The organism is Melghiribacillus thermohalophilus, from assembly GCF_004342905.1.
GTDB classification, from domain to species: domain Bacteria; phylum Bacillota; class Bacilli; order Bacillales; family Alkalibacillaceae; genus Melghiribacillus; species Melghiribacillus thermohalophilus.
Map to the genome: position 1 here is coordinate 1 of NZ_SMAN01000019.1, position 56,946 is coordinate 56,946.

Annotated in this window: 61 protein-coding genes and 4 riboswitches (1 of these 65 only partly in view); of the genes, 12 read left to right on the top strand and 49 right to left on the bottom strand. The window is 42.4% G+C overall.

Translation table 11 applies throughout. The annotated features are described in order from the left end of the window. Positions 1-193: 193 nt before the first annotated feature. The 7 genes from EDD68_RS15305 to ribD form a co-directional block, all read right to left on the bottom strand. Positions 194-367, bottom strand: coding sequence for a hypothetical protein (locus tag EDD68_RS15305; protein WP_165902169.1), 174 nt, complete (start codon positions 365-367; stop codon positions 194-196). A 95-nt stretch (positions 368-462) separates the two neighbouring features. Next, positions 463-1,638: a cation:proton antiporter gene (locus EDD68_RS11815; protein WP_243646856.1), complete on the bottom strand. Its 1,176-nt coding sequence runs from the start codon at positions 1,636-1,638 to the stop codon at positions 463-465. A gap of 3 nt (positions 1,639-1,641) precedes the next feature. Beyond that, a complete protein-coding gene (locus EDD68_RS11820; RefSeq protein ID WP_132372499.1) occupies positions 1,642-2,133 on the bottom strand; it encodes a cation:proton antiporter regulatory subunit in 492 nt (163 codons plus the stop codon). Between the two features lie 68 nt (positions 2,134-2,201). Beyond that, entirely contained in the window at positions 2,202-2,666 is a 465-nt protein-coding gene (gene ribH / locus EDD68_RS11825; RefSeq protein ID WP_132372500.1) for a 6,7-dimethyl-8-ribityllumazine synthase, read from the bottom strand. A 27-nt stretch (positions 2,667-2,693) separates the two neighbouring features. Then, positions 2,694-3,887 (bottom strand): bifunctional 3,4-dihydroxy-2-butanone-4-phosphate synthase/GTP cyclohydrolase II, encoded by a 1,194-nt coding sequence (locus EDD68_RS11830; protein ID WP_132372501.1) that lies wholly within the window; start codon positions 3,885-3,887, stop codon positions 2,694-2,696. 15 nt (positions 3,888-3,902) lie between these two features. Then, on the bottom strand, positions 3,903-4,553 hold the full coding sequence (gene ribE / locus EDD68_RS11835; protein ID WP_132372502.1) for a riboflavin synthase: 651 nt from the start codon (positions 4,551-4,553) through the stop codon (positions 3,903-3,905). Beyond that, positions 4,553-5,662 (bottom strand): bifunctional diaminohydroxyphosphoribosylaminopyrimidine deaminase/5-amino-6-(5-phosphoribosylamino)uracil reductase RibD, encoded by a 1,110-nt coding sequence (gene ribD, locus EDD68_RS11840; RefSeq protein WP_341540279.1) that lies wholly within the window; start codon positions 5,660-5,662, stop codon positions 4,553-4,555. The genes ribE and ribD overlap by 1 nt, the downstream gene beginning before the upstream one ends. Positions 5,663-5,851: 189 nt before the next feature. Further along, positions 5,852-5,999, bottom strand: a riboswitch (FMN riboswitch). A 216-nt stretch (positions 6,000-6,215) separates the two neighbouring features. Here ribD and deoD point away from each other — a divergent pair. From deoD to EDD68_RS11855, 3 genes are all read left to right on the top strand, one after another. Further along, positions 6,216-6,926: a purine-nucleoside phosphorylase gene (gene deoD, locus EDD68_RS11845; protein ID WP_132372503.1), complete on the top strand. Its 711-nt coding sequence runs from the start codon at positions 6,216-6,218 to the stop codon at positions 6,924-6,926. A 132-nt stretch (positions 6,927-7,058) separates the two neighbouring features. Further along, entirely contained in the window at positions 7,059-7,421 is a 363-nt protein-coding gene (locus tag EDD68_RS11850; RefSeq protein WP_132372504.1) for a YuzC family spore coat inner layer protein, read from the top strand. An 82-nt stretch (positions 7,422-7,503) separates the two neighbouring features. Further along, on the top strand, positions 7,504-8,124 hold the full coding sequence (locus tag EDD68_RS11855) for a biotin transporter BioY (protein WP_132372505.1): 621 nt from the start codon (positions 7,504-7,506) through the stop codon (positions 8,122-8,124). Positions 8,125-8,309: 185 nt separating this feature from the next. Here the strand turns inward: EDD68_RS11855 and EDD68_RS11860 are convergent, their stop codons facing one another. Further along, a complete protein-coding gene (locus EDD68_RS11860; protein ID WP_132372506.1) occupies positions 8,310-9,803 on the bottom strand; it encodes a leucyl aminopeptidase in 1,494 nt (497 codons plus the stop codon). A 242-nt stretch (positions 9,804-10,045) separates the two neighbouring features. Between EDD68_RS11860 and EDD68_RS11865 the strand changes: the two genes are divergently transcribed. Continuing rightward, positions 10,046-10,519, top strand: coding sequence for a divergent PAP2 family protein (locus tag EDD68_RS11865; RefSeq protein WP_132372507.1), 474 nt, complete (start codon positions 10,046-10,048; stop codon positions 10,517-10,519). Positions 10,520-10,661: 142 nt separating this feature from the next. Here EDD68_RS11865 and EDD68_RS11870 read toward each other — a convergent pair whose 3' ends face one another. From EDD68_RS11870 to EDD68_RS11880, 3 genes are all read right to left on the bottom strand, one after another. Continuing rightward, on the bottom strand, positions 10,662-11,351 hold the full coding sequence (locus EDD68_RS11870) for a 3D domain-containing protein (RefSeq protein WP_165902171.1): 690 nt from the start codon (positions 11,349-11,351) through the stop codon (positions 10,662-10,664). 68 nt (positions 11,352-11,419) lie between these two features. Beyond that, complete coding sequence (locus tag EDD68_RS11875) at positions 11,420-11,737, bottom strand: YuiB family protein (RefSeq protein ID WP_207902586.1); 318 nt, start codon at positions 11,735-11,737, stop codon at positions 11,420-11,422. Positions 11,738-11,863: 126 nt separating this feature from the next. Next, positions 11,864-13,072, bottom strand: coding sequence for an NAD(P)/FAD-dependent oxidoreductase (locus tag EDD68_RS11880; protein WP_132372508.1), 1,209 nt, complete (start codon positions 13,070-13,072; stop codon positions 11,864-11,866). 317 nt (positions 13,073-13,389) lie between these two features. On the opposite strand from EDD68_RS11880, the gene EDD68_RS11885 reads away from it, so the two are divergent. Then, positions 13,390-14,382 (top strand): NAD(P)/FAD-dependent oxidoreductase, encoded by a 993-nt coding sequence (locus tag EDD68_RS11885; RefSeq protein ID WP_279388264.1) that lies wholly within the window; start codon positions 13,390-13,392, stop codon positions 14,380-14,382. Positions 14,383-14,506: 124 nt separating this feature from the next. Here EDD68_RS11885 and EDD68_RS11890 read toward each other — a convergent pair whose 3' ends face one another. From EDD68_RS11890 to EDD68_RS11910, 5 genes are all read right to left on the bottom strand, one after another. After that, on the bottom strand, positions 14,507-15,181 hold the full coding sequence (locus EDD68_RS11890) for a hypothetical protein (protein WP_132372510.1): 675 nt from the start codon (positions 15,179-15,181) through the stop codon (positions 14,507-14,509). 273 nt (positions 15,182-15,454) lie between these two features. Further along, a complete protein-coding gene (locus EDD68_RS11895) occupies positions 15,455-15,811 on the bottom strand; it encodes a HesB/IscA family protein (protein ID WP_132372511.1) in 357 nt (118 codons plus the stop codon). Positions 15,812-15,863: 52 nt separating this feature from the next. Next, positions 15,864-16,712, bottom strand: coding sequence for a diaminopimelate epimerase (gene dapF, locus EDD68_RS11900; protein ID WP_243646860.1), 849 nt, complete (start codon positions 16,710-16,712; stop codon positions 15,864-15,866). A gap of 278 nt (positions 16,713-16,990) precedes the next feature. After that, positions 16,991-17,227, bottom strand: a complete 237-nt coding sequence (locus EDD68_RS11905; protein WP_132372513.1) for a YuzB family protein — start codon at positions 17,225-17,227, stop codon at positions 16,991-16,993. 68 nt (positions 17,228-17,295) lie between these two features. After that, positions 17,296-17,622, bottom strand: a complete 327-nt coding sequence (locus tag EDD68_RS11910) for a YuzD family protein (RefSeq protein WP_132372514.1) — start codon at positions 17,620-17,622, stop codon at positions 17,296-17,298. A gap of 225 nt (positions 17,623-17,847) precedes the next feature. Between EDD68_RS11910 and EDD68_RS11915 the strand changes: the two genes are divergently transcribed. Next, positions 17,848-18,069 (top strand): NifU family protein, encoded by a 222-nt coding sequence (locus tag EDD68_RS11915; protein ID WP_132372515.1) that lies wholly within the window; start codon positions 17,848-17,850, stop codon positions 18,067-18,069. 52 nt (positions 18,070-18,121) lie between these two features. Here EDD68_RS11915 and thrB read toward each other — a convergent pair whose 3' ends face one another. The 5 genes from thrB to EDD68_RS11940 all read right to left on the bottom strand — a co-directional run bounded on the left by thrB (position 18,122) and on the right by EDD68_RS11940 (position 23,935). Beyond that, positions 18,122-19,045 (bottom strand): homoserine kinase, encoded by a 924-nt coding sequence (gene thrB / locus EDD68_RS11920; protein WP_243646857.1) that lies wholly within the window; start codon positions 19,043-19,045, stop codon positions 18,122-18,124. Continuing rightward, positions 19,042-20,103, bottom strand: a complete 1,062-nt coding sequence (gene thrC, locus EDD68_RS11925; protein ID WP_132372516.1) for a threonine synthase — start codon at positions 20,101-20,103, stop codon at positions 19,042-19,044. The genes thrB and thrC overlap by 4 nt, the downstream gene beginning before the upstream one ends. 99 nt (positions 20,104-20,202) lie before the next feature. Continuing rightward, on the bottom strand, positions 20,203-21,486 hold the full coding sequence (locus EDD68_RS11930; RefSeq protein ID WP_132372563.1) for a homoserine dehydrogenase: 1,284 nt from the start codon (positions 21,484-21,486) through the stop codon (positions 20,203-20,205). Between the two features lie 431 nt (positions 21,487-21,917). Next, a complete protein-coding gene (locus tag EDD68_RS11935; RefSeq protein ID WP_132372517.1) occupies positions 21,918-22,883 on the bottom strand; it encodes a 2-hydroxyacid dehydrogenase in 966 nt (321 codons plus the stop codon). Between the two features lie 62 nt (positions 22,884-22,945). Beyond that, entirely contained in the window at positions 22,946-23,935 is a 990-nt protein-coding gene (locus tag EDD68_RS11940; RefSeq protein WP_132372518.1) for a protein kinase family protein, read from the bottom strand. Positions 23,936-24,077: 142 nt separating this feature from the next. Here EDD68_RS11940 and EDD68_RS11945 point away from each other — a divergent pair, with 142 nt between their 5' ends. Then, positions 24,078-24,566, top strand: a complete 489-nt coding sequence (locus EDD68_RS11945; RefSeq protein WP_132372519.1) for a phosphatidylglycerophosphatase A family protein — start codon at positions 24,078-24,080, stop codon at positions 24,564-24,566. Between the two features lie 64 nt (positions 24,567-24,630). On the opposite strand, the gene EDD68_RS11950 is transcribed toward EDD68_RS11945, so the two are convergent. Continuing rightward, entirely contained in the window at positions 24,631-25,761 is a 1,131-nt protein-coding gene (locus tag EDD68_RS11950; protein ID WP_132372520.1) for an MBL fold metallo-hydrolase, read from the bottom strand. 177 nt (positions 25,762-25,938) lie between these two features. Beyond that, positions 25,939-26,385 (bottom strand): DUF86 domain-containing protein, encoded by a 447-nt coding sequence (locus EDD68_RS11955; RefSeq protein ID WP_132372521.1) that lies wholly within the window; start codon positions 26,383-26,385, stop codon positions 25,939-25,941. 157 nt (positions 26,386-26,542) lie between these two features. Between EDD68_RS11955 and EDD68_RS11960 the strand changes: the two genes are divergently transcribed. Both EDD68_RS11960 and EDD68_RS11965 read left to right on the top strand, forming a co-directional pair. Continuing rightward, positions 26,543-26,812: a DUF3055 domain-containing protein gene (locus EDD68_RS11960; RefSeq protein ID WP_132372522.1), complete on the top strand. Its 270-nt coding sequence runs from the start codon at positions 26,543-26,545 to the stop codon at positions 26,810-26,812. 50 nt (positions 26,813-26,862) lie between these two features. Continuing rightward, positions 26,863-27,147: a cytosolic protein gene (locus EDD68_RS11965; protein WP_243646858.1), complete on the top strand. Its 285-nt coding sequence runs from the start codon at positions 26,863-26,865 to the stop codon at positions 27,145-27,147. Between the two features lie 198 nt (positions 27,148-27,345). On the opposite strand, the gene EDD68_RS11970 is transcribed toward EDD68_RS11965, so the two are convergent. Next, positions 27,346-27,621, bottom strand: a complete 276-nt coding sequence (locus tag EDD68_RS11970; RefSeq protein WP_132372524.1) for a YutD family protein — start codon at positions 27,619-27,621, stop codon at positions 27,346-27,348. A gap of 114 nt (positions 27,622-27,735) precedes the next feature. Between EDD68_RS11970 and EDD68_RS11975 the strand changes: the two genes are divergently transcribed. Next, the gene (locus EDD68_RS11975) at positions 27,736-28,350 is read left to right on the top strand and encodes a YhcN/YlaJ family sporulation lipoprotein (RefSeq protein ID WP_132372525.1); all 615 of its coding nucleotides are present in this window, start codon (positions 27,736-27,738) and stop codon (positions 28,348-28,350) included. Positions 28,351-28,463: 113 nt separating this feature from the next. Then, a complete protein-coding gene (locus EDD68_RS11980; protein WP_132372526.1) occupies positions 28,464-29,441 on the top strand; it encodes a M23 family metallopeptidase in 978 nt (325 codons plus the stop codon). A 65-nt stretch (positions 29,442-29,506) separates the two neighbouring features. Here the strand turns inward: EDD68_RS11980 and EDD68_RS11985 are convergent, their stop codons facing one another. From EDD68_RS11985 to yunB, 4 genes are all read right to left on the bottom strand, one after another. After that, positions 29,507-29,611, bottom strand: coding sequence for a MetS family NSS transporter small subunit (locus EDD68_RS11985; RefSeq protein WP_132372527.1), 105 nt, complete (start codon positions 29,609-29,611; stop codon positions 29,507-29,509). Next, positions 29,608-31,137 carry a sodium-dependent transporter gene (locus EDD68_RS11990; RefSeq protein WP_132372528.1) on the bottom strand — a complete coding sequence of 510 codons (1,530 nt, stop codon included), beginning with the start codon at positions 31,135-31,137 and terminating at the stop codon, positions 29,608-29,610. Before EDD68_RS11990 ends, EDD68_RS11985 begins: the two co-directional genes overlap by 4 nt. An 811-nt stretch (positions 31,138-31,948) precedes the next feature. Further along, positions 31,949-33,502: a Na+/H+ antiporter NhaC family protein gene (locus tag EDD68_RS11995; RefSeq protein WP_132372529.1), complete on the bottom strand. Its 1,554-nt coding sequence runs from the start codon at positions 33,500-33,502 to the stop codon at positions 31,949-31,951. 159 nt (positions 33,503-33,661) lie between these two features. Then, a riboswitch (Lysine riboswitch) is annotated at positions 33,662-33,841 on the bottom strand. A 65-nt stretch (positions 33,842-33,906) separates the two neighbouring features. Continuing rightward, positions 33,907-34,689 (bottom strand): sporulation protein YunB, encoded by a 783-nt coding sequence (gene yunB, locus EDD68_RS12000; protein WP_132372530.1) that lies wholly within the window; start codon positions 34,687-34,689, stop codon positions 33,907-33,909. A 138-nt stretch (positions 34,690-34,827) separates the two neighbouring features. Here yunB and ytaF point away from each other — a divergent pair, with 138 nt between their 5' ends. Then, positions 34,828-35,493, top strand: a complete 666-nt coding sequence (gene ytaF / locus EDD68_RS12005) for a sporulation membrane protein YtaF (RefSeq protein WP_132372531.1) — start codon at positions 34,828-34,830, stop codon at positions 35,491-35,493. Between the two features lie 233 nt (positions 35,494-35,726). Here the strand turns inward: ytaF and EDD68_RS12010 are convergent, their stop codons facing one another. From EDD68_RS12010 to EDD68_RS12105, 21 genes are all read right to left on the bottom strand, one after another. Further along, positions 35,727-36,812, bottom strand: a complete 1,086-nt coding sequence (locus EDD68_RS12010; protein WP_132372532.1) for an HD-GYP domain-containing protein — start codon at positions 36,810-36,812, stop codon at positions 35,727-35,729. Between the two features lie 493 nt (positions 36,813-37,305). Further along, positions 37,306-37,605 carry a YunC family protein gene (locus tag EDD68_RS12015; protein ID WP_132372564.1) on the bottom strand — a complete coding sequence of 100 codons (300 nt, stop codon included), beginning with the start codon at positions 37,603-37,605 and terminating at the stop codon, positions 37,306-37,308. 59 nt (positions 37,606-37,664) lie between these two features. After that, positions 37,665-39,053 carry a bifunctional metallophosphatase/5'-nucleotidase gene (locus tag EDD68_RS12020; protein ID WP_132372533.1) on the bottom strand — a complete coding sequence of 463 codons (1,389 nt, stop codon included), beginning with the start codon at positions 39,051-39,053 and terminating at the stop codon, positions 37,665-37,667. A 13-nt stretch (positions 39,054-39,066) separates the two neighbouring features. Next, positions 39,067-39,888 (bottom strand): sulfite exporter TauE/SafE family protein, encoded by an 822-nt coding sequence (locus EDD68_RS12025; protein WP_132372534.1) that lies wholly within the window; start codon positions 39,886-39,888, stop codon positions 39,067-39,069. 177 nt (positions 39,889-40,065) lie between these two features. Continuing rightward, positions 40,066-41,463, bottom strand: coding sequence for a Fe-S cluster assembly protein SufB (gene sufB / locus EDD68_RS12030; protein WP_132372535.1), 1,398 nt, complete (start codon positions 41,461-41,463; stop codon positions 40,066-40,068). A 37-nt stretch (positions 41,464-41,500) separates the two neighbouring features. Then, positions 41,501-41,950 carry a Fe-S cluster assembly sulfur transfer protein SufU gene (gene sufU / locus EDD68_RS12035; RefSeq protein WP_132372536.1) on the bottom strand — a complete coding sequence of 150 codons (450 nt, stop codon included), beginning with the start codon at positions 41,948-41,950 and terminating at the stop codon, positions 41,501-41,503. After that, positions 41,940-43,160, bottom strand: a complete 1,221-nt coding sequence (locus EDD68_RS12040) for a cysteine desulfurase (RefSeq protein WP_132372537.1) — start codon at positions 43,158-43,160, stop codon at positions 41,940-41,942. The genes sufU and EDD68_RS12040 overlap by 11 nt, the downstream gene beginning before the upstream one ends. Next, complete coding sequence (sufD, locus tag EDD68_RS12045; protein ID WP_132372538.1) at positions 43,160-44,467, bottom strand: Fe-S cluster assembly protein SufD; 1,308 nt, start codon at positions 44,465-44,467, stop codon at positions 43,160-43,162. Before sufD ends, EDD68_RS12040 begins: the two co-directional genes overlap by 1 nt. 18 nt (positions 44,468-44,485) lie before the next feature. Continuing rightward, positions 44,486-45,271 carry a Fe-S cluster assembly ATPase SufC gene (sufC, locus tag EDD68_RS12050; RefSeq protein ID WP_132372539.1) on the bottom strand — a complete coding sequence of 262 codons (786 nt, stop codon included), beginning with the start codon at positions 45,269-45,271 and terminating at the stop codon, positions 44,486-44,488. A gap of 570 nt (positions 45,272-45,841) precedes the next feature. Continuing rightward, positions 45,842-45,982 carry a YuzK family famiily protein gene (locus EDD68_RS15310; RefSeq protein WP_165902170.1) on the bottom strand — a complete coding sequence of 47 codons (141 nt, stop codon included), beginning with the start codon at positions 45,980-45,982 and terminating at the stop codon, positions 45,842-45,844. A 240-nt stretch (positions 45,983-46,222) separates the two neighbouring features. Further along, positions 46,223-47,095 carry a MetQ/NlpA family ABC transporter substrate-binding protein gene (locus tag EDD68_RS12055; RefSeq protein ID WP_132372540.1) on the bottom strand — a complete coding sequence of 291 codons (873 nt, stop codon included), beginning with the start codon at positions 47,093-47,095 and terminating at the stop codon, positions 46,223-46,225. A gap of 17 nt (positions 47,096-47,112) precedes the next feature. After that, a complete protein-coding gene (locus tag EDD68_RS12060) occupies positions 47,113-47,781 on the bottom strand; it encodes a methionine ABC transporter permease (RefSeq protein WP_132372541.1) in 669 nt (222 codons plus the stop codon). A 1-nt stretch (position 47,782) separates the two neighbouring features. Further along, entirely contained in the window at positions 47,783-48,802 is a 1,020-nt protein-coding gene (locus tag EDD68_RS12065; RefSeq protein ID WP_132372542.1) for a methionine ABC transporter ATP-binding protein, read from the bottom strand. Between the two features lie 247 nt (positions 48,803-49,049). Continuing rightward, positions 49,050-49,168, bottom strand: a riboswitch (SAM riboswitch). 150 nt (positions 49,169-49,318) lie between these two features. Beyond that, positions 49,319-49,439, bottom strand: a riboswitch (SAM riboswitch). Between the two features lie 126 nt (positions 49,440-49,565). Next, positions 49,566-49,898, bottom strand: a complete 333-nt coding sequence (locus EDD68_RS12070; RefSeq protein ID WP_132372543.1) for a hypothetical protein — start codon at positions 49,896-49,898, stop codon at positions 49,566-49,568. Between the two features lie 88 nt (positions 49,899-49,986). Beyond that, the gene (locus EDD68_RS12075; protein WP_132372544.1) at positions 49,987-50,301 is read right to left on the bottom strand and encodes a thioredoxin family protein; all 315 of its coding nucleotides are present in this window, start codon (positions 50,299-50,301) and stop codon (positions 49,987-49,989) included. A gap of 5 nt (positions 50,302-50,306) precedes the next feature. Beyond that, positions 50,307-50,660 (bottom strand): toprim domain-containing protein, encoded by a 354-nt coding sequence (locus EDD68_RS12080; protein WP_132372565.1) that lies wholly within the window; start codon positions 50,658-50,660, stop codon positions 50,307-50,309. 140 nt (positions 50,661-50,800) lie between these two features. Continuing rightward, positions 50,801-51,187 (bottom strand): glycine cleavage system protein GcvH, encoded by a 387-nt coding sequence (gcvH, locus tag EDD68_RS12085; RefSeq protein WP_132372545.1) that lies wholly within the window; start codon positions 51,185-51,187, stop codon positions 50,801-50,803. Between the two features lie 75 nt (positions 51,188-51,262). After that, positions 51,263-51,616: an arsenate reductase family protein gene (locus EDD68_RS12090; RefSeq protein WP_132372546.1), complete on the bottom strand. Its 354-nt coding sequence runs from the start codon at positions 51,614-51,616 to the stop codon at positions 51,263-51,265. Between the two features lie 477 nt (positions 51,617-52,093). After that, a complete protein-coding gene (locus EDD68_RS12095) occupies positions 52,094-53,878 on the bottom strand; it encodes an acyl-CoA dehydrogenase family protein (protein ID WP_132372547.1) in 1,785 nt (594 codons plus the stop codon). 15 nt (positions 53,879-53,893) lie between these two features. Next, on the bottom strand, positions 53,894-55,069 hold the full coding sequence (locus EDD68_RS12100; protein WP_132372548.1) for an acetyl-CoA C-acetyltransferase: 1,176 nt from the start codon (positions 55,067-55,069) through the stop codon (positions 53,894-53,896). Between the two features lie 36 nt (positions 55,070-55,105). Further along, on the bottom strand, positions 55,106-56,946 hold the 3' portion of the coding sequence (locus EDD68_RS12105) for a 3-hydroxyacyl-CoA dehydrogenase/enoyl-CoA hydratase family protein (RefSeq protein WP_132372549.1). The gene runs 559 nt beyond the window's last position; 1,841 of the gene's 2,400 nt are visible here — the last part of the coding sequence; its start codon lies beyond the right edge, outside the window — the gene reads right to left on this strand; its stop codon occupies positions 55,106-55,108.

The following is a 56,946-nucleotide window of genomic DNA, read 5'->3' on the forward strand; positions in this document are numbered from 1 at the left end:
TTTTTCGTATTTTCCCCATAGAAAAAATCCCCTCCATAGTAGACAGATTAATGTGCTTTCTTTTTTCTGTCTACTATAAGGGGATCATATCAATTTAGGGGGGCGATTTTTATCTTAACCGAATTATGCCATTATTTCCTGATAAACATCCTCGTTTTACTTGTTTCATCCATTGATCATTCATTGGCTGGAGCTATGTTTCTTTTTTTACGTTTTCTAAATCTTTGTGGAGCTTTTCTTCCTCTCGTCTGGATACTTTCAGAATTACCTTCATGGTAAAAACAGCACCAAGGAAGAAAATAGCGAGCGAGATAATGGCAGGAATATATTCCATTTTGTTTTCCGGGAAATACAGAAATTCCATCATCATGCATCACACCTTTTGTAGGTAGTCATCAATCATAGTATACCATCTTTGCCCAGGAAAATCATTACCTGTACGATCCTGTCCGAGTAACATCGTTAACTGCCCGGCACTTTCAAACCCTTCTTCTTCTTGACAGGCTTCCCAAATAGTTTATTTGTCATCTGGGGAGCTCTCGTAAACAGCAGCATCCCTATGAGTGCCAGAAGAACAATATATATACCGCTGAATATTTTAAACACACCTGTAGCTATACTGGCTATAATGACAGAAAATTCTCCCCTGGAGCAGAGAGAGAGACCTGCACGGAAGGAAACCCTCGGTGACAGACCGTACAGCTTTCCCCCAATGATGCCTACAAGCATCTTTCCTGCAATAGACCAGAAAACCAGAATTGCCAAAAGTGGCAGCATCGGCACCCCATTGACGAATTGGATGGTCGTACCAAAATAAACGAAGAAAATGGGCAGCACTAGATTCTGAATCGGATGAACCGTCTGCTCCACCCGCTCGATCCGTTCTACATCCGAAAGCATCATCCCTGCCAGAAATGCTCCAAGCACCTCTGAAAGCCCCAGCCATAACGCCAGGCCTCCATAAGATAACGCAATACCAATAAATAATGCGATTTTAAAATCTTCGTCATGAATCTTATTTAAAAACTGATCAAACTTCTTAAAAACCGTTTTACCAAGAATAATCGCTGCTACCGTAATACCAAAGATTTTGATAACGAGAATGCCGCTATCAAAGAGGGTCATGGGTTCTCCCGTGCTTAAACCGATTATAATGGCTACCACAATGGGAGCCACCAGATCCTCAAATATTAAAATACCGAGTATGAATTCTGATTCTCTATTTGCCATTCTCCCTGTATCGCCCAGCAGTTTCGCCGTGATGGATGAACTGGTGGCATAAGCAACCCCGCCGAGCAAAAAGGCATAAAAAGGATCGAGGCCATACCAGATTCCGATGAAGGTAACAACTCCTAGATTAAGGAATACATCCAGAAGACCGGCAGGCCAGATTTTCCTGGCGATCCCGCCAAGGCGTTTTAATTTAAATTCCAGGCCGAGCAAGAAGAAAAGTATCACAATACCGATTTCGCTGGCAAAATGAAGAATCTCATGATGACTGATCCATTTTGCCAGTATGATGCCCAGGAGAATGTACAGAATGACATTAGGCATTTTCATTTTGAGGCTTAGAAACCCAAACCAGAAAACGAACAATAAAACGATTCCTGCCCCCAAAAGTATAGGAAACTGCTCCACCGTTTATGTTTCCTCCCCCTTGCAAATCCCCTCAAAATTTGCTACTTCTTCTTCTTTTCCCATAATCATAATGACATCTCCCGGCAAAAGTTTCGTGTCCGGATCAGGGGAAGCGATCATTTCCTCTCCTTTTACAATTCCCATGACGGTTACCCCGGTTTTGTTTCGAATTTCTGACTCTTCAATCGTTTTATGGACTAATGGCGAATGTTCCTTCAGCTTAATCCAGTCCACAACAATTTGATTTTTGAACATCTTTAATTTCTCTACATCCACTGGCTGGTAGGTAGCGCCCAGAAGCTGGGCACCCAGCTCCCGGGTTTCATCAGACGTTAGCTCCATGGAATAATCTGCTTCATCGCTATCGGCATCTTCAAAAAAGTAAAGTTCCCGTTTGCCAGTGTGATGGACAATCAATACGAGCATATGATCTTCTGCAGTCCGAAATGTAATTTTTTGTCCGATGCCCGGCAGCTGTGAGATGGATACACTCATCGGAAATCTCCTTTCCAGCTCATCACAAGATTTTGGTGCGTTAAAAAGGATTAGGCCGGTATTCACTCTTAAAAGCTTTTATACAAATTGGCCATTTCGATGGCACTGACTCCGGCTTCCCAGCCTTTATTTCCCGCCTTTGTTCCGGCCCGCTCAATTGCCTGTTCGATCGTATCAGTCGTCAGCACCCCAAATATTACAGGGATTTCCGTTTCCATTCCTGCACTGGCAGTGCCTTTGGCAACCTCATTGCTTACATAATCAAAATGAGGAGTGGCTCCACGTATGACGGTTCCCAGTGTAATAATCGCATCATATTTTCCGGCTTTGGCCATTTTTATAGCGGTCAGGGGAATTTCAAATGCGCCCGGAACCCAGGCTACATCGATATCCATTTCCTCTACTCCGTGCCTTTTTAAGGCATCCAGAGCTCCATTCAGTAATTTGCCGGTAATAAACTCATTGAACCTTGATACAACAATCCCTATTTTCAAACCAGTTCCCACTAAGTTTCCTTCATAAACATTATACATGATGTCATTCCTCCTCGTTCATATTGATTAAAGATCGAGCATATGCCCTAATCTGGACTGTTTTGTTTTCAGGTATTGGTAGTTTTCTTCTTTTGGCGGGATTTTTAGGGGAACCCGTTCCACCAGTTCAAATCCATACCCTTTCAAACCAACAATTTTTCTTGGATTATTTGTTAACAGTTTCATTTTCTTTACGTGTAAATCTCTTAAGATCTGGGCGCCGATTCCATAATCCCTCAGATCGTCTGGAAAACCTAATTTATGGTTGGCATCTACCGTATCATACCCTTCTTCCTGGAGTTTGTAAGCTTTCAGTTTATTTAAAAGACCGATGCCCCTGCCTTCCTGTCGCATATAAAGAAGCACTCCTTTACCGGCCTTTTCAATTTGTTCTAGAGCTGCATGCAGCTGGGGGCCACAATCACATCGGTATGATCCGAACACATCTCCGGTGAGGCATTCGGAATGCACCCTCACCAATACGGGTTCATCTTCATCCCACTCTCCTTTGATCAGTGCGATATGTTCTTTGCAGTCGACTTTGTTTGTAAAGGCAATGGCTTTAAAGTCCCCAAAGGATGTAGGTAGCTCAATTTCTACTTCCCTCTGAATCAGTTTTTCTTTTTTGCGCCGATATTTGATCAGGTCTTCAATGGTTATCATTTTCAGGTTAAACTTTTCCGCGATTTCCCTCAGCTCAGGCACCCTTGCCATCGTCCCGTTTTCATTCATGATTTCACAGATCACACCTGCTGGATGCGCTCCTGATAATCGGGCTAGATCCACTGCTGCTTCCGTATGGCCTGCGCGACGGAGCACCCCGCCTTTCCTGGCAACGAGAGGAAAAATATGTCCGGGTCTTTTAAAATCTTCTGGCCGGCTTTCATCATCAATCAGTTTCATGATCGTCTCTGACCGCTCAAAGGCACTAATGCCTGTATGGGTTTCTTTATAATCAATGCTGACGGTAAATGCGGTACCGTGACTGTCGGTATTGACCTCTGTCATGGGATGCAAATGCAATTGATCCGCTTTTTCTTCTGTAATCGGAACACATACTAGCCCGCGACCTTCCTTGATCATAAAATTCACCACTTCAGGTGTAGCCTTTTCTGCAAGGGCAACAAAATCCCCTTCATTTTCACGGTTTTCATCATCCACCACAATAATCACTTTTCCCTGTTTTAGATCTTCCAGCGCTTCTTCTATGGGATAAAACATGCTGTCCACCTCTTTTTAGTCCAAAAATCCGTTGGTTTTTAAATCTTCCATCGTAATCCCACCGGCTCGTTTTTCAGCCGACCGGTTCAACATTCTATATACATACTTTGTTAACATATCGCACTCAATATTAACCACATCCCCCTGACTTTTACGGGATAAGATGGTCACTTCCTGTGTATGGGGAATTAATGATATGGTAAAAGACGAGTCGGTCAGATCAAAAATGGTTAAGGAAGTGCCGTCAACAGCCACTGATCCTTTACTTAACATATATTTTGTCAAATCACCCGGTAAGGAAATCTCCATGTACAGAGCATTTTCCCTTGAATATCGGTTTTTAATGACCCCTGTTCCATCTACATGACCGGTGACAAAATGCCCACCGAATCTACCGCCTGCAGCCATGGCCAGCTCCAAATTGACCGCATCGCCCCGGCCAAGGGACTTCAATGATGTGGCCTGAAACGTTTCAGGCATGACATCCACAGAAAAAGAGCTTGCGTCAAATCTGGTAACGGTTAAACAAACTCCATTGACGGAAATACTGTCGCCGATTTGTATGTCCTCTAACATTTTTCTGCACTGAATATCCATTTCCATTGCTTCACGTTCCCTGTGAATCTGTTTAATGGTTCCAACTTCTTCAACAATCCCTGTAAACATCAGGTTGCCTCCTTCCTGATGGGCCTGGCCACAATTTTTAAATCCTGTCCCAGAGATTTCACTTCCACAAATTCAAAAGGAAGACTTTCAACTATTTTTTCTGCACCTTTTCCTGAAAAAAACGGTCTGGCATCAGAACCACCAACCAATTTCGGGGCCATATACATAATGATTTGATTCACATAACCGGATTCTATAAAGGATGTGTGGATCTTTGCACCGCCCTCTACAAACAGGCTTAAAATATTTTGTTTTGCCAGTACAGTAAGCAGTTCAGAAATATCAATCCTGTCTGTATTCAGACGAATGACAGCTACTCCCCTTGCTTGAAGGGTTAACTCCTTTTCTGCATCAGCCTCTTTTGAGCATATGACTATGGTTTCAGTTGATAAATCCTGAATAACATTGGCGTGCAAAGGAATGCGCAGATGGGTATCCAGCACAATGCGTATGGGGCTTATTCCTCCGTGGGGCAAACGGGTGGTTAGCCGCGGATTATCCTGAATGATGGTATCGATTCCAACTAAGATCGCATCATGTCTGTGTCTTAATTCATGAACATCCAGTCTCGCAGTTTCACTCGTAATCCATTTACTGTCTCCTGTATGTGTAGCCATTTTTCCATCCATAGATACAGCCGTTTTCAATGTAACGAACGGTTTTCCCGTTTTCATGAAGTGAAAAAAGGGTTCGTTCAGCTTTTGGGCTTCCTGTTCACAGATGCCGGTCTCAACTTCGACACCTTCCTGTTTCAACCACTGAACACCACGTCCGGAAACGTTCGGATTCGGGTCAAGGGTAGCTATATATACTTTTTTAATCCCGTGTTCGATAATTGCCTTTGAACAGGGAGGGGTTTTCCCATAATGGGAACAGGGTTCTAAGGTTACAAACATATCGGCACCCTTTGCATCAGAACCCGCCTGTTTTAAAGCATTCACTTCAGCGTGGGCCTCTCCAGCTTTCACATGTACACCGGCCCCAATCAGTCTCCCTTCCTTCACGATTACGGCTCCTACAGACGGATTTGGGCTCGTCTGGCCAAGGGTCTGTCTGGCCAGATCAAGGGCTAATTTCATGTATTTCTCTTTATATGATACCTCTTCCAAATCCTGATCACCCTCCCATCTTTAATAATGGATTGTACCAACGCCTGTTCTTTCAGACTTCAGAAGGAATGGCGGACAATGGATCGAGATATCCCGCCAACTCAAACATAAAAGCCCCGGCAGATACAGCCGGGGCCCTGTTATACATATGAAGACATGACAAAACTGGTGCTCTTAAAAGAACACATGTCTTTCCTTCTCCCATCCAGACTTTCACTGTCGGTCCCGGATTTTCACCGGATCCACCGCAAACATCCTGTTTACGGGTCACGGACTGAGAACGGGAATACCGTCCATCACCGCCGGTCGGGAATTTCACCCTGCCCCGAAGGAAAAGCCTATATCTATTTTCCTTTAGATTATCCATGTTTATGACCCCGAATGTCAAGAAACAATGCTTGATTCATTCGTGTTTTTCGGTAACATTTTAAGAATGTTTTCATAATGAATGAAAGAACGTAACAACGTTCCAGATCTGGGAATGTCAGTTTCATTGTTTTTATCCCGGGGATATGATACCTTAAACTTGCAGATGAGGAAGGAGGAATGAAAAATGAGTGTACATATTGGAGCGAAAAAAGGTGATATTGCCGATAAAATATTACTGCCCGGTGATCCGCTCCGGGCAAAGCATATCGCGGAAAACTTTCTGGAAAATGTCTATTGCTATAACGAGGTAAGGGGGATGTATGGCTATACCGGAACTTATAAAGGTAAAAAAGTTTCGGTTCAGGGAACAGGGATGGGAGTGCCGTCCATATCCATTTATGTGAATGAGCTGATTCAGGAATATGATGTCCAGACGCTGATTCGGGTAGGTACCTGCGGGGCATTGCAAAAAGACGTAAGGGTTCGGGATGTCATTCTTGCATCGACCTCTACCACTGATTCCCAGATGAATCGGATGGTATTTGGCGGCATTGATTTTGCACCGGCTGCTGACTTTGAATTATTAAAACACGCCTATGAGGCCGGCAACGAAAAGGGATTAAAGCTTCGTGTAGGCAATGTGTTCACCAGTGACAGCTTTTATCGTGACAATGCCATGGAACTTTTTGAATTATTGGCAAAATATAATGTTCTTGCCGTTGAAATGGAGACAACTGCTTTATATACACTGGCTGCCAAATTTAACCGAAAAGCCCTTTCTGTTTTAACCGTCAGTGATCATGTCATCACCGGAGAAGAAACAACAGCCCAGGAACGTCAGACAACGTTCAATGACATGATTGAAATTGCTCTGGAAGCTGCCATCCAGTCCTAAGGTACATCCATTTCTCTGATCTGCTATAAGAAGCGCGGCCAACGGTTCAGGCAAACATTCCTTATAGCAGATCAGATCTGTTCACCTTTCTTAAAAGGAAAACATATCTTGAAGGTAAAAGGAGGGTGACAGATGAATTTCCGTTATTTTGGTCATTCCCAATATATCAGACAACTGGCTTTCAATCACTACCGACCTGAATACCCACCAATTGATCCTTCCCAATTTCAGTCTTCTCTTTCTTTATATTCAGAACTTATTCAGGATGCGGAAAAAATCATTCTGTATTTTAAAAATTCTGAGCAAGCATCTCGCCGTTTAATGGAAGCAGCCCAGCAGTCCGACAGCGAACAAGCCAGGAAAATCATCCAGCAATCCGGCATTTCCCATCCCATTACAGTAAATTTTACACCCAATCAACTGATCATAACCCTTTTGTCAAACCATAGCACGCCTGGACATTGCTGCGAATTAAAAATGGTCGTATTCTGGTAATTGTATTGTCAACTAACAAAATATCCGGTTGACAATACAGGACGTTCCTTCTATGATAAGAGAAGAAGTAGGAGGGACAGTTATGATCACACAAAAAAGACAGTTTCAAACCATTGATCTTACCATGGGAGCCCTATTTGTGGGTTTAATGGCCATTGGAGCAAACATTTCAGTATGGTTACCCTTTTTAAAAGTGACATTTGGAGGGACCACCATTCCGATTTCACTACAAACTTTTTTTGCATTGCTTGCCGGATTGTTATTGGGTAGTCGTTTAGGTGCATTTTCCATGATTGCTTACCTACTTGTGGGAGCAACCGGTGTTCCTGTTTATTCCGAAATGAGCGGGGGCGTCATTCATTTAGCAAGCCCTACAGGCGGATTTTTGATTTCTTTTATTTTTGTTGCCTGGGTAGCAGGATTCATTGTGGAAAAATCTAAGCAAACCGCCTCTTTCGGTACATATATTGCCGCATCGCTAACCGGTCTGGCAGTAAATTATTTAATCGGGACTCATTATATGTATGCATCATTAAATTGGTGGATGGATTCGGAAATCTCCCTGTCTGCCGCATGGTCGATCATGGTTCCTTTTCTCGTCAAAGATATGATTTTAACATTTGTTGTTGCTGCTATTTCCGTCAAAATGGTGCCGAGAATTAGCTCCATCATTTCTTCAAGACCCATTTCAAGCAGATCTTAGAGAAACAGGAAGCGCTTTTGCCAGCATGTAGGATAGGTTTGATGTAGCAACAAAATAAAACCGGATTAATGAAATGCTTTATCGTTAACCAAAAATAGCATACCCTTCTGGTATGCTATTTTGATGCTCACTTGATTTAATGACTTAAAGGAGGAAAGGAACAACAAATATTCTATCTCATTCCGTCATTTTTCCTCTATCACAAATTTTGCAAGTGTTCTTGCCATAACACCCGTTGGCCCCTTTGGACCCAGTTCATGGGGCTGATCGGAAACAGCAGTCCCCGCTATATCGAGATGAACCCAAGGGGTCTGTTCTGCGAATTCTCCGAGAAAGGCTCCTCCCATAATCGGATGGGCTTTTCTTCCCGGAGAGTTATTCAAATCAGCAATCTCGCTTTTGCGGACCTGATCCCGATACACATCGAAATAAGGGAGCTGCCAGATTGGTTCGCCGGTATACCTGGATGCCTCCTCGATTTTTTCATACAACTCTATATTATTGGTCATAGCACCCGTCACCCAGTCACCAAGGGCAACAACCACTCCGCCAGTGAGGGTTGCGACATCAATAATTCGTTCGGCGCGATGATGTCTGGCATATACAATCGCATCTGCCAGAGCTAACCTTCCTTCAGCATCCGTATTCCTCACTTCGATCGTCTTTCCGCTAAAGGATGTGACTACATCGTCTGGTTTAAAAGCCGATCCGCTGATCATATTATCTGTTGCCGGAATTACCGCTACCACATTATTTCGTGGTTTTAATATCCCCATTGTCTCCATGGCGCCAAGCACAGAAGCTGCGCCTCCCATATCCGTCTTCATTCCGACGATGCCGTCTTTTGTTTTTAATGAATAGCCGCCTGTATCAAAGGTGATCCCTTTTCCAACAAGTCCAATGACATCTTCCCATTTCTCTTTTCCCTGGTATTTTAACACGATCATTTTGGGCGGTTCCACCGAGCCCTGATTCACGGCAAGTAGAGCGCCCATCCCAAGTCGTTCCATATCTTCTTTTTCTAAAATTTCAATATCAAATCCGTATTTTTCGGCTAACTTTCTGGAAAAGTTCGCAAGCTCTGTTGCATTCAACAAATTTCCAGGCATATGAACTAGCTGCCGGGCTGTATTTGCCCCTATGCCAAAAGCCTGTCCAACAGTTATAGCATTCTGGATATCTCTTTCATCTTCGCTGACTAAAACCCGAATACGGTCGATTCGTTTTTTTGACTGCTCATTGCCAGTTTTGTAGTGAGGAAAGATATAGGTTGCCATTTGTTTGGCTTCTGCGAGCACCTCGGCAGCCACTTTTTCCGATAAATGATCCGGTACAAAACTTTCCAGAACTATACTGACACTCTCCCGTTCATCTTCCTGAATTTTTTTAAAAACTGTTCCAAATACTTTGCGAAGAGTTTGTAAATCCAGCTGTTTTCTGTGTCCTAAACCAACGATATACAACCGTTTAGGGTTTATTTGATTCAGAGTATGTATCACCGTTACCTTTTGAGCATCATCACGGATGTCACCTTCCTGTACGTAATGCTCAAGCATGTTGTCCATTTGTTCATTCAGTTTTGAATAAAAAGTTTGCTGCTTTCGGTTCCCTTTAAACATCCCGACAATCAGTGATTCATCAGGAATATCCCATTGACTCAGGGGTTGAATGGTAAACATATTTCCACCTCCAGATTATGTATATATTATATCGAATAATAGTATTTCGTTAAACGAATTTTTTGCACTTGCGAATAATTTTCCCAGTTGACATGTGCATGTTCATGTCTGAAAAAGAGTTATGATATAATAGGTTTATTCCACAGTGTTATCCTGTTATATAAAGGAATTTCAATCCCCTCTAAAACGGACGCTTCTCTGGAGAAACCTACATTGAAAAGGAAGGGATGTTCTCATCAGTCATGGATATTTTCTCAAACTTCCCATTATGGATTGCTTTATTTGGCGTATTATTCGCTCAGCTCATTAAAGTTCCGATTCATTTTTTGGCCACAAAAGAATTTAAACCGGGCCTTGCATTCAGTACCGGGGGAATGCCAAGCAGTCATTCTTCTGCAGTCAGTGCATTGACGACTGCCATTGGGATTGAGAATGGACTGTCTTCCCCTGTCTTCGCCATTGCCTGTGTCTTTAGCATTATTGTGATGTATGACGCATCAGGAGTCCGAAGGCATGCCGGAGAACAGGCAACGGTACTGAATCAGCTAGTAAAGGATTTTCAGCGATTTATGGTAGAAGCAAAGGATTGGAGCAAAAAAGAGGAGCTGGAGAAACGGGAAGAATTAAGGGAACTGCTCGGACATGAACCCATTGAAGTTTTTTTTGGTGCGGTCACAGGTGTGGGGCTGGCACTGTTCATTTATTATATAGGATAGAATTTCGAACAGGCAACTGGAGAAGATTCTTTATGAAGACATAAAAAGAAGCTCATAACAGGTGATGTTCAGGAAATCCATCAGCTGTTATGAGCTTTTTATTTGGCCGGCTATTGGGAGTCATTTTAGAATAATAGGGTCTCTAGCTCTTTGTAATCTCTTCCCGATATGGCTGCAAGGCTTCAATGGCATTGAGCTGCCCCAGCTGTTCGTCGGTTAATGTACCGTTTCCTTTTTTAATAATATAAACTTCTACCTGTTTTTTGCCCCATTTTTCATAGACATCCTGCACGGTTTCAAAATATAAATCAATCCGATTCCCCTTGATGGCAGCTCCCTTATCGGCCACGACACCATAGCCATAGCCGGGAATAAACATGATTGTCCCTATTGGAAATTTAGTTAAATCGGCCGCAATTGTCGAGAATAAGTCCCGTCTTACTTTTACACCTGAATACGTTATCCCATATAAAGGATGGCCGGGACTTTTTCCGGTAGATTCGGGTCCTGCTGTATATCCGGTAGCTACAACGGTAGCCGTCTCATATTTTGAAAGTTTCATGACTTCTTCCAGGGGCAAATCGGCAGCCACTTCCTGACTGGATACGTAGCGTTCTTTCGGTTTGGTATGTTGAATTTCTTTTTTCTTAACCGCAAACGTTCTTGTTGCATGCATGGATTGAGCAGACATATTTGTTTGAATAAACGCTCTGCTGTACAGACTATTTGTCAGCTCTTTGGCAGATACATTTGAAATAGATGTAAACGTTGTTAATAGTGCCGCTAATACTAGAGTAAACATCGATACAGATTGAATGATTTTTTTACCCATCGATAACACCTCTCTCGGTGTCATCGTTTCCAGAATGGGATCATTTTATACATCTGATGAAAAACATTTTAAAACATCTGATATCCTCTAGCTCTTAACAGCCGAATCACAAATCCAGAGACAATGGTGCCTATAAAGCCAAATAGTAAAACAATAACATCTCCTGCATGTAAACGAAGCACATTGTCCCAGAGAGCATGAAAGGATGCTGCAGGCCTGGTGAAATATTGAGAAAAAGGAATTTTGTCGACGATGATGATAATGACAAGCGGGTATATAAATGCCATAACCCATGTTTTTCGTAATAACATATTAAGCAAGAAAGCAATTCCAAAGAATAAAACGAAAAATAATAACGACGCAATCACCAGCTGAAATATGTTCAATTTGCTTCCTCCTCAGTATTGAAACAAACCATTTAAGTCGCTTGAAAACCCAAACTCTATTTTATAAATAAACGTAAAAAAAAGCAAAGGCAGTGGATTCACTGCCTTTGCTTTTTTCGACTTCAATTAAAATTTCCCCTTCTTTAATACAAGTCCCAGTCCGCCCAATTTAAAGAGGTAGCGGTTATCAATTATTTTTTTCATGAAAACAGCTCTCCAGCCATACAGTTTTTTGCCGTTGAACACGACACCGATTGCATCATCTTCCCCTAAAGAAGCGACGGTACCTTTAATGTCTGGCTCAAAGGATTCAAGTTCATGGCTTCCTCTGACGAGGGCCTTCAGGTTTGCAGCTGTCGTTTCAGCCATTTGAATGGCGATCTGAGCAGTTGGAGGGTATGGTCTCTCTGTTTCTTTATTAAAAACGAGAGCACAGTCTCCGATGATGAATACATCGTCATCATTAGGTGCCCGCAAGTCATCCCGAACAGGGACTCTTCCCCGGTTGACTTCAAAACCGGATTTTTCCACAATAGAATTCCCTCGCACACCTGCAGCCCAGATGACGTTTTTCGATTTTATTTCTTCCTGCTCACCATCTTTTTCTACAATGATTCCTTCTTCCGTACATTCCTTAATCATGGTGCCGAGTTTAAATTCCACGCCTTTTGCTTCTAAACGGTTCATGGCATATTCAACTAATTCAGGGTCAAAACCTGCAAGCGCTGTTGGCCCGGCTTCCACATTGATCAGTCGTACTTGATCACGGTCAATATCATATTCTCTACAAAGTTCCTCTACCCGATTGGCCAGTTCTCCAACAAACTCAATACCTGTAAATCCTGCCCCTCCTACCACTATGGTTAAGAGCTCAGGACGTTCTTCATTTTCATTATTATAGCGGGCAAAATTGTACTCAATATGATCACGAATTAAACGGGCGCTGTTGATGTTCGTAATCATGAAGGCGTTCTCTTCAAGGCCTTTAATACCAAATGTTGCAGGTTCAAATCCAAGGGCAACCACTAAATAATCATATTCCAGCTCTCCATTTTCGAGCTGAACTTTTTTTTCATCTGCTTTGATGGATACGACTGTATCCTGCACAAAATCCACTTTGTTAAAATCGACAACATCTTTAATGGGGATGCGGGTGCGATCATGGTGAAGTGTTCCTGCTGAATTTTCATGGAGCCATGTGGTTTGATAATGATAGTCGTGTTTGTTAACCAGAGTGATATTGGCTTCATTTGTACCAAGCATCTTCTGCAAATTGACCGTTGTCATCATTCCTCCATACCCGGCACCTAAAATGACGATTCTCGGCTTCTTCATCTTCATCACTTCCATCTGTAAATTTTTGTTGAAATCAAAAAGCAAGTGGCAGAAAATGAAATGTTTGTGACCTATTTCACGTACTTGCCCATAAAAAAAGCCATTGTACTTATTTATTAAATTGTCACAAAATCGTAAAAAACATTATCCACTGTCCATCATAGAACTTTTTATTTATTTTTTCAACCCTTTCAAGGTATTTCAAATCTTTCAGACTTTTCTTAATCTTTCAGGGCTGTCTTTCCTCAAAAAACATAATCCTTTAGAAATATGCTAAAATAATAGGGGATTTGAAAATCTGGATTGGGGGAATGTTTGTGACAAATCGTGTATATGATATTACAATCATTGGTGGAGGTCCAGTAGGATTATTTACAGCTTTTTATGGCGGTATGCGTCAGGCAAGTGTGAAAATTATTGAAAGCTTACCCCATCTGGGCGGTCAACTTTCTGCCCTCTATCCTGAAAAATACATCTATGACGTTGCCGGTTTCCCGAAGGTGCGCGCCCAGGAACTGGTTGACCAATTAATTGAGCAGGCAGGGCAGTTTGACCCTGAAATCGCCTTAAGCGAGTCCGTACAAACCATCGAGAAGCTGGATGACGGCACTTTTAAACTTACAACAGATCAAAGAGAACATTTTTCAAAAACAATCATTATCACGGCCGGTAATGGAGCCTTTCAACCAAGGCGTCTCCGGGTAGAAAATGCTGATCAGTTTGAAGGGGTTAATCTTCATTACCACGTACAGGATCTAAATGCTTTTAAGGGCAAGAACGTCCTCATTGCCGGGGGCGGAGATTCGGCAGTAGACTGGGCGCTTATGCTTGAGCCGATTGCTGACAAGGTTACTCTGGTCCACCGTCGGGATCAATTCAGAGCTCACGAACACAGTGTCGAACAAGTAAAAGCTTCATCCGTACAGATTAAGACTCCTTTTGTGCCAGTTGAATTAATCGGCGATGATCGGATTCGGCAGGTTGTTCTCCAGAAGGTCAAAGGAGACCAGACAGAGATGATTGATGTGGATGATGTCATTGTCAATTATGGATTTGTATCTTCCCTTGGTCCGATTAAAAACTGGGGACTGGAAATTGAAAAGAACAGTATTGTGGTCAACTCGAAAATGGAGACCAGTATACCTGGAATATATGCTGCAGGTGACATCTGTACCTATCCAGGGAAGGTTAAACTCATTGCTTCAGGATTCGGTGAAGGGCCTACCGCGGTTAATAACGCAAAAGCATATATGGATCCGGATGCCAATGTTCAGCCCAAACATTCCACCAGCATGTTTTCACAGGATTAACCGTGGCCATCAGGGCCCATTTTCAATGATCGTGAGCCGGTGTTCACCAATGTGAACCCGGCTTTTGTTTTCCTCTCTGACATCCTCTAATAACAGGGATCAAAAACGTTACCCGATCATTTCCCTATGAAGGATTCATTAATAATTCAGTTACTTTGTAAAGATCGTTTGCTTTTTCTATGGTTATATGGAGGGTAAATGAACCGTGTATGTCCGATGAATTAGGCTGCTCAAGCAGGTATCGCTCCGGCTCTTCACTTGTTCTTTTTAGGGTAAAATCCTTTTCGGAATCAAATAAAGGAGGCATTCCCTGAGGGAGAAAATATACACTCTCTTCCCTTTCCTCATAATATTGGTCAACAAAACTTTCAGCCAATTCATCACCTGTCACTTCCTGTATGTAATTCAAAAGTTCTTTTATTGTTTTAAAATCCTTAACTCTATACTCCTCATCAACGGGTACAAATAATCGCTCTTGAAATGTGATGACCAATTGTCTTGCATCCTCTTCAGATAACCCCTTCGTTTCCTGATCAGACTCCTCTTGAGGGGCACTATTATCCGATGAATTTGTTGTTGTGTTTTCCTTTTCATTCTCCTGATTTTCCTCATTGTTTTGTTGATCTTCTTGAGAAGATTGATGTTCATTTTCCGCCAGCGTTTCTTTCTGGCTCTCTGATGATACATCTCCCCCCTGGGACTGGCTGCCCCCCGTTTCATCACTGTCAGAACACGCAGCAAAGAGCATAGCAATGAGGAAAAGGATCGTCGATAAAAACACATGTTTCTGTCCTGGCATCTCATAACTCCCCTTTTCAGATTTAAACAACCGCTGTGTAATGATCCTTCATTTCATAAACTTCGATGTACATCAATATTATAATATTCTACCTAAATAATTGGTATCAGCCTTTTGGTTTTTGTCCGTTCGTGTGCATGTCCAGGTTGTTTTTTTAACAGCTGATCATCAGAGGTGTCTGATTTACCCGATTTAAGGACTTGCAAGAAAAAGTCCTTGCTATACAGGCAATAGCAAGGACATGATAAAGAACTCCAGGATAAACAAAAAACATTAACATTCTTCTGGAGTGCCTGTTTCCGCAGCAGTACGGAATGAGGAACCGCAGCCACAGGATACAATGGCATTCGGATTATCGATTGTAAATCCTCCGCCCATCATATTCTGTTTAAAATCAATAGTTGTTCCTTCAATAATTGGTATATCCTGCTTATTGACGACAACTGGAATTCCGTTGGATTCAAATGTCAGATCATTTTCTGTGATTTCATAGTCAAACCCCATCGCGTAAGACAATCCGCTGCATCCTCCGCCTTTAACCCCAAAACGAAGGTGCACCTTTTCCTGATCTTCATCTTTCATCATTTCTTTAATTTGCAAGCTTGCACTTTCTGTAATGGTTACAACCATACTCCCATCCTCCTTTACTTTTGAGTATACAAAGAATCCCCATCATCTTCAATTAGATAATACCGGTCTTGTTCCAGTAATAAGTTCCGATTGCTGTCGTTTCAGCCGGTCCTCTCATCCTGACAGGCCCATCATGCTCCCAGGTAATCCATAAATCTCCGCCGGTTAAATGAACGCATACTTCCTGGCCCCTTTCGCTGAATCCATTCAACACAGCAGCAACGACCGCTGCACATGCACCGGATCCGCAGGCCTGAGTGACACCTGACCCTCGTTCCCAGACCCGGAAATTCATTTCATTGGATTGTATGATTTCTGCAAAATCAACATTTACTCCTTCTGGAAAACGATGGTCGCCGGTGATTGCCGGACCTAATTCATATAAAGGGGCCTTTTCAATTTGATCCACAAAGAAGACGGCATGCGGATTTCCCATGGATACGGCAGTTAGTCTAAGTTCTGTTTCATCAACAAGGAAAGGCTCATTCACGACCTTATCTGTTTCTGAACCTTTCATAGGAATATCCTTTCTATGGAGGAGGGGTTTTCCCATATCAATGGTTACGGAATGTACCTTCCCCTTTTTTTCCTGAACTTCCGCCTGAACGACACCTGCCCTTGTTTCAACAGAAAATGTAGTATCGGAAACAAGCTGATGTTCATAAACATATTTCGCAACGCACCGCAGACCGTTGCCACAGGTTTTCCCTTCCGAACCATCTTTATTAAACATACGCATGCCAACAGGAGCCCGTTCTGAAGGAGTAATTAAGATTAAGCCGTCCGATCCGATTCCTGTATGAACATTGGATACATCTTTAGCCAGTTCAGGCAGAAGAGCTTCTTCTATCGGATAATCAAAAACATTGATATAAATATAGTTGTTTCCCAGTCCGTGCATTTTCGTGAAAGGGATTTCCAATGACCTCACCTCTTAAAATGTCTCAAGTTTATTTTATATAAGATGCTTGATGTCCTACAAGTTTAACATTTAGATGTCAGCCAGTGAATCCATTTGTGTTGCAAATCGAAAAGAAAAGCACAGGTGATTCGCAAAAGCCCTGCTGACTGTTGGGGCCCACCGAGGGAGATGGGGGCCGGACAATACATCCCTGCAGTCAAAATTTGTAACTTTATTCTATTTTTTTTAAAAAAAGCGCCTGAAAATAGGCGCCTGGTTTAAAACATCGGGTTTTCTTCGAGGTGTTGATAAACATTTTGTACCAGCTGTTCCGGTGTTTCGGCTGTGACCACCTCCCCATTGACGATGGCAAATAACGTCTGAGCGCACAATCCGCAATGGCTTGTGCATCCATATTCGATCACGTCAAGGTCGGGATCTTTCTCCAGTTCCTCCATCGCTTTTTGTGAACCGCTTGCCAGATTATTGACACAAAATTCAATAATGGGATTCATATGATCACTCTCCTTCGTTCCCTGCTGTGTATCCCATCTCACCGGAATGGAAGTTCCTCATCTGCTTTTTAAGCTACAGGTTCAAATCCTTTTTCTTCCAGAGCCCTGTAAATCGCCTTCAGTTTCGGATTGCCTTCACCGACAATTTCATCATCCACTAAAACAACTGGATAAAACAGATCTTCTTCAATCACCCTGCGGGCAAATTTCTGATGTTGATCATCTTCTGGAGGAGAAAAAATATCGATATATTGATACATTATGCCTTCTTCGCCAAATTTCCTGGAAATGGCTGCCTGAATCCATTCGAAAGTTTCTCTTGAACCTGGCAGGTTTACACAGCTTGCACAAATTTGTTCCGCACCATACACAGTAATCTGAACGGTTCTATCCATCTATCAAAACCTCCTAACGGTTACATTCCTTTCAGCCATTATTATTTTACAAAAGATCAAAAAAAAGATAAAATGAAAACGATTATCAGTATATATCATAGATGGAAAATTTGCCTTTCATGAACGGCAGTGTTTCCTGGAAATGGCTGAAAACCAATTTCATCAATAGATTTTTTCCGGCAAAGATTTTATAATAAAAATAAGTCAGAAAGGAGAAGATGCGCGATGTATGAGCAAGTACAGGAAGTGATTAACAAACTGAGACCATTCTTGCTGCGTGATGGCGGGGATGTTGAATTAGTAGATGTGGAAGACGGAATTGTTCGTTTAAGACTGATGGGGGCATGCGGCAGCTGCCCAAGCTCAACCATCACATTAAAAGCTGGAATCGAACGTGCTTTAATTGCTGAGGTGCCTGGAGTACGGGAAGTCGAACAGGTATTTTAATGCATAAACAGATCATGCCCTTGCTATGGACGGTGAATAGCAAGGGCATTTTTCATATAGCAGAAACATCAAAGGTATCTACCTTCAATCCATGGGGTTCCACATGAAAAACCTCCCAATTAAACTCTGGATACTTCTTTGCCCACTGATCGATTCTCTTTTCGGCTGTCTCATCATCGAACATACTGAGCATTGTAGGTCCTGCTCCACTTAAAAATGTCCCGTAAGCTCCATGTTGTTCCATCTCATGTTTCATCTTCTCATAATGGGGAATGAACATTTTTCGGTATGGCTGATGGAACAGATCCTGGTCCATCATTTTGCCGAGAAGCGGGAAATCCTCCTGAAACAGAGCAGCTACCGAGACATTGGCAATGGCACTGGCTTCTACACTGCTCTTAAAGGATAAAGACGCCGGAAGAATTTCCCTGGATGTTTTCGTTTCCAGTTCAAAATTCGGTATGATACCGGCAAAAGCAACCCTGTGTTTACCTGCATTTGTTTTGATATAAGATAAATTCTGCTGATCATAATAGGCTATCACCCATCCCCCAACAATTGAAGGTGCCACATTATCCGGGTGGCCTTCCATTTTCGTGGCATACAGCACCTTTTGATGTTCAGATAGCTGAAGATTGAGAATTTGATTGGCCAGTTCCACTCCAGCTGCCACTGCCGCTCCGCTGCTGCCCAGTCCTCTGGCAAGAGGTATGTCGCTTTCTAATTCGACTTCATATGGAGGGAGATCATCATAGCCTGTCTGGTGAGCCACATATAGAGCGCTTTGATAAATCATATTGTCTTTTCCTTCAGGAATTCCCCTTAACCCCTGTGTAAGCGGGATAAATCTCCACCTGTCAGCTTTTTTGCATCTGATCTTTAAAAAAAGATTCAGGGCGAGACCAATGGAATCAAATCCGGCCCCCAGATTAGATGTACTTCCCGGTACAGTAATGGTAAATTGTTCGGTCATCATCGTTTAATACTCCTTCTTATGGTATCCATGATGATGGACTGATCGTTTGGGAGCACCTTTTTCGAAAAATCACTATGGTCTATGGCAGTGTCAGGATCCTTTAATCCGTTTCCAGTCAGAACGCAGACCGCCGTGCCCCCTTTCCCCAGTTTCTCTGCTCTACCCGCTTTCATCAATCCTGCGATGGAAGCACAGGATGCCGGTTCAGCAAAGATGCCTTCATGTTTAGCCAGCCAATGATAGGCCTGCAAAATTTCCTCGTCTGTCACTTCATCAATTTGGCCTCCTGATTCATCAGCAGCCTGGACAGCCCCCTTCCAGCTGGCCGGGTTGCCGATACGTATAGCTGTCGCAATCGTTTCTGGCGTTTCAAATACTCGGTTGTGCACGATTGCAGCAGCTCCGCTGGCTTCATATCCCATCATTTTGGGGAGACCAGTACCCATTTGTTGATCGTATTCTTTAAATCCCTTCCAGTATGCTGTTATGTTTCCGGCATTTCCCACCGGAATGAATAAATAATCTGGTGCATTTCCTAGCTGGTCACAAACCTCAAATGCTGCTGTTTTCTGTCCTTCAATCCGATAGGGATTAATCGAATTTACCAGGGTAACCGGTTCGGATTCACTTAACTCCTTAACAACCTCAAGCGCTTCATCAAAATTACCATCAATCGTAAAAATATGAGCACCATGCATAATAGCCTGAGCCAGTTTTCCCTGAGCAATTTTTCCATGGGGAATGACGATTAAACATTTTAACCCTGCCCGTGCAGCAAAAGCAGCAGCTGAGGCTGACGTATTTCCGGTTGAGGCACAAATGACAGCTTTCGCACCTTCTTCCATCGCCTTTGCTATCGCCATGACCATTCCTCTGTCTTTAAAGGAACCAGTAGGATTTAAACCCTCTACTTTAGCATAAATATTCATGTCCAATTGTTCGGACAGTTTATTCAGTTTAACCAGCGGCGTGTTTCCTTCGTAAAGGGTAAGTTCCGGTGTAGTCTCATTAACCGGCAAAAATGATTCATAGTGTTTTAAAAGCCCTTCCCAGACCATTGTATCGTTCCCCCTCATGATTTCCGTGGATGTTTGATTGATAAAGTTCTTTTCAGGCCTTCCGGGATACACGGAAGAAGTCCCCAAAACTTTATAGATTTAAGCCTGTTCCTCTACCCGGTAAATGCTTTTAAGCTGATGAACGATCGGTAGTTGGTTCAGATTCTCTACTACCTGTTCGAATTGTGCCTTATTGGCTAGATGAGTGACGATGACAATTTCGGCAGTTTGCTTTTTCTTTTTCGGAAGCTGTAATATTTTATCCAGGCTGATTTCTGCACTGGTGAATATTTTCGTGATTTCCAGAAAAGTACCTGCTACATCTTCTGCCTCCATCCGAAAAAAGAACTTGGAGTAGATTTCCTCTTTTGCTTTAAGCTGTTTAGCATATTGCGGTATGACATAAGAGGTTCCATTTACGCCGAGAACCATATTTTTCACAACACCGACCAGATCAGACACCACCGCAACGGCGGTAGGCAGACTTCCGGCACCAGGACCGTAAAACATGGTTTCCCCTACAGCGTCTCCATAAACGTACACCGCATTGTATTCATTTTTCACCGACGTTAATGGATGATCCTTCTTCAGCAGAACAGGCTCCACACTGACTTCTACTTTATCCTCATCACGAGCAGCCAGCCCGATTAATTTCATTTTATAGCCAAACTGGTCAGCCAGTTTCATATCTTCTGTACTGATTTTGCGGATTCCCCGAACTTCTACATCATCTAATTCAACAGGCATTGAAAAAGCTAAGCGGGCCAACAAAGCAATCTTTCTGGCTGCATCCAGCCCATCAACATCTGAAGAAGGGTCAGCTTCAGCGTATCCAAGTTCCTGAGCTTCCGCTAATACATCTTCAAAACCCCGTTCATCTTCATCCATTTTTGTCAAAATATAATTGGTTGTTCCATTGACAATCCCCATTAATTTATGAAGGCGGTCCGATACAAGTCCCTCTTTCAGGGACCGCAAAATGGGTATTCCCCCGGCAACACTGGCTTCATAAAACATATCCAGCCCTTTTTCCCTGGCGAGTTCAGTTAATTCAAGGCCATACTCAGCCAGCATATCTTTATTAGCGGTTACCACATGCTTGCCATTCTCAAGAGACCTCTTTACAAGGTGATAGGCCTCATCGATCCCCCCCATTACTTCTATCACGATTTGAATCTCTTCATTCTCAACGATATCATCACTGCTCGTTGTCAACAAATCCGGGTCCACTTGAACATTCCGCTTCTTATGGATATCGTTGACGAGTATTTTCATAATTTCCAGTTCACATCCGGTCTGATGGTGTAATTCTTTTTGATGGTTTTGCAGGATTTTTACCACTCCAGCTCCAACTGTACCGAGTCCGCACAGGCCGATTTTCATTCTTTGCACTGGTCTATTCCCCCTTACCGTTTGTGTCTTTGATATATATACATACGTTTATATATAGTGGACATTATAACGCTGTTTTTCCCGGACCGCAACAGCTGGTTGGTAATTTTCGAAAGAAATTCTTTTAATTTTATATCAGATGGAGCATAAGCAATAGAATGATAAGGGAATTGTCGTCATCCCATTTGGGGCCATCAGATTAAGATAGGTTCAGGTGAGGTGATTTGAACACGAATCGAGATGTCAGCACCGGCCTACAGGGGGGATTTACATGAACCTATGGGGATGAAACAGTGATTGCGTATGAGTCTTGCATGAACAATGAAACTGCCTGGATATTCAGAGCGTGTTTGAATCATTCTGATAGCAGATTTTCTCAATATAAAAAAGTGCCCCTATCATTTATCCAGGGACACCTCTCTTTAAGTAACCGGGGTTTTCGGTTTTTTTCCGTTTAAAACGAGTTCGATATTTTCCAGTGCCAGTTTCATCATTTGGTAGCGAGTATCCTTTGTAGCGGATCCGATATGGGGAAGTGCGGTAACATTGTCTAGCTGAAGAAGGGGATGATCCTTGCCAATCGGCTCATGCTGAAAGACGTCCAGGCCCGCTGCCAGTATTTTCCCTTCTTTCAAAGCTTCATATAAATCTTGTTCATTAACGGTTCCCCCGCGGGATGTATTAATAAAAATGGCTGTATGCTTCATCTTCTGAAAAGCCTTTCTGTCAAAAAGCCCCTCTGTTTCCCGGGTAAGGGGAGTCATGCAGACGACAAAGTCCGACTGTTCAAGCAGATCCTCAAAAGGGACATAAGTTGCACCGATCCTTTTTTCTGCATCCGGTCTACGCCTTCGATTATGATAGAGTACATTCATGTGAAAGCCTTTTGCCCGGTGGGCAACAGCCTCTCCGATACGGCCCATTCCAACAATACCGATCGTTTTATGATGGACATCCGTTCCGGCCATGAAAAGCGGAGACCAGGTTGTCCATTTGTCTTCTCTGATGTATTGATTGGCTTCCACCAGCCTTCTCGCTGCAGCTAAAAGTAAAGCAAAGGTTAAATCAGCTGTGGATTCAGTCAGTACGTCAGGAGTATTGGTTACGATAATTCCTTTTTTATGGGCATATTCGACATCAATATTATCGTACCCTACTGCCATATTGGCGATAATTTTAAGATGTTTCCCGTTGTCCATCAGCTCCTGGTCCACCACATCCGTCAATGTCGTAAAAATTGCATCAGCCTGTTTGAGTTGCTGAAAAAGTTCTGTCCGGGATACAGGCAAATCTTCATAAGGCCACATCTGGATGTCCCATTGGTCTTTATAGGGCATCCATATTTTTTCTGGAATTTTTCTTGCCATATATACTCTGGGCCTGGACATCACAATCCCTCCATAAATGGTTTGATTTCATCTTATCATACCTTGACTGATGAACCAATTATCTATAACCAGGATATACGGGGAATCGATGGATCCTCTTGAAACCATTCTTCATGTAAATCCTTTAAACATTGTTCATATGTGGATTGCAAGCGAAGCATGCGCTCCAATTCTTTATATTCCCTACTGGAAAACTGACCATTTGCTAAAACCTTCTTCGTATGATCAATAAAATGCACCGGAAAAAGCAATCTTGAAAATACCAGTCTTTTGCCGAATACGGATAAGGAACGTTTTCCTTCATAATTCCGCAGGGCATGACGTATGTATGGAAATGCCCTCTTGCCTTTGCGAAGGGTAAAGTAACGAAACAGTTCAGCTAGATCTCGGGCTGGGTGGTCATGGACCATCTGAAAGGGAAGAATAAATCCGCGATTAGGGAAAGGAAAAATTCGTTTCATAGCGAAAACCGGCTGATCCATCCATGTCAGACGCTGGTCCCTTTCACTTTCACTCAAAAATTGCAAGGCATTTTCCCCCAGACCGATATAATAAAAACAAGTTTCTATCCACAGCCTTTTCCACGGTTCCGTTTTGGAGGAATCCATTTGATTGATGAGGTCTTCTTTCGTTTGTTCCACCTGATCAATCATCTGTTCCCAATATTGTTTCCACTTTCCATAACGGTTGATAAATTCGGGCGTATAAGGATATGTTCTCCCCGCTTCATGAAAATGCGCAAGGAAGGAACCCATATCCTTGTATTCATCCTCCAATCGTTCCTTTGCAAAACAGATATAAATAATCTTGCCCCGTTCGACGTGAACCAAAAATGAACCGATGTCAGAGTAGACAGGAACAGCGACATGGGAAAATCCCCTTTGCTGCAAAAAACTAGTTACCATATATTGCTCATAAAGCATTTGTTCTGTGATATGCTTTCCTGATCTCACAATGATGTATCCTTCGTCCACTCTGTAGACATCCAGTTCTGGATATCGTACTTTTCCTTTAACTCGAAACGAATAATATCTCCCGAGATCTTCTATCACTCCATATCCCCCTTTTTGTATCGAGAAAAGTGGAGTAAACCACATTTCCAGTCAAATTGCCTTGAAAGATTTATATCACTTCATGGTTTATAATAGATATATATGTATTAGATGAACTTTCAATGATTAAGGGTGATGAGAAATGAAAACACTGGAAAAAAAATCGAGAGAATGGCTGGAAGAACGTGGGGTAACGGTCAAAGATATTGCTGAATTAGTATATTTCCTTCAGTCTCCTTATCATGAACACTTAACAATGGATGAATGCCTGTACAACGTAGAAAAGGTGTTAAAAAAGCGGGAAGTGCAAAACGCGATTTTAACGGGTATTCAGCTGGATATACTCGCCGAGCAAGAGATGCTCGAGGAGCCCTTGCAGACTGCTATTTCAAAAGATGAGGGATTATATGGTGTAGATGAAGTGATTGCATTATCGATTGTCAATGTGTACGGATCGATTGGCTTTACGAATTATGGCTATATTGATAAACAAAAACCTGGGATTTTAAAAGTTTTAAATGATAAATCAAACGGTTTTTGCCATACATTTTTAGATGACATTGTAGGTGCGATCGCTGCTGCTGCATCCAGCAGGCTTGCCCACAGTTATGAGGAAGAAGACGAAGAATGAAAAGTTTCTCTATAAAATTATAAAAGGCAGACCTTTTTGGGGTCTGCCGCTTTCAATTGGTCAATTAAGCCGTGTGGTGAGCCGCACAGCGGTTTGGCCCGATTTCAAGTTCAAGCTGTTCATCTTCGGTAGCTTCTTTTTCTCCGCGGTTAATCGCAATGATATCTTCAAAGTTTGGAGGAGTTTCCGTGCTTGCAGAAGCGGCTACTTTTTCAACAAATTCAGCTTCATCATGATCATTCATCATGTCATTGCGCTTGCGGATGACACCAAGGGTTTCACCGATATAACCGTCTGCATTGGATTCATCGTCATAATCTGCATAGTGGGCAGGAAGAACGACGACATCGTCAGCGATTTCAGAAATTTTGTTGTAAATGGTGTCATATAAATCTTTCGCCCATTCACGAACTTTTCCGCCAAGGTCTGGGCGTCCAAGACCGCCGACAAAGATGGTATCTCCTGAGAATAGCAGTTTGTCATTGACAAGGAATGAAACACTTCCTGGTGTATGTCCAGGTGTTTTAACGGCAAGTACTTCAAGAGTTACGTTTTCAAATTTGACAACTTCATTTTCTTCAAATGGTTCGTGATCAAACTTCGCGCCTTCACTCTTCATCAGATAGTATTTAGCACCCGTTTTTTCTGCCAGTTGCTTACCGCCGGAAATGTGGTCGGCATGAAGGTGAGAGTCACCAATATTTGTAATTTTAACACCATCTTCTTCTGCAGCTTCTAGATATACATCAATATTGCGGGCAGGATCAATAATCATCGCTTCTTTTCCAGAAACGATCATGTAAGACAGGCATCCTTTACCCATACGAATGAACTGATACACTTTCAAGTTTTCATCTTGATAAACTTTAACCTTACGCAGGTGTGCACTCCATGCTTTCATACCACCTTCAAGGTATGAAACATTGGTCCTTCCAGCTTCTTCAAGCATTTCTGCAACCATTTTAGAAGATCCTTCTTTTGCACATACAACTAATACATCTTTATTTTCTGGAATTTTGCCTAAAATAGCATCTACTCCATCAATTAAATCAAAATATGGTACGTTGATGGATTCGATATTTTCTCCTTCGATTTTCCAGTCTTTGTACTCTGAACTATTTCGCACATCAAGAATGAACAATTCATCTTTTTTCGCCACTTTTTCTGCTACCTGTGCAGCTGTTAAAGATTTCATGACACATTTCCCCCTCTTGACATATAATGTATGTTGTAATACCTATACCCCTTTGGGTATCAATCTGTTTTTAATATTAAATGATATTTTCAATACTGTCAAGAGGGAAACATTAAAAAACCTGATGACAGAGAAAACTGCTTTTTTCCCCGACTCATCAGGCTTTTTTGTGCTTTTTTATGACTTTCCGTCATTCCCAAAAGCAGACACAGGACCTAATTCATCATCTAAATATTTGCGTATTCTTCCGCTAAATGATTTGAGGGAAGGCATGTGTAACCGAAACACCTCAATGATATGGCCGTGATCAACCTCCAGATAATGGTGAACCAGCATTTTCCGAATGTTAATAACTGCTTTATAAGCATGACATTCATCCCCAGGCAAAACCTGTTCATCCACTAAAATATCTACAATATCTTCATAACTACCGGGGTCTCTCATGATAAATCCGTCAATCATCATGTTGCCAACATCAATAATAGCTTCTATGGACATCTGCGCAATCCGTTCCAGAGCTAAACTTGCTAAGTCAGTGGAAAACTCATGCTGTTCAAAAGTATCCAGCAATCCATCGAGGTATTGTAATGTTTGTTCCATTTTTTTTCTGTCAACAAAATACATCGTGACTCCCTCCGTATAATCATGGATATGTTATGCCTTTTAACATCTTATCACAGTTTTCTCCGGGAAAGAATAAACTTATATTTACGGAAAGGGAAGATCTCTGGTATGATGATAACAAATGTCATGATTGTTTCTGGAAGTGGAGGACGTTGTTATGTCAAACGAACACACGTTTTTATATGATGAGATAGAACGCGCAGAAATACGATATGTCAGTTTTATGGGAGAGGCAACCCGCTATGATCTGGCGATCATTCAAACAGACCGTTACTACGGAAAATCCATTGTACTGAATATTCAGGGCAATCGTTTTGCCATCATCGGTCAGGATGACTTGAAAGAGCCTGGCTATCTGGAACATGCCTTTAATTTATCGGAAATCGAAGCCGAGGAATTGAAAGAATTTTTAACGGAAGTGATTTAATGAACAACACCTCCTTTGTCCATACTAATGGAAAAGGAGGTTATATAATGGTGAAGAAAAACAATCGGAATCTGGGATATGATGACCTTGCCAATGCCGAAGTCCAAAGAAAATATTTAGTTCCAGAGGAATTCCCTGAAGGTCCATATGGCTCCCTGTACAATAAGGTTGAAAATGTTCGACCAAAGGAAGCTCGTGAAGGGCAACGTCATTATTCAGGTTTTAACTACGAGTATAAATCCCTCCACGAAGATTTGCCGAGACAATACCCTATCGGACATCCCACCCATGATGAACCCGATGAAGATGTGAAACCGCCTCACGATAATCAGTAATGTATTCACGGTACAGGCATACATCCTTTTGGTGTATGCCCTTAATTAACCGGTTGAACTTAAGGATGCAAAAAGATCATCAGTCGGATTTTCATGATGAACCTGAACATTTTTACGCTTTTTTATAGAACACAGATAACAAATCTTAAAAAACCCCGCCGTAATCTTTTCTGGTGGGGTTCATACATGTGTATGATGTTACTGTTCCATTTTTTTTAATACAAAATATGCACACCCGAAATTGCAATATTCATACAGGTAGTCTTCCAGGGTAGATATTTTAGTATCAAAAGTGGCCTTTGGGTTCTGATCATCATAAAAGCCCCTCATCCTTAATTGACCATATCCCCAGTCCCCTACAATAAAATCATATTTACTTAAGATATCGCTAAAGCGCTCTTTTACTTGCTCTTCCTGAAACCCGTTTTTATAATCGTACATCAGTTGATATTGTTTCCCGAACAGTTCGAACATCTTTCATCACCTCTGTCTGATTATAGTGTACCATATTTTACTTTTCCTGTTGGAGTGTAAATTCAGGCATGAGATTCAGTTTTTGATACAAGCTAATGATAAGGAGGTGGTAAGATGAAGATACTTTTAGCGATTGTAGCCTTTTCCTTTATCTTGACCGGCTGTATTGCTGAAAAGGACCTCGGGGAAGGAACAGATGCGCTGGAAGGTACCCCAATGGACAATTATAATCCCTCATCAGACAATCCGGAAAAAAGTGACCACTATACGAACCGTTATGGCTATGTGCGATATGATAAAGAGCAGTTAAACATGGATGAAGAAGAGCAACAGATTCCCGTGATGAACCGGGAATATGTGGCAAATATGATTACAAGAACGCTATTAAAAATGGAGCAGATCGGGGAAGCTGCAACACTTGTTACAGACGAGCACACATTGATTGCCTATGACATTTCGGAATCAGACTATGACAGAGAAGAAATCGCGGATATGGTCAAAAAGACGGCTGTGTCTTTTCTGCCGGCATATTACGAGATCTACATCTCAGATGCACCAAATGCCTATCAGGACCTGCAGAGTTTAAGCAACAACACTTCCGTTGAAGAAGATTCCCGCCAGACCATTGAACAAATTATTGAACGCTTTAAACAGTCTCCTCAGGGAGAACCTACTTATGGTGATGATCGCCAGGATAGTACGAACCGTATGAACAATACCGTGGATTAACCTTTTGCCATCAGCGGCATAATCCATCCGCTGATGGATTCATTTTTTTCCATTCATGTTTATCAGGCATACCCCACATAATAAACCCGAACGCCAATTATTGAGGTGAAAATATGAAGCTTTTCATGGCTAACATTCTCGCTTTCTTATTCTTTATCCCAATATCTATACAGGCAGAAAGTGACACACTAACAGATGAAAAAAAAATTGAATGGAGAATGGCGCTGTATCAAAAAGCTGAAGCTGTCACCCAGATCCCCTGGTATTATTTTGCGGCCATTGACCAATTTGAGCGGAATATCCATGAAGAAACAGCTTCAAAAACAGGAATAATTGCCATCACGATTCCTGAAGAAAAATGGATTGGCTACACAAACCCTTATCGAAAAGGGAAACAGAAAACCGGGATGGTAGAAGTTTTTGATGGAATGGGCAGAGACGGCAACGGAGATGGATTTGCAGATCCACAAAATGATGAAGATCTTTTACAGTCTATAGCCGAATGGCTCCTGCAATATGGCCATACCAGACAGGATATTAAAACCGCACTCTGGGATTATTACCAGCGTGAATTAAGTGTGCAGACGATTATGAATATCGCGAAAGTATATCAAACCTTTAACACGATTAAACTGGACGAGCATATCTTCCCTCTTCCCCTTCATGTGAACTACACCTATAAAAACACATGGGGATATCCCCGGGGGTTTGGAGGGAGAAGAATTCATGAAGGCACTGATATTTTTGCAAATTATGGGGTGCCCGTCAGAGCAACAACCTATGGCGTTATTGAGATGAAGGGATGGAATCGCTACGGAGGCTGGCGGATCGGAATCAGGGATATCCATAATATTTATCATTATTACGCCCATTTAAACGGCTATGCAGATGACCTAAAAAAAGGTCAGGTGGTCAAGCCCGGGGATGTGATCGGATATGTAGGCGCATCCGGTTACGGGCCGAAGGGAACATCTGGCAAATTTCCTCCTCACCTTCACTATGGGATGTACCGATTTAACGGGGAAAAAGAATGGTCATTTGATCCGTATCCTCATTTAAGAAAATGGGAACGGGAAACAAAAAGGAAATAGAAAAAATCGGCTTTTCGCCTGAAACTAAAGCGAAAAGCCGATTTTTTCTTATACTTTTTTATTTTTTATAACTCTCTTCCTTTTTTCATTGCAATGCTTACACAAATTCCAAATCCACCCCAGAGAAAAACGAAACCAAAAATCATCATTCCGATAGCGCCACCAGTCATGCTGATTCATCCTCCTTTACCGGGGTATTAAACTCTGGATTTTTACTTCTCAAGCTCTGGAAGTAGAAACCGAAAACAAATGCTAATACGGCTACGGCCCAACCGAGACCAATCAGATTATCAGGATAACCACCATAGTTTTCAGCAAGATCTGTGGCTATTTGTTTAATGGCCATATATCCGAGAACAGATGGAGTCAGGACAATAACAAAAAAGTTCCACCAGCCGCCAATTCTAATATCAGAAATCTGGTTATTGTACTCGCGCACTTTGTTTGTGTAGTTGAGTACCCATCCAACCACAATTGCCATAATTAATCCGGACATGGCTACCCCATAGCTGTTAATGAAGTAGTCAACCGTATCCAGCAAGTATAAGCCGGCTCCTGTAGCAAAGAATAAACTTAATAGTGTAATTAACCCTACAGAAATATTAACTGATTTTTTACGTTCAATATTGAATTTATCAGAGAATGCCGCAATAAATGTTTCAACAATTGAAATCAAAGAAGACAGACCAGCAACGATCAGTGAAAGGAAGAAGAGAATCCCAACAACTTCACCCATCGGCATTTCGTTTAAAATGGTTGGGAAAACAGCAAATGCTAATCCTACTCCTCCAGTTGCTACCTCTCCAACTTCAGAACCGCTTTGGGCTGCCATAAAACCAATTGCACTAAACACCGCTACACCGGCGATGATACTTACGCCGGAGTTTGCAAACGCGGTAATAAACGCGTTGTTGTTAATATCGGATTTTTTTGGCAGGTAGCTTGAGTAGGTAATCATAATGGCGAAAGCAATACTTAAACTGAAGAACACTTGACCATATGCCGCAATCCAGGTTTGCGCATTGGCAATACCGCTCCAGTCAGGCTGGAATAATGCGTTTAAGCCTGCAGTAGCTCCTTCAAGGGTAATTCCGCGAATTGCTATTAAAATAATAAGAATAAACAATAATGGCATAAAGAATTTGTTGGCTTTTTCAATACCTTTTTGGACACCACGAGAAAGAATAATATACACAATTACCCAGACAATCAGCATCGGTATTAATACCTTCCACTGCATTCCTCCCAGGAATGAAGGAAAATCATTAAAACCGTAAGTCGTATCACCTTGCGTAATACCTAAGTATTTATACAGGAAGGCTCCTGTATCCTCTCCCCAGCTTTGTCCTACTGCAAAGAACGTATAGGCAAATGCCCAGCCGATAATAGCTGAATAATAAATAGAAATAACAAAGGAAATAAAGGTCTGCCACCATCCAAGCCATTCAAGCCTGCCTAATTTACTAAAAGATAGTGGTGCAGATCCCCTAAGCTTGTGACCCAAGTGAAACTCAAGAATTAAAATAGGAATACCTGCTGTAATAAGTGCGAAAAAATACGGAATTAGGAATGCTCCGCCCCCGTTTTCAAACGCTGTGTAAGGGAAACGCCAGATGTTACCAAGACCAACTGCAGAACCAACAGCAGCCAGAATAAATCCGGCTCGTGTCCCCCACTGTGGACGATTGTTGTCCATAAAATATGACCTCCCTTTTTATTTCACTCCCCCATCTGAATGAAAATCAGACGGGAAAATGTTTACAATTTTTATTGTTTTCTGATAATTTTGCGGCATGTTTGTATTATACAAAGTAATTGAGCGGGTGTCAAAGGTAATATTTATACCAGGAAATTACATGTAAATAGACGAAAATAAGTAAAATTTTTACTACTTTTGCAGATCGAAAGTACTATTAAACTCCTCTCAATCAATGCCCCATACCCAGATCAAAATAATATAAAGTGGTCTCAGTCATTATTGAGATGCGGATAATATACTGGACATTCCATGCCACAAAGAGCCTGCGGCTGCTACATCCGCAATACTTTAAACCACAACTTTTACATTGCAGGTAACATATTTTCTTGAAGCTTCATTCTAGATCGAGCGGCAAAACCCATTAATTTCATGTTAAACTCAAGGATGCCTCTTGTACGGTTATGTTTTGAGTACATAAACTTCAGGTTTGTTTTTGACCATTCATTTTAGAGCGTTTTTAAAAAATAGTGGCCTCACCAGCTTAGCGATGAGGGCCACTATTTTTATTGACTGGGTTTGGTCTCGGGCATTTTTAAAAATTTTTTACTTCGCGGCCAAAACAGCGTAATCATCAATCCTGGAACTGCTTTGACTAATGGTACATGCTGAACTTTGATTTTTGTTTTTTAAGTATTTAATCCAATTTTTACAATAATCCTGAGTTCTGTACCTATGGATCTACATGCTGAAATGAATGGAAAAAAAAAGAATAAAACAAGAAAAAAGCTTTATCACTTTGGAAAAACTGCTACAGGATGGCACTTTTAATCAACCTGTTTAGTAAGATCACTGATCCTGACAATATGATCAGTGTAGCGGCAAGTGCAATGACCCATGACGCTGTCCATCCTAATATGGCATACCCGATCAGGGCAGAGATAGCTGAAAGCAATGCATATGGCAGCTGAGTTAAAACGTGATCGATATGGTTCGCACCTGCACCTGTTGAAGATAAAATGGTCGTATCTGAAATCGGTGAACAATGATCACCGAATACCGATCCGGCGAGCACCGCTGCCATCGAAGGCAACAGCATGGATACTTCTGTATTGACCGCAATGTCTCCTGCAATCGGAAGCATCATGCCAAAGGTGCCCCATGAAGTCCCAGTTGCAAAGGCCATAATCCCAGATATAACAAAAATGATCAGGGGCAGGAATGAAACATTGAAGTCCGCAGACTGTACCAGACCGGCGAGATATTCACCTGTTTCCAGCAAACCGATGACCGTACCGAGCATCCAGGCAAAAATTAAAATATAAATCGCCGGCATCATGGAGCGGATTCCAGACATCAATACTTGATGAACAGACATTTTCCTCTGTTTTTGCCGAATATACAGTAACATAGCCGTTAATACAGATAGAAGTCCTGCCACAAACAGTGAAAGATTGACATCGGTATTGCTGAAGATTGACAAAACGGTAATTGGGTCAGATGTGTTACTGATTCCTGTCCAGATCATCGTGATGACGGTTCCAGTAAGCAGCACAACAATAGGTGTAAACAAATGATGAAGCCTACCATCATTTTGATCGACAGCATCTTTTGTAACATCTTCCTGAACATTTTCCCTTGAAAAACCGATTAATGCCCCGGTCTGTTCCGCACGGTTCTCATGAATTTTCATGGGCCCCATATCGAGCTTGAAGTATACAGACAGGAAAACGAGCAGTAAAGCAGCAACAGCATAAAAATTCATGGGAATCATCTGAATAAAGGCCTCAAGTCCGCCCAAACTAGACAGCTGATGAGTTGCCAGAATACTTCCAATCAGTCCGATAATATAAGCCCCCCAGCTGGAAACCGGTGATAGAACCGTAACAGGAGCGGAAGTGGAATCAATAATATAGGCAAGTTTAGCCCTTGACACGCTATAGCGGTCGGTTAACGGCCTGGACACCTGACCTACTGCCAGGCTGTTAAAATAGTCATCAATAAAAATAATAAGCCCTAGAATAGCTGGAACAAACTGTGCTCCCTTTCTCGTCTTCACCCTGGATGAGGCCCAGTGTCCAAAGGCTACTGTTCCTCCTGATTCGGACATAAATGCCCCCATGATTCCTAAAAACAGTAAAAAGAAAAGCAAATACAGACTGCCCGTCTGAATTTCTCCTTCTACCACAAAGATTTCGGAAAAAGATATCCAGATGACGTTAAGAGCTCCAGCAGGGTTAAACCCTTCCATAAACAACGCTCCAGCAATGATTCCAGCCCCTAAAGAAAGCAACACCTTTCTTGTTACAAGGACGAGAAAAAGCATAATAAGCGGTGGAATAAGAGAAAAGACTGTTCCTTCCATGATGATTTCTCCCTTCATTTTCTGTACTTTGTTTGTGGTGTTGTACAGTCCATGATGGGCATGAAGAGACTCGTTAAATGAATCAGAGGAAAAAGTAAAGGGGTAATGATAGAGTTAACTATCATTACCCCTAAACAGGCAATCATATGTTATCCTCCATCGATCAGTAGCTCTCCATGCAAGCCATCGCTTTGCATGACAGTGTAATTCTTGTTCAGAATTACACCAGCATAGGCTGCCTGACAGCACCCCATACTTCGGCAAACAGCCCTTTCACAGACGGTCATCGTTGTCATCCTCACGTCTGTTACTCTTGCTGCATGCACCTCTACCTCATCGATTAGATAAGGTCATGCATTGTCTATACTTTTTTCACCTCTGACAATATAACATATGTCAAAAAGTTATGGCAAGCCTCCATATGGGATAGAAATGCTTGGTGAATCTCCAGAGGATGAACCACTGTAAAAATCCGGTACATCCCCGTGAATCAACCCTGAAAACACCAGTATATCTGTCTGCACCGTTGTTGTTTTGGTGGAAAAAGGAATGACAACCTGTACATTCACAGTCATTTCTATGTAAATTTCAACAAAGGCAGCATTAATGCCATATTCCGTAATATTTTGAACAATATCAGGCTGAACGTCCCCGATGAACTGGAAATAAACAGGTACTCTCGGACCTAAATTTGCAAGCAGACTATTATTCGTCGCCTGACCAAGGGGAATTTCAACAATGGAAGGGTGCTCACTGACTTCTTCCGTTTCCACCAATTCCAAATTTTCTCCCTCAACATCCAGTGAATTTTCATTTTCAAAGGTTAACTCCCCGTTTTCCAGTCTCTTCAAATAATTTTGCACCCGATAAGTGGCATTTCTTAACACTCGATTGACAACCAGAGGATCCCATCCCATCGATACGATCTCGCCGTTTTCGTCACGGACAATTTTTACAAGATCCTCATATTGCAAGTCATCCGCGAGCCGTTTACTGACCGCTTCATTCATGGCCCTCATCGCGAATTGTTTTGTTTTTGTTTCTGCGATCTCCATCAATGTGGGCTGAATGCCTCTGTTGATCAGCCAGAGACTAAAAAATAATGCGATGGCAAAAAAAACAAGCGTAACGAGGAATACTTGCCCCGCAGTTGATGGCCCTCTGATTTTTCTTTTTGTTCGTTTCACAAAAACTCCCCCTCGGTAATATGTATGCAGGCTTTCAGGGGCGTTTTACGATTATTTTTCTAATGTTTTCGTTCAAGCACAGTCCCCACCGCAATGAATACCATAGTTGTATACCTTCTCTGCGATGGAGGGAGATGCATGATTGAATACTTATCTTTGCTGGCACTGGCAGCTGTTGTAAGCCTGGATGGTTTTGGAGTGGGCGTAAGTTATGGACTGAGAAAAATAAAGATCCCCTTATCATCAATTCTGATTATTGCTGGATTAACGGCAGCAGCTATTTATATATCTATGCAGCTCGGCCAGTGGCTTTCCATATTTATGAATCAACAAACTGCGCGTCATCTAGGAGCTATAACTTTAATTTTTCTTGGCATATGGGCCATCATCAATTTTTTTCGAAACAAAGAAACAACCGAAACTTCTGTAAAAACAGTCAAGGAAGATTTTCAGAGACCTAAACAGGTCCTGAACATTGAAATTAAAACTCTTGGGCTTGTTATTCATATTTTGAAAAAACCGACCGCTGCTGATATGGATCAGTCTGGAACCATTGCTGGAATGGAGGCTGCCCTGCTCGGAATAGCCCTGTCCCTCGATGCTTTTGGAGCAGGGATCGGTGCTGCTTTAATCGGATATTCCCCGTTTTTAACTGCATTCATTGTCTCAACGATGTGTGTTTTCTTTATCGAACTTGGGTTAAAAATAGGCTTTGTTTACTCAAACACCTCGTGGGTTCGAAAACTCTCTTTTCTTCCTGGATTACTATTAATTTTGCTCGGAATTTCGAAAATATGGGTATAAACCTGTGAATACAATCGGGCGATATCAGGTCGGATGATGCTATGGGGAGAAAAGGAGAGAATAGCCAGGACGATGGGTTTCGAATTCTTTGTCGGAACCAGGACGAATGAAATCAGGAGTCATACGCTCTTTGCCGACTGAACTTCCCCTCATATAGTTCTTGTATCTGTTTGCTGAAAGACAGTGTAAACGTTTAAAGGCGATCCATGGTGGTGAATCGCCTTTCAATTTCGTTAAACTGTTTGACAATCGACAATGACGACATTTAGTTCTTTTGCTAAATCGATTTCGTACGGTTTTTCTACAGGCCGGTCATTTTCCTGAAGAATCCGTATAACTGGCCGGTCCGCTAACTGATTGTTTTGTTTCGATACAATCCCTTTTCTTCCATCACTAAGTACAACATTTAATCCATTTGGATAAACGGCAACTTTTTTGCGGAAAATTTCCACACACTTTTGGTCAAATAATGTGCCGCTACCGGCATACAGGATTTCCAGTGCTTCATGGGGCAGCTTGCTGTTTCGATATAATCGATTGGTGGTCATCGCATCAAATACATCCGCAACGGCAATTATTTTGGCATAAGGATGTATATCCTTTTCCTGAATTCCCCTCGGATATCCCGAACCATTTAAACGTTCATGATGCTGAAAAGCACAGTGTGCCACAACTAAAGGAAGACCCGATTTCTTCCTGAGGATTTCATATCCATACGTGGTATGCTTTTTCATTTCAGCAAATTCTTCATCTTTTAAATGATCTGGTTTCATCAATATATCCTGGGGAACTTCAACCTTCCCTATGTCATGTAAAATGGCCCCGATCCCGATCTCTTCCAATTTTTTCGGCGGATAACCGAGTTCCTTGGCAATCGTAAGTGAATAAATCGCTACATTCAATGAATGTGTAAATAAATAATCGTGCGTAATAAATATGTCAGACAGAAGGGAAAGAATATCCTTGTTCAATTGTATGTGATGTAAAATATTTCGTATTAGATTTTTTAAATTTTTCCCGGCACTGCTAAGTATGTATGAATGACTGGACAAAGAACTGGAATTGAGCTCATCGAATGTTTCTTTGATCGTCTGGATGGCCTGGATTTTATCTCTCTCACTGATGGGCGACTGCGGTTCAATACCCGCTGTTTCTTCATCATCTATGTAAACGTATGAAAATTCATACTCCCGTAATTTTTCAATCATCCTGGGAGTCAGAGATACGCCCTTATGTAAGAGGATTTTCCCCTTCTCGTTTAAAATCGGCCTTGCAAGCTGATCTCCATTTTTCAAATCTATAACGGATACAATTCGCATGAAATTCTCCTAACATTTTTTCGACAATTTTTTACCTTTTCCATCTAATTATACATGAAAATACCCTAAAATCCATCATTAAGCAAATCAGTTATCCCCTTTCTCCTTCATGGCTGTTCAATTGTAATTCTGTGATGATTGTGACAATCAGGAAAGATTGGAGCGGCATGGCGATCATCTGTACTCTTTGGGCGACATCGATTCACCTTTGGGTGATTAAACCGTTTCCTTTGAGTAGGCAGCCTAACCCCACGGGCTGTGAAAAGTTATCTTTCGGCAAATTACGTTACCCTTTTAGGCATTAATCCATCTTCTCTTTACGAATTTCTAAACCGTATTCTAAATGGAAAATGGCACCCCCTTTTGGAACGAAGTGTTATCTGTCCATATACGTTGTGGACATGCTTGAAGCTCAACCATAAAAAGGGTTCCGATCTCCAGAAACTGATGATCGGAACCCTTTTCTTTTTGTCCGTTATCTGTCAACTTTTATCTACAATTTTAAAAGGGCTTCCCGTCCGGTCATTCCTTCTTTCCAGCCATAATGTTCTTTTGCAGCGCGGGTTACCTTTTGAAGGGGGGCATTCAGCAGCTGTTCTATGGTACGGACACCCACTGCACGGCCAGCAATAATTTGGCGCTCTGTTTTCCCGTCGAGAATATCCACATCCAATGCTCCGCACATAATATATCCCTTATCATTGGAAATAACTAATAAATTGGTTTCAGGCAAATCCACCTGAACGACTGTGAATGGCTTGTTTTCCACCCATAACGGTTTGACATCAACCACTATGTCACGCTCCCTTCTGATACAATGTATGAGGATCATTCAGGAACGTGAACCTATTTTTATAACTTTTTCACAGCTTCTGCCAGGAGATCTCGTATAAATTCGGGCATATAATAGGTTTTTTCCTTTGCACTCGCAATCTCGGGAAGCAAACGCCCGAATGTAAAGGTATCTGCAGTCGCCAGCTCATATTTTCTCTCCGGATCAATTTCTTCTCTGTGGATCAAAACCTTTTCAATATGATCAGTTCCATCCTCATCCGTCCGAAGCTTAACATCCAGGCTAGAAAACACCATTTTGCCAATAACTTCTCCCCGAAACCCGAATCCCTTTAACGGAAATTCGATAAAGCGGCGGCTGTAAACCATCCGGATGACTTCAACGAGCTTTTCCCCTTTAATCTTTACTTTACATGGGTTCATCGGGTGCGGACAAATTCTATGTAAATCACCTCGGGTAACCACTCCTGCTGGTAACCCATCTAATAAGACACCTGCGTTTAACATCGCACAGTCTGCACCGGTCCATTCCTCAAGCTCTTCAACAAGCTTTTTCATCAGAGGAGTTTCCCTGTACCAGTCCGATGGATAGGAAACCGCAAGGCTGGCGACAGGCTCTGCTAATTTTTTCTGAGCCTTTTCGAAAATAACCTCAATTCTTTTTCTTGTTTCATGATCTTCTGCTTCTTCCGCCAGGTCATAAGCATAGGCTTCTTTCCGGACAATGGTTTGCTCCTCTGGATCCCAGTGAATCACAATTTGCCCCGCATATGCCCCAAACTTTCCTATAGCTGCTAGCAGCGTTCCGTCTACCTGTTCCCCGTTTTTAAACAGGTGATGGGTATGGCCGCCGATAATTACATCTATTTCTTTGTATTTACGGGCAATTTCTTCATCATCATTCATGCCCAGATGGGATAATAGCAGGAGCATATCACTTTGTTCCCTGACTTCATTTACATAGCGGTCAAGTACATCATAAGGAGAGGACACATGCCAGCCTACTTTCTCATAAAACAGACGAAAAGGTGCCGTTAGGCCAATGACTCCGATTCGGGTTCCTTGGTTTGTGGTCAGGATGGTGTATGGCTTTAACCATTCTGGGGCACCTTTTTCTATCGGAGAAATATTCGCACATACAGGCTGAAAATCTGCCTGATCATACAGGTGATATAAGTTTTCTTCCGGAAGAGTTATCCCTTCATTATTTCCCAGGGTTACACAATGATATCCCGCCCGATTTAACAGATCTACGTTTGATTCACCTAAAAAAGCTTCACTTATGGGATGAACCCGATCCATATGATCCCCATTATCAAGCAAAAAATAGGATTCTTCCCTTCTTTCATGGTTTTCTTTTTTGCGCTGAAAATAATGGACCATTTTCGGCCAGTTTTCGAAATGACTGTGTAGGTCGCTAGAAAAATAAATAAAAATTTTTTCCGTCATATACACATTCTCCTCACATGAATCCATTCCAGATCAATCGAATTCCAATCATAACAAGTAATACGCTAAACAAGATTTCAATTGTATCCCCTTTTAACCTGTGATTCATTTTTGCTCCAGCTACACCGCCAATCCAGGCGCCCGGAAGAAAAAAGAGAACATGTTCCCAGAAAATATGCCCCAGAGATATATGGGCAAGGGTCCCTATAGAGCTGGAAATCAGAATGATAAACATGGTAGTGGCCACAGCAATATGAATCGGAAATCCAAAAATCAGCACCATGACCGGTACCATCAGAGACCCACCCCCTATTCCGAATAAACCGGAAACGACTCCGACGACAAAAGCAATTCCCATAGCAGGAACAGGTGAAAACGAATATGTATAGGTTTCCCCTTTTACGTGGAATGTACGTTTGACTCCCTTTTTTTTCTGGATATCCGTGCGTTCAGGAATGTTTGTGCGTACAGAAAACATAAATGAAATTAAAATCATCAGCACACCAAAATAGATATAAAATTCGTTTCCGTCCATCAATCGGTTTACATAAACGCCTGTTAAACTTCCTGGAATGCCCGCTAGTAAAAACATCATCCCTGTCTTGATATCTACTGTTTTTTGTTTGAAATATGTCAGTGTTGAGGAAAGAGCTGTAATCACCATTACGGCAAGGGACATGCCGACTACTGTCTGGGGATTAACCCAGCTAAACTGGGGATGAAACTTTGAAAGAAACAGCATGGAAGGAATAAAAATCATTCCCCCGCCAAGCCCAGCGATACTGCCAATACATGCGGTGAAAAAGCCGATCAGAAACATATATCCAACGATCATGGGTATAACCTTCTTCGCTTCAAAATGATGATCAAAAAACATGAAAAAGATAATGGATCATGTCTTTCATTGTACTGAACCCCTCCCAGAAATAAAAGCAGGGATAGAAGAAACCCTTGCTGGCAGGCAGCAAGGGTTTCTTTCTCTATAGGGAAGGATCTCCATTCAAATGTTTCATTATCCAATGGATCCTTCCATTTCAAACTTAATCAAACGGTTCATTTCAACCGCATATTCCATTGGCAGTTCTTTTGTAAACGGCTCAATAAAGCCCATCACGATCATTTCTGTTGCTTCTTCTTCAGAAATACCGCGACTCATGAGGTAGAACAGTTGCTCCTCTGATACTTTGGAAACTTTCGCCTCATGCTCCAGTGAAATGTTTTCATTAAAGATCTCGTTGTATGGGATCGTATCGGATGTTGATTCGTTGTCGAGAATCAGCGTGTCACACTCTACGTTGGAACGGGCTCCATCGGCTTTGCGGCTAAAGTGGACAATTCCCCGGTACGTTACTTTACCGCCCTGTTTGGAAATGGATTTCGAAACAATGGTTGATGACGTATTAGGAGCCAGGTGAAGCATTTTCGCACCTGCATCCTGATGCTGACCTTTGCCGGCAAGGGCGATGGACAGGGTATTGCCTCGTGCACCTTCACCTTTCAAAATGACCGCTGGATATTTCATGGTCAGTTTGGAACCAATGTTTCCGTCAATCCATTCCATCGTTGCATTTTCATGGGCTTCTGCCCGTTTGGTTACCAGGTTGTAAACGTTGTTTGCCCAGTTCTGGATAGTCGTATAACGGCAGTAGCCATCTTTTTTAACAAAAATCTCAACGACGGCACTGTGCAGGGAATTCGTCGTATAAACCGGTGCTGTACATCCCTCAACATAGTGTACAGAAGCCCCTTCGTCCACGATAATCAGTGTCCGTTCAAACTGTCCCATATTTTCTGAGTTAATACGGAAGTACGCCTGAAGCGGTGTTTCTGCTTTAACGCCCTTTGGAACATATATGAATGAACCGCCGGACCATACAGCAGAGTTTAATGCTGCAAATTTGTTATCAGATGGCGGTACGAGTTTTCCAAAATATTGTTTAAACAGTTCTTCGTTTTCCTTTAGGGCCGTATCTGTATCTTTAAACACGATACCCAGCTTTTCCAGATCCTCTTTCATGTTGTGGTATACCACTTCAGATTCATATTGAGCAGATACGCCGGCCAGATATTTTTGTTCCGCCTCTGGAATACCGAGTTTATCAAAGGTCCGTTTAATTTCCTCTGGTACTTCATCCCATGAACGGCTGGAACGTTCAGAAGGTTTGACGTAGTACGTAATATCATCAAAATTTAATTCGGATAAGTCTCCTCCCCACTGGGGCATCGGCATTTTATAAAACTGTTTCAGGGCTTTCAGACGAAACTCAAGCATCCACTCCGGTTCTTCTTTCTGTTTAGAGATCTCACGGACAATATTTTCCGTCAGCCCCCGCTCTGTGCGGAAGATGGAAACATCACGTTCGCGAAAGCCGTATTTGTACTCACCAATTTCCGGTGCTTTTTTCGCCATGATCGAAACAACCTCCTTTAAAGGTATTGGAGTAATTTTACTCCTCTTTTTGATCTTCCTGAACTCCCTTTTCCATGGCTTTCCATGCAAGGGTGGCACATTTAATGCGTGCCGGGAATTTGGATACTCCCTGTAAAGCTACAATATCACCAAGTTCTATTTCATCGGCATCGATTTCTTTTCCCTGAACCATATCCGAAAACATTTTTGACATTTCCAGTGCTTCCTCAACAGTTTTCCCTTTGATCGCCTGTGTCATCATTGATGCAGAGGACATGCTGATGGAACAGCCTTCTCCTTCAAACTTAGCGTCCGCTACTTTCCCATCTTCTATTTTCATTTGTAGATGAATGCTGTCCCCGCAGGTAGGATTGTTCATATCAATGGTCAGCGAATCATCGCCTTCCAAAGTCCCGCGGTTTCGGGGGTTTTTATAATGGTCCATAATGACTTGCCGGTATAATGTTTCCAGATTATCAAAAGACATCGCCAAAAAACTCCTTTGTTTTTCTTAGTGCTACTACCAGTTTATCAATGTCTTCTTCAGAATTGTACAGATAAAAACTGGCGCGTGCAGTCGATGATACATTTAACCAGCGCATCAATGGCTGAGCACAATGATGACCGGCACGAATGGCAATTCCTTCTGAATCAAGGGCAGTGGATACATCATGGGCATGAATTTCATCCAGGTTAAAGGTGACAAGACCGCCCCGTTCTTCTGGACCATAGATCTGAATCCCGTCAATCGTTTTTAACTGATCCATCGCATAGCGGGTGAGTTCTTTTTCATGTCTGGAAATTTCATCAAGCCCGATATCCTCCAGAAAATCGATGGCCGTTCCCAATCCAATGGCTCCTGCAATAATCGGAGTTCCGCCTTCAAATTTCCACGGCAGTTCTTTCCAGGTGGAGTCATACATTTCCACGAAATCAATCATTTCTCCGCCAAATTCCACCGGCTCCATTTCTTCCAGAACCTTCTCTTTCCCGTATAGAACACCCACACCTGTTGGGCCGCACATCTTGTGTCCGGAGAATGTAAAGAAGTCACAGCCTAAATCCCGGACATCGATTTTCATGTGAGGCGTACTCTGTGCTCCGTCTACCACGACTACGGCGCCTTTCCTGTGGGCAATATCCGATATTTCCTTGATCGGATTGATGGTGCCGAGAACATTGGAAACATGTGTGATGGCAACAATTTTTGTATTTTCGGTAATCATTTTCTTCGCATCTTCCAATGTAATGGTTCCATCCTGCTGCAACGGGATATATTTTAATTCTGCACCGGTAGCCTTTGCTGCCTGCTGCCACGGAATAATATTACTGTGGTGCTCCATCGGGGTAATCACGATTTCATCGCCTTCTTTCAATCGATGGCGCGCGTAACCATAAGCAATCATATTAATCGAAGTGGTTGTTCCTCTTGTAAAAATGACTTCCTTTGTGCTTCTGGCGTTGATGAATTTACGAACCTTTTCTCTTGATCCTTCATATTCATCTGTCGCTCTGGTCCCGAGGGTATGAACGCCACGATGCACATTCGAATTGTATCCCCGGTAATATTCATCCAGTTTTTCCAGAACCGGTATCGGTTTCTGAGACGTGGCAGCACTGTCCAGGTAGACCAGTGGATGACCGTTGACTTCCTGGTTTAATACTGGAAACAGTTGTTTGAGTTCTTTAACATCCATTAATGAACTTTCCCTTCGATGACCTGTGTTAATTGCTCCTTCACTGCTTCGATTGGAATCTCCCTGACCACAGGAGCAAGGAAACCATGAATAATCAATCGTTCCGCTTCTTTTTGTGTAATGCCCCGGCTCATGAGGTAGTACAGCTGAATAGGATCTACCCGGCCAACAGAAGCAGCGTGGCCTGCCGTCACATCATCTTCATCGATTAACAAAATTGGATTGGCGTCTCCGCGGGCTCCGCTGGACAGCATGAGAACACGAGATTCCTGTTCAGCATTAGACTTGGATGCTCCGTGTTCGATTTTGCCAATCCCGTTAAAAATGGAACTTGCCTGATCTTTCATGACACCATGCTGCAAGATATATCCTTCTGAATGTTTTCCATAATGCACAATTTTTGCAACAAAATTCTGGCTCTGAGAACCTCTTCCTACTGAAACGGATTTCGCATCAGCATAAGAATTGTCTCCCATTAAGTTTGTGAGATTTTCGGAAATTGTATTCCCGTCATTCATCTGCCCGAGCGCCCATTCAATTTTTGCATCCCGATAGGCTACGCCTCGACGGTTCACATAGGCAGTTGTTCCCCTGGCAAAATTGTCTACTGCACCATAGGAAACCCTCGCCTGATCATTGGCGATGACTTCACTCACAATATTAGCAACGGATTCTTTTTCTGTATTGTGGGAAATATAATTTTCTACATAGGTTACCTGGCTTCCTGTATCGGCCACTAAAAGCACATGGTTATACAAAGCCGCTTCGTCATCTTCCTGCCAGAAAATCACCTGAATCGGCTCTTCTATCACAACATTTTTTGGCACATAAAGGAAAACTCCGCCGTTCAACAATGCTGCATGAAGAGCAGTTAAACGGTTTTCATGAACTTTAACCGCATCTTTCATATAATATTTTTCCACCAGATCGCTGTGTTCTTTTACGGCGGTTAATAGATCTGTAAAAATGACGCCTTTTTTCTTCAAATCTTCGGACAGCGACTGATAGGCTATAGTGTGATTTCGTTGAATGATTAGATTTTTACCTGTTTTCCCCTGGTCAACAAATACACGTATCTTTTCGGGAAGTTCATCGAGTGATGCGATTTCTTCCCCTTTTACATCATGTTTAAATTGGGTGAAATTCCAGTTATTGATCCGGGTTTTTTCCGGTTTTGGCATTGGAAGCGTTTCAGCTTCTTCCAGTGCTTTCAGACGCAGATTTTTCATCCATTCAGGTTCTCCACGCCCATCTGTATATTGACTGACATATTGACGGTCATATGGTAGTTGTGTTTCTACGGTCATGATACCCCTCCTATCTGATTACGCTTCCTGTCCTACAGTTTCATCTTCAATGCCAAGTTCTTTCTTAATCCAGTCATAACCTTCCGCTTCAAGTCGTTCAGCCAGCTCAGGACCTCCTGATTTGACAATGCGTCCCTGCATCATGACATGCACATGGTCTGGCGTAATATAATTTAACAGGCGCTGATAGTGAGTAATGATCAGACAGCCAAACTCATCGCTGCGCATCTGATTGATACCTTTAGAAACTACTTTCAAGGCGTCAATGTCCAGACCAGAATCGATTTCGTCCAAAATGGCAATAGCCGGTTTCAACATCATCAATTGCAAAATTTCATTTCGCTTTTTCTCCCCGCCGGAAAAACCTTCATTTAAATAGCGTTGAGCCATATTTTTATCCATTTCCAGAAGATCCATCGTCGCATCCATCTCTTTAATAAACTGCATAAGCGGAATCTCATTTCCTTCTCCGCGCTTTGCATTGATGGAAGAGCGCAAAAAGTCGGAGTTTGTCACGCCGCTGATCTCACTCGGATATTGCATAGCCAAAAACAGACCAGCACGGGCACGTTCGTCCACTTCCATCTCCAGCACATCTTCACCGTCTAAGATGATGCTGCCTTTTGTAATCTCATATTTCGGATGTCCCATAATCGCAGATGCCAGTGTGGATTTACCTGTACCGTTTGGACCCATGACAGCGTGAAATTCGCCGCCCTTTATCGTAAGGTTTACCCCTTTTAAAATCTCCTGACCTTCAATTTCTACGTGTAAATCTTTAATTTCTAAAGTTGATCCTGCCATATTTTAATACCTCCAATTCATATATTTCATTTCGTTCATTCTCAATCTATTCTCATTACAATCTTATAACATTTCGTATGTATATTCAACTTTTAAAGGTAATTAAAATCCGCTTTAAGACTATTTTTGCACTACGATGATAGTAATAACACAAAAACCGTGCATTATTTGGCTAGTGTCTGCAAAGATCACATCATTTATTATAAACAAACTATAGCCGAGATGCATGTGAATTCTTAAGGAAAAGTGAAAGCAAAAAGCAGAACTTCCTTAACCCCCATATGTGAAATGCTCGCTAAGGAACATCGCTAACCGCCCAGGTTTGAAAGGCTATGGCCCAAGGAACATTTCTAACCGCCCAAATTGAAAGTGTTATGGCCCAAGGAACATTTCTAACCGCCCATATGTCGACTAGTGCCTGCTGCTCCGTGGATAAAAAGAAACTTTTGTATCACCCTAAAAAGTCCACCCGTCTTCTTTTACCAGCAAAAAACGATAGGGCTGTCACAAAGACGATCAATCGCCTCCGAGACAGCCCCCATTCTCACTTTATTGATTTTTATTTGAATGTTACCGGTGTACTAGTCGATCAACTTCCGCTACAATTCGTCGGCTTTTAAGGTAATCCTGATCTCTGCGTTTTTCTACCAGCAATCGTTTTTCCAGTCTCCTGCTGTATTCCTCATATCCGATCCCATGTGACTGATGCATCGCTTTTTCCATATCACTTGTGTAATTTAAGTTTAGTGAGTGAATAATAAAAAACCAGCCCTTTCCTTTCGTTTTACATTGGAAAGTATATCATGGATGGGAACCGGACAACAAAGCGCAGAATACTGTATCAAACCATGAATGAAGGGATTCAACTGCATAAATCACAGTTAAATCCCTTACCTTCACAAATGAGGCTATATGCTGGTATTTTCTTTAAAATCCTTCCATCTTGAACATTTAGTGAACAGGGACAACAGCACCCTCGTATGTTTCTTCTATAAATGTTTGAATTTCTTCTGATTGCAATACCTCAATCAGGGTTTGCAGCGCAGGGTCATTTTCATCTTCTGCATTGGACGCAACAATGTTTACATATGGTGATTCAGATCCTTCCAATATTAGCGCATCTTCAAGGGGATTTAAGCCTGCCTCAATGGCATAGTTGGTATTAATGGCGACCAGTGCATCCTCTTCCCTTTCGTAGAATTGAGGGAGAAGCCCGGCATCAATGCTCGCATCAAATTCCAGATCCAGCTTGTTTTCATCGATGTCATCGACTGTAGCCTCCACTTTATTCACTCCTTCTTTTAATTTGATCAACCCTTCCCTCTCCAGAAGTGATAAAATTCTGCCATGGTCGGCTACAGAACGACTCATAATCACGACGGTTCCTTCTTTAATTTCATCCAGACTGCCGATGGTTTTAGAGTAAATACCCATTGGTTCAATATGAACACCGCCCAAATTGACAAAATCATAGCCAAACTCTTCCATTTGCTGTTCTAAGTATGGAATGTGCTGAAAATAATTCGCATCCAGTGTCCCATTGTCCAGGTCCTTGTTTGGAAGGATATAATCCTGATACACCTCAATTTCTAGTTCGACCCCTTTCTCTGCTAAAAGAGGTTTTGCTTCTTCAAGAACTTCAGCATGTGGAACGCTAGTCGCACCGACAACTAATTTTGCTTTTTCTTCTCCGGCCTCTGTTCCACTTGTCTCCCCACCTGAGCTGTTACTGTCTTTATTTTCGTCCTCAGATGATGCTGTCCCGCAGGCAGCAAGCCCAAGCAAAACGAAAACACTTAAAAGTAAAAGGAATAATTTTTTCATATGAGTTCTCTCCTTTTTTATCTTTTATCTAATGTTCGAGAAATCAGATCCCCGATGAATTGAAAAAGAAATACAATCAAAACGATCAGTACTGTACAAACAAACACCACGTCAAAATCCCAGCGCTGGAACCCTTTCATATAAGCCAGGTCTCCGAGACCACCTGCTCCGATCACCCCCGCCATAGCGGTGTAACCAATTAAAGCAATGGCTGTGACTGTAATTCCGGAAACTAAAGCAGGCATGGACTCCGGGAGCAATACTTTAAAAATAATTGTGTTTAAACTGGCGCCCATGGCCTGTGCTGCCTCAATGACACCTTTATCCACCTCCTTTAATGCAATTTCAACCATCCTTCCATAAAAGGGTGAGGCACCAATAATAAGGGCCGGCAGCGCTGCCTTTGGTCCCCGGATTGTCCCTACTAAAAACTCTGTAAAGGGAAAAAGAAGTAAAATTAAAATGATAAACGGGATTGCCCGAAAAATATTGACAAAGGAAGCGACAATAAAATGAAAAAATGGATTTTCTTTCAACCCTCCCTTTCCGGTTAAAAAGAGCAACAAACCAAGTATGATGCCAAAAATCAAGGTTCCTATCACAGAAATGATCGTCATATATAGTGTTTCATAAGTGGCGGTCCATAAATCTTCCAATCTCACATTGGGGAACCATTCGTAAAGCATCCTACTTCACCTCCACATCAATTCCGGAGTCAGTCAGGTATTCTATTGCCTTTTCCACTTCGTTATCCGTTCCATCGAGATGCACCATCATGCTCCCAAACACACCTGACTCATCCTGTGATAGATGTGCCTTTAAAAGATTGATTTGGATATCAAAGGTTTTGGCGGTTTCACTAATCATTGTTCCGCTGACATCCCCCCCAAAAAATCGCAGCCTGGCGATTTTCCCCTTTTCAGGTCGCTCCATCTGTTCGGATAGGTAATCCTCCTCTGATTCATGGGGGCGGGCAAGCTGTTGAACAAACCGTCGAGTGGTCTGTTTGACTGGGTTCTGAAAAACATCTTTCGCTTTTCCTTCCTCAATGATCGAGCCGTTTTCCATCACAGCGACACGATGGCAAATTTTCTGGATCACGTGCATTTCGTGGGTGATCAGAACAATGGTAATCCCTAACTTTTTGTTGATATCCACCAGCAGTTCCAGAATATCATCGGTCGTTTGGGGGTCTAGAGCAGATGTCGGTTCATCACATAACAGCACCTCAGGATGATTGGCCAGTGCCCGGGCGATGCCGACCCGCTGCTTTTGTCCACCGCTGAGCTGGGACGGGTAACTGTTTTCTTTCCCGCTCAGCCCTACCAGATCTATTAACCGCTGCACCCTTTGTTTTCGTTCCCGTTTCGGGACCTTTGCGATTTCAAGTGGTAAGGAGATGTTTTCAAAAACAGTACGGGACCAGAGCAAATGAAAGTGCTGAAAAATCATTCCGATTTTTTGGCGCGTTTTCCTTAATTCCCGACTGCTTAAAGTCGTCATATCTTTTTCGTTTAAAACTATACGGCCGGTACTTGGTTCTTCCAGCCGGTTTAACAGGCGGATGAAGGTGCTTTTTCCTGCACCGCTAAAACCGATAACGCCAAAAATTTCACCTTTTTTAATGTTTATATTTAAATCGTTTACAGCATGGACCTCGTTTGAACCGTTCTTATAGTGTTTGGACAGCTGACGAATTTCTATCATTTTTTCATCCCCTTTGCTAAAGTAAAGTTAGATGCCATAAATGCAGGATTAATCCAAGAAAAGTGCAACCGCTCCTACTAGAACCCCGGGACTGCTGGACACTGCCATGCACCCGGGTGGTGAAAACAGCTCAATGGGCTGGACCTTTACCATGTGGTCTATACTTGCTAATTTTATCCGTTGCTAAAAATGAAAAAGCCTTTCTGTTCAGACAAGAGAACAGAAAGGCTTTTTAAACCTTCTTGTTCCCTTATCTCTCAAAGTCATCCTAGACTTTGCAGGATTTGGCACCGTTCAAACAGCTCGCTGCTGCTTGATGGTTGCCGGGCTTCTTCGGGCCAGTCCCTCCGCCTCTCTCGATAAGAGAAAATATTTACTATTTTAAAGCATTAATTTATTAAGTTTTTCACGTATAAAAGTATACTATCATGGACTATTTGTCCAGTCAATATTTTTTCATCAAAAAACCCTCTTCTGATCAGAAGAGGGTTAAACATGCCAAGACATCTTCCCCCCTCCTCATCTCCCAGAGCCATCTTCAGGCTCTGCAGGATTTGGCACCGTTTCAAACAGCTCGCTGCTGCTTGATGGTTGCCGGGCTTCTTCGGGCCAGTCCCTCCGCCTCTCTCGATAAGAAGTGGTCATTTATTCACTACACTTGAATCTATTAAAACTGATTAAAATTATAAATAACATACAAACAGGTGTCAACAGAATCGGCAAACTTTTTGAACAACAAAGACAGCAGGGGTAATCCGTGTATTCATACCGCAAGACCAAATAAAGATTCTACCAGTAACAAATCCTTGTAATGCCCGTTTGCTTCCAGGTGATTCCCGGGAATCTGAGACAAAAAACTTTTGCCATTAATCAGTTCATTGCATGCCTTCTCTGTTCCAGCAATCACCATTACTTCCTGAGAGAAATCTTCAGGCAACACATGGGTGATGGACACGTGACCATTTTGTATAATTACATACCCGCATTCAGACCCGTTTTCAATCTGAATGATTAGATTTTTGTGATCAATCAGCGACAACAAATCGTTTCGTTTCTCAAGTCTGCTTTTCCAATCCCGTAAACGTTCTATCAACATCCGTGGCCCGCCTTTTCCTTTTCATCAACCTTTCGACGTTGCTTAAAGTTTTTCCTGTTTACTGCCGCAAATCAATTCCGACAAATTTTCAATCCCCCAGGTGAGGAACTAGCTTATGCACCAGATAGGGGACGGAGTGAAAAGCATAAAAGATTTCCTGAACTTCACCAGATTTTACAATCAACAAACAGGGAACACTTGTTATTTGATATTGTTCCATAAAATCAGGATACAGTGAAGCATTCAATTTATAAATCTGCAACGCACTCACTTTATTCTCAATCATTCTCAGCATGTTTTCAGCCAGCTGACACGTCCCACAAAAAGGGGTGTGCACAAATAAAAAGAGGGGGGTCTCACCTTTCCATAGGTGTTCAAACTGGTCTTTCTGTATCTCTTTCATCTCCATTACCCTTTCAAATAAAACGGTTTGACTTTTATATTGGCCTGAACCAGTACTGAGGCTAACACATGGTCCGGTGTCGCTGCAACTTCCCGATATCCAGGGTCTACAAATATATGATGGGCATGAGGCAGTTCATGCTGTAATTGTTTTCTTAATTTTTTACCGGCATCATCCTCGTCTACCAGCAGGTAAACATCCCGATCATCCAGGCTATATTCATCAATCATTTCTTCCATTCGTTCAATTCCCAGTGTCCCATGAGTACAAACGATTTCGAAATCCTCATTCAACATCCGCTCGACCTTTTGCCGGTCCGTACGGCCTTCCACGATCAAAATCTTTTTAAGGTTCTCCATTCTGATCACCTAATTCCCCATTCTTCACCGGACCATGTGACAGGATGGTTGGCCGGTGGACTGCTTTCCGATCAGTTTTGCGTTTCAATTCAAAATAAAAAGGCAGCGGTTATCGTCCCACTGCCAGTTTGTGTTCACAATTAGTCTTCTTCACTGATCATTTCTTCGTATTGTTCTGCAGTCATTAAATCATCAACCTGTGACATATCCTCAGGCTCTACAATGATCATCCATGCTTTTTCATAAGGAGATTCATTCACAAGCTCTGGACTGTCTTCCAGTTCTTCGTTTACTTCAACGACTTTTCCGCTGACAGGAGCGTATAATTCGGATACAGTTTTTACGGATTCAACACTTCCAAAAGGTTCCTCCGCTTCAATTTCGTCTCCAACCTCAGGAAGTTCTACAAATACAATGTCACCGAGTTCAGACTGGGCAAAATCCGTAATCCCTATCCGGATTTTTTCACCTTCAACTTTTACCCATTCGTGTTCTTCAGAGTAACGGTATTCTTTTGGTAAACTCATGATTGACCCTCCATTTTTGAAATTCTCATTCAAATCATACACTAAAGGAGATATTTTTTACAGCAAAATTTCGTCTTACTTCCAGGTTTGTTCAAACGTATCTTCATTGAACCCTACGGTTACTTTTTCGCCATCGGTAATAATTGGCCGTTTGATCAGCATTCCTTCAGATGCGAGCCATTCAACCATTTCATCAAGAGCTGCATCTTTGATTTTATCCTTCATGCCCAGCTCTCTATATTTTTTTCCGCTAGTGTTAAAAAACTTCTTGGCGGGAAGTCCGCTTTTTTCGATATATCTCTTTAATTCTTCCTTTGAGGGCGGGTTATCCACAATATGTACAATCTCATAATCAATCCCATGATCATCCAGCCATTTTAATGCTTTTTTGCTAGTTCCACACCGCGGGTAATGATACACTTTCAGCATAACAATCCCCCTTCCTGATGAAATAGGTCTGCTCCATATTGTAACATATATATATCATTCAAACACTCATGCTGCACGTTCCTTAGTATTCCCCTATTTGATGAGCGACATAACCTGAGGGCAAAAGAAAAGTCAAAGCAATACTATTTGGGGCTGCACAGAATGGAGCATTCGGTAATGGTGATGCCGCAGCACCATGCTCGCATCAGTTCAATAGATTTCACTGAAAAGTCCCGGATGATGGGCCTGTAGATTTGAGGAGCTAATATATCCAGTCAATCATATGTGGTTTTGACAGCATTGCCTGCTCGTGTCCACGGCAGGCAATCCTTCGTATTTTGGGTTTCTTTGCGATTTGTTCGTTTCTTATCCCTGTTCATTTCTATATGTCCCTGTCTCAGCATCAGCCTATAATCATGAATATTCCATGAAAAAGGCGGCTCCTCAATGAAGAGCCACCGATTTTTGTTTGCTAGATCATACTATATATTTTTCCGCTTCAATAATGGCTTTCGCAATTTCTCTTTTCTTTTCAATCACATTAATCGGGTCATGACGGGTCAATTTTCGCAGGGCAGAAAGCATCATACGGAGAGTATCACCTGTTTCGCTGGCGATTAATGTTTCTTTTGCATGGGCCTCAATGCGGTTAAAGGCCTCTTCGCAGTAAACTTCCGTGTAAAGAATTTTTTGTCTGTTCTTTTCTTCACCCGTCTTGTTCACAGCTTTTTCAGTACGCAAAATCGCTGATTCCAAATTATATATTTCAGCCACCATATCAGCAATATTGACAAGCAATTCCTGTTCATGTTCAATTTTTTCCCCATACGTTTGTACTGCTAATCCTGCCGCAAGCAGCGCAATTTTCTTGGCATTTTTGAGCAAATATTTCTCTTTCTCCAACAGCCCGTCACCTACTGTTTCAGGCATCATCATCATGAGTTCTTCCTGAAGTCCCTGGGCTTTTTGTAAAAGAGGCAGCTCTCCTTTCATCGCCTTTTTCAACAATGTTCCCGGAACGATTAAACGGTTGATTTCATTTGTTCCTTCAAAGATCCGGTTAATCCGGGAGTCTCTGTAGATCCGTTCCACTTCATATTCCTGCATAAATCCGTAGCCGCCATGAAGCTGAACCGCTTCGTCTGCCACAAAATCAAGGAGTTCTGTTGCAAACACCTTGTTTAGAGAACACTCGATGGCATATTCAGCAATACTTTTTGCAATTTCTTTTCCATCTTTTAGTTGTTCTTCGCTAAGGCTTCCCATACGTTGTTCAAATAAACCGACTGTACGGTATACCGAACTTTCGTTAGCATAAATATTTGCTGCCATCGTTCCAAGTTTCTCTCTGGTTAACGAAAAACTGGAAATCGGAGTATTAAACTGTTTTCGTTCGTTTGTATATTTAACAGCAATTTCAAGGGCCCGCTTCGATCCGCCAACTGCACCAATAGCAAGTTTGTACCGTCCGACATTTAAAATGTTAAAGGCAATGACATGCCCGCGGCCAACCTCACCGAGAACATTTTCTACCGGTACCTCTGCATCCTCAAGAATCAATGTTCTTGTGGAGGAAGATTTAATTCCCATTTTCTTCTCTTCAGGGCCGGTAGAAACACCAGGAAAATCACGTTCTACGATAAAAGCTGTAAACTTATCTCCATCCACTTTGGCATAAACCACAAAAACGTCAGCAAAAGCCGAGTTCGTAATCCACTGTTTTTCACCATTTAAAATATAATGAGTTCCTGCTTCATTCAATTTAGCAGTTGTTTTTGCTCCGAGGGCATCAGATCCTGAACCGGGTTCTGTCAGTGCATACGCAGCAATTTTTTCACCGGTTGCCAGTGCGGGAAGATATTTTTTCTTCTGTTCTTCATTACCAAAAAAGACGATCGGCAAAGATCCGATTCCGACATGGGCTCCATGGGAAATGGAAAAGCCTCCAGCATCGGACATTTTTTCAGTAATTAAAGATGAGCTGATTTTGTCAAGACTCAATCCCCCATATTCCTCGGGTATATCCGCGCCTAAAAGCCCTAATTCTCCGGCCTGCTTTAATAATTGAACGGTAATATCAAACTCATGGTTTTCCAGCCGTTCTAATTGAGGTCGTACTTCGTTGTGAACAAAATCTTCTGTTGTTTTCGCAATCATTACATGTTCATCTGTAAAATCTTCCGGAGTGATCACATCCTCCGCCTGAATATCCTCTACTAAAAATTCTCCGCCTTTAAATAATCTTTCTTTTGTTTCACCCATCTTGCTTCCTCCTCTTTATACTAATTCAAATACGCCAGCAGCTCCCATTCCGCCGCCAATACACATCGTTACAACACCAAATTGAACATTTCTCCTCTTCATTTCATGAATAAGAGAAAGGGTTAATTTTGTTCCGGTGCAGCCAAGGGGATGACCCAGGGCAATTGCTCCGCCATTCACATTGACTGTTTCTTCATCAAGTCCCAGTTCACGGATGACCTGAATGGACTGGGATGCAAACGCTTCATTGAGTTCAAATAGACCGATGTCAGACAACTCCAGTCCAGCCAGCTCAAGCGCTTTAGGCACAGCCTTCACCGGTCCAACTCCCATAATTTCCGGTTCTACTCCGGCTACGGCAAAAGAACGGAATTTTGCAAGGGGTTTCAGTCCTTCTGCTTTCGCTTTATCGTGATCCATGACCAGTACAGATGCTGCTCCATCACTCATTTGTGATGAGTTACCGGCTGTGACCGATCCATTTAATTTGAAAGCAGGCTTTAATTTGGCAAGAACCTCCAGGTTTGTATCCCGTCGTACCCCTTCGTCCTGCTTCAATACAATGGTTTTTTCGTGAACGTTGTTGTCAGGTCCGAACTCCCGGCTGGTTACCTCAACCGGTACAATCTCATCATTAAATTTTCCTTCCTCCAGTGCTTGAGCTGCCCGCTGGTGACTTCTGACCGCAAAAGCATCCTGTTCTTCCCGGGTAATGCCAAAACGTGTTGCGACTTCTTCTGCGGTATGTCCCATGGACATATAGTAGCCCGGTGCCTGTTCGACTAATTTTACGTTTGGCTTGATGACATGGCCACCCATCGGAATCAGGCTCATGGACTCGGCTCCGCCGGCAAGGATGGTGTCACTGTATCCGAGCATGATTCGTTCTGCTGCATAGGCGATACTTTGCAGGCCGGAAGAACAGTAACGGTTTATGGTGATCGCCGGCACATCATGAGGAAGGCCGGCAAGTCCTGCGATATTCCGGGCCATGTTCATGCCCTGTTCCGCTTCGGGCATGGCACAGCCAATAATCACATCATCTATATTTCCATCGTAATCATCAGCTCGTTTTAATGTTTCCTTAATGGTTAAGGCTGCCAGATCGTCTGGACGTGTGTTAGCCAGAGTACCTTTTTTTGCCTTTCCTACAGGTGTTCGGGCACCTGAGACAATGACTGCTTCTTTCACATTTCTTCCCCCTGTTCATTTTGGAGTTTTCAAAACTTAGTTCCGAAGCGGTTTACCTTTTAAAAGCATATGTTGCATTCGCTGCTGGGTTTTCGGTTCGCCGATCAAACTTAAGAAAGCTTCCCGCTCAAGATCGAGCAAATACTGTTCATCAACTAGCGTTCCTTCTTTTAACCGTCCTCCAGCGATGACAAATGCCAGCTTTTCTGCAATTTTCAAGTCATGTTCACTGGCATAGCCGCCAAATCCCATTGATTTTGCACCCAGTAGCATGGCAGCATATCCTGGTTCCCCGACTACCGGCACTTTCTCCCGCCTGGGCGGCTGGTAACCGGTCTGTGAAAGGGCCAGGACCTTTTGCTTGGCATCGTGGATTAAATGATCGCCATTTACGCTGATTGCATCTTGATCATTCAGGAATCCATATTCTCTGGCTTCCTGTGCTGAAGTTGATACTTTGGCGGTAGCAATTTTTTCAAACACATCATTGGCGACTTTTGTCAGATCCAGGTCTATCCCTTTCGGCAGACCTTCCAGCTGTTTCATGTAGAGCTCCTTATTTCCTCCGCCCCCGGGAATAAGGCCCACGCCCACTTCTACAAGTCCCATATACGTTTCCTGCGAAGCCTGAATGGCGCTTGACGGCAGACAAACTTCTGTGCCTCCACCGAGGGTCATGCCGAATGGAGCAGCAACAACCGGTTTTTCACTGTATTTCAAATTCATCATGGCCTGCTGGAATTGCTTCACTACAAGTTCAAGCTCAAAGAAATTTTGATCCTGTGCTTCCATCAGCATCAGAGCAAGATTTGCGCCAACACAGAAATTTTTGCCCTGATTTCCAATGACAAGTCCGCGGAAATTATGTTTAACTTCCTCCAGGGATTCATTGATCATTTGAATAACATCAAGACCAATGGCGTTATTTTGTGAATGAAATTCAAGGAGCGCCACATCGTCCCCAAGGTCGATCAGGCTGGCACCACTGTTTTTCTTGATAACGCCGCTCGTCTCTTTCCAGAGTTTGAGATGGATTTCTTTCGGATTCAAAACCTGCTCCCGATAATGTCCATCGTGGTAGAAGTAGAGTTTTCCGTTTTCTTTTTTATAAAAGCTTTCATAACCCCTGGCCAGCATTTCTTCTACCCATTCAGGAACCTGCTCTCCTTCTTCTTTCATCCGTTCTACAGACGAACGGACTCCAATGGCATCCCAGCTTTCAAATGGACCCAGCTCCCAGCCGAATCCCCATTTCATCGCCCGGTCAATGGCAGGGATGTCATCAGCAATTTCACCCAGCAGATCTGCAGAATAGATCAGCACAGGTTTAAAAATGGACCACAGCAAGTCACCAGCACGGTCACCTTTAGCTGATACCAGGGCTTTGATTTTCCTCTTTGTTCCTTTTTCCTGTTTAGCCATTTCGGTGGCCTTTGTTTTCAACTTTTTGCGTTCTTCATATTCAAGGGTCGCTGGATTTAATTCATAAATGACGCTTCCCTTTTCCCCTTTCTTCTTCAAGAAAAATCCCTGTCCTGCCTTTTGACCAAGCCATCCTTTTTCCTGCATCTTTTTCATAAATTCAGGAACGGCAAATACTTCTTTTTCCTGACCTTCCACCTGCTCATAGACGTTATTGGCAACATGGATAAATGTATCTAATCCAACAACATCAAGTGTCCGGAAAGTTGCACTTTTCGGACGTCCGATTAACGGACCAGTCACAGAATCGACTTCACCAATACTGTAACCGTTTTCGAGCATTTTCTGGACAGTGACCAATAACCCATAGGTTCCAATCCGATTCGCAATAAAATTCGGAGTATCCTTCGCCTCAACCACTCCTTTGCCAAGAACATCCTCTCCGAATCGTTTCA

What these genes read in the sequence shown, in the direction of transcription:
- EDD68_RS11950 (WP_132372520.1), bottom strand. Translation starts at nt 25,761, where the DNA reads ATGAAATCTTTAACAGCTGCACAGGTAGCAGAAAAAGTGGCGAAAAAA.
- dapF (WP_243646860.1), bottom strand. Translation starts at nt 16,712, where the DNA reads ATGCACGGACTGGGAAACAACTATATTTATATCAATGTTTTTGATTAT.
- ribE (WP_132372502.1), bottom strand. Translation starts at nt 4,553, where the DNA reads ATGTTTACAGGGATTGTTGAAGAAGTTGGAACCATTAAACAGATTCAC.
- EDD68_RS15305 (WP_165902169.1), bottom strand. Translation starts at nt 367, where the DNA reads ATGATGGAATTTCTGTATTTCCCGGAAAACAAAATGGAATATATTCCT.
- sufD (WP_132372538.1), bottom strand. Translation starts at nt 44,467, where the DNA reads ATGACCGTAGAAACACAACTACCATATGACCGTCAATATGTCAGTCAA.
- EDD68_RS12010 (WP_132372532.1), bottom strand. Translation starts at nt 36,812, where the DNA reads ATGCGAATTGTATCCGTTATAGATTTGAAAAATGGAGATCAGCTTGCA.
- EDD68_RS12080 (WP_132372565.1), bottom strand. Translation starts at nt 50,660, where the DNA reads ATGGAGAACCTTAAAAAGATTTTGATCGTGGAAGGCCGTACGGACCGG.
- EDD68_RS11985 (WP_132372527.1), bottom strand. Translation starts at nt 29,611, where the DNA reads ATGACTGGTGGCGCTATCGGAATGATGATTTTTGGTTTCGTTTTTCTC.
- EDD68_RS11880 (WP_132372508.1), bottom strand. Translation starts at nt 13,072, where the DNA reads ATGAAGAAGCCGAGAATCGTCATTTTAGGTGCCGGGTATGGAGGAATG.
- EDD68_RS11945 (WP_132372519.1), top strand. Translation starts at nt 24,078, where the DNA reads ATGAAAACACTGGAAAAAAAATCGAGAGAATGGCTGGAAGAACGTGGG.
- EDD68_RS11895 (WP_132372511.1), bottom strand. Translation starts at nt 15,811, where the DNA reads ATGGTTGTAACCATTACAGAAAGTGCAAGCTTGCAAATTAAAGAAATG.
- EDD68_RS11970 (WP_132372524.1), bottom strand. Translation starts at nt 27,621, where the DNA reads ATGTTCGAACTGTTCGGGAAACAATATCAACTGATGTACGATTATAAA.
- EDD68_RS12075 (WP_132372544.1), bottom strand. Translation starts at nt 50,301, where the DNA reads ATGAAAGAGATACAGAAAGACCAGTTTGAACACCTATGGAAAGGTGAG.
- EDD68_RS11930 (WP_132372563.1), bottom strand. Translation starts at nt 21,486, where the DNA reads ATGAAAATCGGCCTGTGCGGACTCGGTACAGTTGGAGCTGGAGTGGTA.
- deoD (WP_132372503.1), top strand. Translation starts at nt 6,216, where the DNA reads ATGAGTGTACATATTGGAGCGAAAAAAGGTGATATTGCCGATAAAATA.
- EDD68_RS11855 (WP_132372505.1), top strand. Translation starts at nt 7,504, where the DNA reads ATGATCACACAAAAAAGACAGTTTCAAACCATTGATCTTACCATGGGA.
- EDD68_RS11870 (WP_165902171.1), bottom strand. Translation starts at nt 11,351, where the DNA reads ATGGGTAAAAAAATCATTCAATCTGTATCGATGTTTACTCTAGTATTA.
- EDD68_RS12090 (WP_132372546.1), bottom strand. Translation starts at nt 51,616, where the DNA reads ATGCTGAAAGTGTATCATTACCCGCGGTGTGGAACTAGCAAAAAAGCA.
- EDD68_RS12040 (WP_132372537.1), bottom strand. Translation starts at nt 43,160, where the DNA reads ATGGATGTTAAAGAACTCAAACAACTGTTTCCAGTATTAAACCAGGAA.
- EDD68_RS11830 (WP_132372501.1), bottom strand. Translation starts at nt 3,887, where the DNA reads ATGTTTTATCCCATAGAAGAAGCGCTGGAAGATCTAAAACAGGGAAAA.
- EDD68_RS11955 (WP_132372521.1), bottom strand. Translation starts at nt 26,385, where the DNA reads ATGTATTTTGTTGACAGAAAAAAAATGGAACAAACATTACAATACCTC.
- EDD68_RS11915 (WP_132372515.1), top strand. Translation starts at nt 17,848, where the DNA reads ATGTATGAGCAAGTACAGGAAGTGATTAACAAACTGAGACCATTCTTG.
- sufB (WP_132372535.1), bottom strand. Translation starts at nt 41,463, where the DNA reads ATGGCGAAAAAAGCACCGGAAATTGGTGAGTACAAATACGGCTTTCGC.
- sufU (WP_132372536.1), bottom strand. Translation starts at nt 41,950, where the DNA reads ATGTCTTTTGATAATCTGGAAACATTATACCGGCAAGTCATTATGGAC.
- EDD68_RS12095 (WP_132372547.1), bottom strand. Translation starts at nt 53,878, where the DNA reads ATGGGTGAAACAAAAGAAAGATTATTTAAAGGCGGAGAATTTTTAGTA.
- EDD68_RS12070 (WP_132372543.1), bottom strand. Translation starts at nt 49,898, where the DNA reads ATGTTGATAGAACGTTTACGGGATTGGAAAAGCAGACTTGAGAAACGA.
- EDD68_RS11975 (WP_132372525.1), top strand. Translation starts at nt 27,736, where the DNA reads ATGAAGATACTTTTAGCGATTGTAGCCTTTTCCTTTATCTTGACCGGC.
- EDD68_RS11935 (WP_132372517.1), bottom strand. Translation starts at nt 22,883, where the DNA reads ATGTCCAGGCCCAGAGTATATATGGCAAGAAAAATTCCAGAAAAAATA.
- EDD68_RS11820 (WP_132372499.1), bottom strand. Translation starts at nt 2,133, where the DNA reads ATGAGTGTATCCATCTCACAGCTGCCGGGCATCGGACAAAAAATTACA.
- ytaF (WP_132372531.1), top strand. Translation starts at nt 34,828, where the DNA reads ATGATTGAATACTTATCTTTGCTGGCACTGGCAGCTGTTGTAAGCCTG.
- EDD68_RS11860 (WP_132372506.1), bottom strand. Translation starts at nt 9,803, where the DNA reads ATGTTTACCATTCAACCCCTGAGTCAATGGGATATTCCTGATGAATCA.
- EDD68_RS11960 (WP_132372522.1), top strand. Translation starts at nt 26,543, where the DNA reads ATGTCAAACGAACACACGTTTTTATATGATGAGATAGAACGCGCAGAA.
- thrB (WP_243646857.1), bottom strand. Translation starts at nt 19,045, where the DNA reads ATGATGACCGAACAATTTACCATTACTGTACCGGGAAGTACATCTAAT.
- EDD68_RS11890 (WP_132372510.1), bottom strand. Translation starts at nt 15,181, where the DNA reads ATGCCAGGACAGAAACATGTGTTTTTATCGACGATCCTTTTCCTCATT.
- sufC (WP_132372539.1), bottom strand. Translation starts at nt 45,271, where the DNA reads ATGGCAGGATCAACTTTAGAAATTAAAGATTTACACGTAGAAATTGAA.
- EDD68_RS11850 (WP_132372504.1), top strand. Translation starts at nt 7,059, where the DNA reads ATGAATTTCCGTTATTTTGGTCATTCCCAATATATCAGACAACTGGCT.
- EDD68_RS11990 (WP_132372528.1), bottom strand. Translation starts at nt 31,137, where the DNA reads ATGGACAACAATCGTCCACAGTGGGGGACACGAGCCGGATTTATTCTG.
- EDD68_RS12060 (WP_132372541.1), bottom strand. Translation starts at nt 47,781, where the DNA reads ATGCTTTACGAATGGTTCCCCAATGTGAGATTGGAAGATTTATGGACC.
- EDD68_RS12055 (WP_132372540.1), bottom strand. Translation starts at nt 47,095, where the DNA reads ATGAAAAAATTATTCCTTTTACTTTTAAGTGTTTTCGTTTTGCTTGGG.
- EDD68_RS12065 (WP_132372542.1), bottom strand. Translation starts at nt 48,802, where the DNA reads ATGATAGAAATTCGTCAGCTGTCCAAACACTATAAGAACGGTTCAAAC.
- EDD68_RS11995 (WP_132372529.1), bottom strand. Translation starts at nt 33,502, where the DNA reads ATGGAAGGAACAGTCTTTTCTCTTATTCCACCGCTTATTATGCTTTTT.
- thrC (WP_132372516.1), bottom strand. Translation starts at nt 20,103, where the DNA reads ATGGTCTGGGAAGGGCTTTTAAAACACTATGAATCATTTTTGCCGGTT.
- EDD68_RS11910 (WP_132372514.1), bottom strand. Translation starts at nt 17,622, where the DNA reads ATGGATAGAACCGTTCAGATTACTGTGTATGGTGCGGAACAAATTTGT.
- EDD68_RS11905 (WP_132372513.1), bottom strand. Translation starts at nt 17,227, where the DNA reads ATGAATCCCATTATTGAATTTTGTGTCAATAATCTGGCAAGCGGTTCA.
- EDD68_RS15310 (WP_165902170.1), bottom strand. Translation starts at nt 45,982, where the DNA reads ATGCATCAGTCACATGGGATCGGATATGAGGAATACAGCAGGAGACTG.
- gcvH (WP_132372545.1), bottom strand. Translation starts at nt 51,187, where the DNA reads ATGAGTTTACCAAAAGAATACCGTTACTCTGAAGAACACGAATGGGTA.
- EDD68_RS11980 (WP_132372526.1), top strand. Translation starts at nt 28,464, where the DNA reads ATGAAGCTTTTCATGGCTAACATTCTCGCTTTCTTATTCTTTATCCCA.
- EDD68_RS12020 (WP_132372533.1), bottom strand. Translation starts at nt 39,053, where the DNA reads ATGACGGAAAAAATTTTTATTTATTTTTCTAGCGACCTACACAGTCAT.
- ribH (WP_132372500.1), bottom strand. Translation starts at nt 2,666, where the DNA reads ATGTATAATGTTTATGAAGGAAACTTAGTGGGAACTGGTTTGAAAATA.
- EDD68_RS11865 (WP_132372507.1), top strand. Translation starts at nt 10,046, where the DNA reads ATGGATATTTTCTCAAACTTCCCATTATGGATTGCTTTATTTGGCGTA.
- EDD68_RS12025 (WP_132372534.1), bottom strand. Translation starts at nt 39,888, where the DNA reads ATGATCGTTGGATATATGTTTCTGATCGGCTTTTTCACCGCATGTATT.